The organism is Undibacterium sp. RuTC16W, from assembly GCF_049339445.1.
In the GTDB taxonomy this organism is placed as follows: Bacteria; Pseudomonadota; Gammaproteobacteria; order Burkholderiales; family Burkholderiaceae_D; genus Undibacterium.
In genome coordinates this window covers 1-57,671 of record NZ_JBMPPE010000005.1, presented here as the reverse complement: position 1 = coordinate 57,671, position 57,671 = coordinate 1, and the positions used below count along the sequence as shown (strand labels likewise).

Sequence of the window (57,671 nt, the reverse complement as noted above, 5' to 3'; positions counted from 1 at the left end):
CTTGGACGAGTTACTGGAGTTTTGCTAACAATTCGGCACATCGTTTAAATTTACCGAATCAGAGACACTAAGAATTGGGCCATGAAAAAAAATATTGCAACCAAATAAGAATTACATAGCATACAACTCTCAGCTCAGTTTTAAAGACTCAGGAATTAGCGTTATTAACGCTATTACCGCAAAAAATGTATATATATTTGACTCAAACAAAAAATTCGCTGAAGCATCAGCTTTTTCTTAGCACTTTCAATTCTCCCACGCTGCTATAAGGTTGTCTAGCATGACTAAACCTACTGAGAATAGAGCCAATTTTAAAACCAAAGTGTGTGTATTAAAATCTGGTCTATTCCAATCGCTCATGCAATGTCGGTTTTGCATAACGACAGCGCTACAGACAACCTTACGACCATCACCATGCCCGTGATCATCACACCTGCAAGCAGCACACACGCCGATGCCGTGCTTGATTTTGAGATGCAGAACCGCGCCTATTTTGAGCAATGGGTGCATAGTCGTACCGATGCCTACTATCAGCCAGCGCGTGTGCGTGCCTCATTACATGCTGCCGAGACTGAGCGCGAGCAGGATAAGTCGTTTCAATATCTGATCTGGACGACGGCATCCGATACGACTCAAGCGCAATTAATCGGCCGGATTAATCTGACGAATATCGTCCGTCCGCATTACAACAAGGCGACGCTCGGCTATCGCATGGCGCAGCAGGCGACTGGTAAGGGGCAAGCCAGCGCGGCGGTACAACTGATCGTGCAAGAAGCCTTTGGCCCGCTCAAACTTTGGCGTATCGAGGCTGTGGTGCGTCCATCCAATATCGGGTCAACGAAGGTGCTGAAAAAAAATGGTTTTAGTGTCTTTGGCAAGTCGCGGCGCAGCGTTGAGTTGCATGGCGAACGGCATGATCTTTTGCACTTCGAGCGACGCGCCGAATAATCGATTAAGCTAGCTGTTCCTATTTTGCAGTTAGCCTAAGGAACGCGTATGCCACTCATCACACTTACTGTCCGCAAACCCAAATCCAGTGAATTCAAATCTGCGGTACTGGACGCTATTCATTCTGCCTTAGTCACCTCCGGCGTACCGGATACGGACAAATTCCAGCGGGTATTAGAACTGGATGCGGACGACTTTCGGTACGATAGTCATTACCCCGATCTCAGCTCTGCACGCACCGATGATTTTGTGCTGATCGAAATTCTCTGGTCCGTCGGTCGCAGTGTCAAAATCAAGAAAAAGCTCTTAGAAGATCTGATGCAAAAACTGACTCTGGCGGGATTGCATCCAGAGAATGTGATGGTCTGCTTTAAAGAAACGACTTGGGAAAACTGGTCATTCGGCGGAGGCCGCCTGATCCATACATGAGTCCGGATTTTTGATCAGCTCATGATCACTTCATGGCACTACAGATTGCATGCGATGCGTAAACAAGAGTCGCACCACCACTATTTGATCGTGAGCGCAGCGCAACCGGTTGGTTGTCTCTATCGTGCAGCACGAACCATTGACGCCAGGTCACTGCCCTTTGACCAGCGCATCCATTCGTAGTTTTAAGATTTATATGTGCAAGCACAGAAAGAATATCTATGAGCGCCCTTTTTACACCAGTCTCTATCGGTACACTTACATTAAAAAATCGCATCATCATCGCACCGATGTGTCAGTACTCTGCCGATGAAGGACAAGCGACCGACTGGCATATGTTCCACCTCGGCAGTCTCGCTTTGTCCGGTGCAGGTATGTTGATTATCGAGGCAACTGCCGTGGAGCCGGAAGGTCGTATCACGCCAGCGGATTTAGGCTTATGGTCGGATGCGACTGAAGCTGCATTAGCGCGGGTGCTGAAGGCATTACGGACTTATTCGGCGATGCCGATTGCAATTCAGCTCGCGCATGCTGGTCGCAAAGCATCGAGCCAGACGCCATGGGATGGCGGACAATTGATCCCGGTTGCACAAGGCGGCTGGCAGACTTCATCCGCATCAGCAATACCTCATAGCGAGCACGAGACGCCGCCACTTGCGCTGGATCAGGCCGGACTGATACGAGTGAAAAATGCCTTCGTCGCAGCGGCCATACGCAGTCACAAACTCGGTCTTGATGCGATAGAAGTGCATGCAGCCCATGGCTATCTGCTACACCAATTTTTATCGCCTATATCGAATCAACGCACCGATCAATACGGCGGCAACCTGGAAAACCGCTTGCGTTTTCCGCTAGAGGTATTCGAGGCCATGCGAGCCGCGATTCCCGCAGACACACCTGTCGGCATCCGGATCTCAGCAAGCGACTGGGTCGATGGTGGATGGGATACAAAACAGAGCATCGTCTTTGTGAAAGCCTTGGAAGAACGTAGCTGCGCTTTTGTCCATGTCTCCAGCGGCGGCATTTCACCACTTCAAAAAATTCCGGTCGAATCTGGCTATCAGGTCGGTTTCGCAGCACAGATCCGCCAGCACACCACAATGCCCGTCATCGCTGTCGGCCTGATCACAGAAGCAGAGCACGCCGAATCGATTATCGCCAGCGGTCAAGCCGATATGATCGCCCTCGCCCGAGGCATACTCTACGATCCGCACTGGCCCTGGCATGCTGCGGCAAAATTAGGCGGCACAGTAGACGCGCCCCGCCAATACTGGCGCTCACAGCCACGTGAACAGAAAGCCTTGTTTGGTGCGACGTCGATTGGTCAGCGTTAAAATTAATTTTTTATACAATCGACCAACATAAAAATGGGTGCGTTAAACGCACCCATTTTTTAAAATATCAGAAACAATATTACAAGAATTATTTTTGTAATTCAGGTGCTTCTAACAGCATTTTTTGCATTTTTACCAGAACATCCTCAGACGCTCTTTTGCCACTTAACGAATGATCTCTCTTAAATTCGTCAAATTCAGCCGACCCATCACCTGATGCTTTTTTCACTAAAATCGTTTTACCGGCAGCATCGCTGATACTACAGGTCAGCTCTGCGTTGAATTTAGTCGGAGGCCATGTAAATGGACTAGGAGAAGATGAGTTTGTCACCAAGCTAGGAGTGATGATGTAACTGACGCTATTTTTACTAATAGCATCGGAGTCATTTAAACTCTTTAGCTTTGTAACACTACTAAATGTATTGGATAACATTTTGTAAAATCCATTTTCGATGTCACGATATGGCATATAGCTGACTTTATCTCCACCACCTCCAGGCGTAATCACTTCTTTACGTAAAATATCGTCTGCTATGTAATAGGCGACATTTTTATTAATTTTCTGAGCGGTAACACTAGGTGCGATTTTATCTACCGCTGGAGAAATAACAATCGGATGAGCGCAGGCACTCATTAATAGTGCAGTAAAGACGGCTGAACATAAACTTAAAACGCGCATGTGAATTTCTTTCTAAAAATTGGATACATAACTTATTTGAGCGAGTCAATAAACGCTTTATCGGTATACAAGGAAGCCAATAATTTTTGAACCGCGGGTGAATATTCTTGCACTGCGCGAGGTATCGCTACAGCACCGGCAAAAGAAGAAGGGAATTCGCTGTTGATTGATTTCACTTGATCGTATGTAGTTTTTCCGTCTTTCTTCACGACGAAACGCGCCTCTATAATGACATTACCGATACTAAATCCCGATGCATCAATGTCATTTTTCAGTAAAGTTCCTGTGATCTCCAGATTGACATTTGGCGTAAATTTTCCTGCCAGGGTCAACTCCTGCTTAATAGCTTCTGACAGATAAATCGCATAGGAAGCTTGATAAGGTGAAGCGAGACTAGATCCGCGAATGCTAATAGGGTTCGCATTTTTAGGGTCATTTTTTGATACAAATTCACCTACCTTTGCCGAATAATTCCCAGCATCTTTTAAAGCCTGGATATTATTTTGTGAAGCGTCATACTTAGGCGCCATCATTGAGCAACCTGTGCTTGCTACAACAATAGCGAGTCCTGCAAATGCGGTGATAATTCGAGACATTTTCTTCCCTTGATTCATGATTTTTATTGTTTAATAATAACCAAAATATATGAATAGATTGGTTATCGCTTGAATTGACAGTCAACAAAAATACGCTTTACTGATCATTATTATCGAGACTGATACTGTTAGAATTTTCTCAATAACATTTTTCAACAAAGCAATATATTATGCATCTAACAATAAGAGTTTGACAAGACAAAGACATCAAAAAACTGTACTTACATCTTCCTTAAGTCAAGGGTAAGGGAATTGGACTTGCTACCACATTGCATGATTAATACCAGGTTGGGACTAAGTCGCAAACACGCGACTACCCGGATTTTGTTACCCGACCCAGCACCCAGCCAACCGACAGCACATAGCGACTCCCGCCAACAACGCGGGTTACGCTGTGCTCGCAGGCGTCGGGGCGAAATAGCTTGATTTTTTTTGAGCTGTAAATTGGTGTGGCACAGATAAAGTCGCCACCGGAACGTGGTGATTTCAGGATGAGATTGAGACGGTAATGACGCCCGTTTTGGACAGGATCGGTATGTGGCGGGATTTCGGCACCCTCGGGATAGCGGATGATGTAGCTGTCGAACGGAAGCGGCCATGGTGCCGTGAGCAAAAGCATTTTGTCATACCCTGTGCCCTGCCTGCCTCGTTGCCAGCGAAAAGCTTTCGATAAATACATGCGCAGGGATGTGAGTGCCATAACGGTGTGGTAGTTTGGTATTAGTGATAGATACGGAGGGCGAATATGGGCGATGCATTTTGATGGCGCCTATTCCCGATTCCGATGTGCAGGTCGCCGTCAGAGTTTATGTAAATTTTTGCTAGCCTCACGCACGCTCAATCCCGAGAATTGTTCTTGATGTGTCTGTAAAAACTGACGGATAAAATCAGGATCATGCCATGCATAATCGCGTAAAGCCCAGCCGATCGCTTTACGAATAAAAAATTCTTTTTCTTCTGCACAGAGTAATGCGTAGCGGCTGAGCCGCTCGGTATCAGTCGCCTCGCGCCAGCCGAGTTGATGCAATAAGGCGATGCGTCTCACCCAAAAATCAGGATGTTGAATTGCCGTATCCATCAAGGCTTGTACTCGTCTGTCTTGTGTGAGATGCGCTCTCAGTACATCGCTAGTTATACCAGCCAAGCCATCAACGGTATCCCACCATGATTTGGATTGCACCAGCATGAATAGCTGCGCAATCGTATCTGCTGGAGATGCCGCAGTCAGGACAGGAATATATTTCGCCAGCAGATCAATCGCGACATACTGGTACTCACGTTCGGGTAAAGACCAGAGCTGATCTGCCATGTCAAAAAGTTGTGCGGCAGTTGACGGCTTGAGCGCACGGATCAACGGCATAGCAGCTTGACGACGCACCGGAGCAGCAATGCCAAGATAGTCGAAGCGATCTTTCATATAAGCGCGCATACCGGGAGCGCGTTGTGGATCGGCGAATGGGATCAAGGCTTGCTGAAAGCCAGTGATGATGGTGCTTTGCGTGATTCTGTTTGCCATGCAATACAATTCCTAAAACTCAATCCGCAATACCGGTGCGGCTTAGCGAGCAAAAACCGTCTGAAAGGCGCATCAACATTGCGCAATCTGTTTCGGAAGTTTCTAAAAACATCCAAATGAACAAATCCAATTGACAGGACTTACAGCTAAACCAAAACCAAGACCTCTCAACACAGAGCTACGGAGGCATGGAAACACGGACAAAAGCAGGAGTAAGCGGTACGGAGTGTTTTCAGAAATCCCCTTCGCTGATAAGTGATAATTAATGTCACCCCTCGCCGACTACCTGCTCACTGCTCACCGCTCACTTATTACTCACTTGGTCTGCTGCGCAAAAAACTGGCAAACTTCGGCAGCCCTGTCGACGTCAGATCACGATAGCGATAAGTGATTGTGCTGCCTATCGCCGGAGGATCGCGTCGTTGCGCGTCACTCAATCCGGTTCCCAAGCGGAAGCGCTGCCCATCGGGAGTTTGTACGACCAGTGCACCTAACAAACCCTGATATTTGCCATGCCCTGCTTCGTGAGCGACGACAACGGCTTCGGCATCAAGCTGCGGTTTTAGTTTCAATAATAACTCGGATCGTCCTGTCTGCCAGGTCGCATCTGCTCTGTGCAGCATCAAGCCTTCACCGCCACCATGAACAACTTGCGCAAGTTGTTGCTTGAGGCTTGCTTTGTCTGCGATACGTGTTTGCGCTAATACTTGCAACCAGGCGACATTCGCTTTTGCCACGCTTGCCTGTAAGCTCGCAATCCGTTGCGAAAAGTCGCCCTCGCCGTTTGGCAACTCATACAGCTGATAGCTAATTAACTTCCATTCGGCATCATCAGGCTCCTGGCGGCGTACCGCAGCAGACACCTGATCAAAGCGACGGCGCCCCATCCACAGTTCGCCATCCAGAGCATGCTTTGGCAATGCAGCCGTAAACCAGGCTGGTGCGTGGATTAATTTACCACTACGAAAACGCAATTGCTGCCCATCCCAATATGCCCGCACACCATCAAGCTTTTCACTCACCAGATAGCGTGTGACATCAAATTTATCTGCGTAATTTTGCGCCAGCAATAAAGGCGGCGCAGTGATCTCGCCTTGAGCACTTGCAGACTGTGCGGCGTAGATAGATACGCCGGGATGCAAAACGCCGCTGAGCAATAGCAACGCAACTATTTTTCGTAATGGCGGGAGTTGAGGTGTTTTCATCAAAAATCCAATCGCATGAAGATGTTTAGTAAATTCGCTACAAAGGATACAGAAGGATGGACACAACATGGATCTGACAAGACATTACTACGACACAGATTGGTAATGCCATTCAATCCAGCCACAAAAACCTGAGATTACCATCCCTGCACAGGCGAGGACGCCGCTAGATTTCAACCTTCGCCAGAACGATAAAACTAAGGCTAGGCTTAACTGGACTGCATTAATCTAGCGGACTAATTTAACCCAGTTCGATTTAGTTTAATTCAGTTTTTTTAAGGTCTCTTTTACCGCCGCTGCACTCGAACTATTCGGTGCCAGTTGCAAAAAATTGTTGTAAGCGACTTTGGCCTTCTCATTCTCGTTCAGGCGAGCGCGGGCATCTCCTAGGTTCAAATACGCGACGGCTCTCGATGGATCGATCTGCAGGGTATTTTCAAACCAGCGAGCCGCCTCAGCGTATTTCTCTTGTTTAAAATAGACAAAGCCCAGATTATTGGCAGCCAGACCGAAGTCAGGCCGGTATTTCAGTGCCTCGGTAAATGCCGCTTCTGCCTGTGCATATTGCTTCTCACGATAATGTTGCAAGCCTTGATCGTTGGCGCGCTGCGCTAGCTGACGTGACGAGGCATCGACAGGTTTAGGAGCGGCAATTTTTTGCTCGCCACCGTTCAGGTTCTTGATGACGATTGCCGTATCATTGCCCGCCTTGACACGTGCGCCATCGAGTTTGCTGTTGAGCGCAATGGCGTCGGCCGATAACTGGTCCGTTTTTGCATTCAAAAATTCTGCTTCGCTACGCACCTCGAACACAAACTCACCGCCCTCTGATCCGGGCAAACTGCCGAACGCAGGCGTTTGTTGCGAGACGCTGGAGACCGCAGGGGCGATATAGGCGGCGAGTTCTGTCGCAGTGATCATACCGTCACCATTGAGATCCGCCTTGCCCGACAAGGCTTGCAACAGCGTCCAGGTAAATACCGAGTGCCCGTTCGGGCCGCCGTCAGCAACCAACTGATCGGCACCGCCAGCGGTTAACATCTGGCGACCAAGTCGCTTCGCATTCTCACGCAAGAACGAACTACCACCACTGCCACGCGTCAATCCCAGTCCGCTATAACAGGCATCCATGACAAACAAGACGTGCTTGGCATTCAGATTCTCGGCAATATTCTGTAAATCCGTCATGGGAATCGCATCGACAGAGACTTGTTCAGGATCAGAATCGACCGGAATAATGTAGCCGAGGTTACGACCCGAACTCAGTTTGCGCGTGGCACCATGACCGGCGAAGAAGACAAAGACACGATCATCTTTTTTCAATTGACCGTGCCCCAGCTTATCGTGAAATACCGCAAGAATATTATTTCTGGTGGCATCAGCATTGGTCAACGTGATCACCTTGTCACCCGCAAAACCCATGCGATTGACGAGCGTGTCGCGGATCGCATTAGCGTCTTGGACGGCGTATTGCAGTTTCGGCCATTTGGCATAATCGTTAATCCCGATGACAACAGCCCAACTGTTTTGATAATCGGTTGTGACATTGAGTTTTTCTACCGGCGCCTTGCTATCTTTGCCGATCTCAAATTCATTACCATCCCAACCTGCAAAACGATAACCATCAGCGATCAATCTGTCTAATACCAGGGGTAAAGCCTTGACAGTACGTTCATGAATATCATGGAACAAAATAATGCCGCGTTGCTCTTTATCGACCGTGGCGAGTACGCGATTAGCAATCGAGTTCGGCACCGGATCAGCCCAATCCAGAGAGTCGATATTCCACATCACCGAACGCAATCCCAGACTAGACAAAATCTCCATACCCTCTTTATTTTTCGCACCATAAGGAAAACGGAACAATGACGAGCGTGCGGGATCGATTGCTTTCAGGAGCTGATCGGTTTGCGCAATTTCGGCATGCAGGCTGTCACCATTTTGTTTGGACAATAAGGCATGGCTAAAACTATGGTTGGCTAATGTGTGTCCTGCAGCGAGTAATTTTTTGCTGGTATCCGCATTCTTATTCAGCTTTTCTTTACCTTGCGCATCAATGCTGCCGACATTGCGTCCTACCTGAAAAAAGACTGCCGGTACATTGTATTGTTTCAAAATCGCGGCGATTTCGTCGGTATAGGTTGAATGAGGGCCGTCATCGAAGGTGAGTACGACAGTTTTAGCCGGCAGACCTGTGCCGAAAATTTCTTTCTCTTTTGCGGAGTTACCAGCGACTTCCGGTATTTCCGGATAAGGCAAAATCACGCCGTAATCCTTAAGAATTTGTTCACGCGGATATAGCTTGCGTAACTTGGTCAGGTAATCGTCCCAGCGCTCACGCTTGAGCTCAATCGAGCGCGATTCAAAACGAGAGAAGATGTCCTTGAGCTCCTTGTCATATTCTTTTTCAATCTCGTTTAAAGCCGCAAGATCTTCAGTGACCCGTTTGTGCAGTTTGATCGCGGGTAAAGTCTGTTCGCTGGCAATAGCTTTTTGTAATTTGAGCAAAATCTCCTGGAACGCCAGACGGTCAGCATCGTATAAACCATCTCCGGATTCAATAAAACTCAGCATCGCATCAAATGCGGCTTCCCGCTCGGTGGTTTTGTAAGCTTGTACTGTTTTCAAATACGCATCGACATTTTCCAGTCGCACCAGATTCTCATGGAACAAGGCTTGGCCTATACGGTTCGCTGCGGACTTCTCTTTAACAGACAAAGTTTTTTCATCTGCCAGCAACACGATGACTTTGCGGTACGCAGCGAGAATATCGTTGAATTCTTTGGGTAATCCGTTTGCCGTCTTCTCAGCTCCGGATGCGGCGGCAACGCTGTCAACGCTTTCTGAGGATTTTTTGGGGTTTGATTGAACAAAAAAATAAGCGGTAATTGCTACCGCTATTGTGATCAGAACTGCGACAAGAACTAGAAGAATTCGACGAGATTTCATCATGGCGGCATTTGACTAAGGGAATGACGTATCTTAATTCAAATTAGCTCAGACATGAAAAAAACATAATGATTTGACATGCATTGGTGCATGATGCAGATCATCAGATGCAGATAATAGAAATGACTTAGCCGGTCACTGCATCAGTTACTGCAAGCGCATTTACCTTGCACCCCTCTCCCGCATGCAGGAGAGGGGTGTTTATAAGTTCGTTTTTGCGCTCGTTTTTGCGCTGATATAAGAAGAGCTTACGACGTAATTACGACCTCTTTTTTCTCATTCTTGTTCAACAAATCTTTGGCAGCCAGCGCGAGAAAAGCATCGACTGCGGAGGCGCTGCCGCCGCCAGTTTGTATGCTTGGTACCATAGCGATATGGCCTTTCTCTATCGCCTCGGCAAAACGCAGCAGTACGGTTTGCTGGAATTGCAGCTCTGGTCCACCGTAAGCTTCGACGTTCAGGCGAGTGGCTTTGGCCTGCGCTTCACCCACTTGTTGCAATTGATAGGCCTCGGCGTTCGCGAGCGTACGTTTAGCATCGGCGGCACCGGATGCTGCCTGGCGCGCTTCTTCGGCAGACTTGATTGCTTTCTGTACCGCTGCACTACCTTGGTTCTCGGCGATTTTGACGGCAAGCTCAGACTCGGTAATAGCAGTCTGTTGTTTGGCTTTGGCTTCGGCCTCGCGCAAAATACGTTCTTGTACTGCGGCTGTTTCTTTGGTTTTATAGGTTTCTAACTGCTCTCTGGAAACCTGACGTTCACGCAATTGTTTAAGGATGACTTCAATTTGCGTATCACCTGTTTTAGCACGAGGCGTGCCAATCAGAACCTCGTTCAGAGTCAGGTTATATCCTTCAAAATTCTTGCGCATTTCGGCTTTGGCGCGCTCTTGAATATCCGAGCGTTCTTGCAATAATTCAATCAAGGTTTTGCCCTGACCAATATTTTTAAAATAGGCAGCAACCATTGGATCCAGCGTTTGTTCGACTAATTTTTGAATATCGCCAAAGCGCTGTATCACGAGTGGTGCCATTTTATAATCGATGTTGACGACGACCGACAAAGGCAGATCAGGCTCGAATGCGTCCTTGGTAATCAGTGATACTTCGCTCAGGTGCTTGTCGAGCTCATGCGAACCGACTGCGCCTGATTGCCACTTAAGAATAAAATTCGTGGTCGGCACATCAATCACACGCTTGGCATACGGATTTAAGGCGTATTTGCCTGGTAAAAGAGGTGTGACTTGTACGCCTTTTTCATCACTACCCACCAGCTCACCATGACGATAGGCGTCACCAGTCACATCGTTGCCAGCCTTGCCGGTGTAGGACACGACGACACCGACGTAACCAACCGGAACCACGCGTTTTTCAACGATTTCATACGTAGCGAAACGGGCGTTCAGATAATACGTACCTTCGACCAGTACTTGCAGTTGACGGCCTTTGTAGCCACCGGATTCTATGAATACCTCAGGATTCTGGAAGTCGTGATGATAACTACTGCTTTCATGCGGATCAGCACCGACAACGGGGGCAACAATCGTACCTTCGGGCAGCGATTGCCCCTCATGCGTCGTGATCACCGCGAGCTTATCGTCACGTATCACTAAAGGCTGGAAACCATTGCGGGTACGTAGTTCACCTAGCATCTCGGCCAACTGTCCGACCACTTCTCCATCAGTACTGACATTGCCATCACCCGGCAAGGGCAAGGCACAAACCTTATCTGTCGTCAGCACCACAAATTGGGCGAGATTGATCGCGTAAGTACCCTCACGCAGGATTTTTCTTTGCAGTCCTTTTTGACCAGCGCTGGTCAAAAAGCCGCGCACATCGGTGAAGTCATTCGCGGTTTTGTTGCATGCCAGATTCTGCGTCGGCGCCATTGCCTGCCCATCACGGGCAAACACATACGCCAGCGTCCCTTGTTGTATGGTGACCAGATCATGCCGGTGAATCGCATACTGGAATGGAAAGAACACATGAAAACCGCCGCGCAGAACTTCGGGTTGAAAACCAGCTTCTCCATTTAACGCGATAAAACCGTGTTCCAGAGAGCCAGAGGTAGACCATTTCTTTTCAACGATACCGATTTTTTCATTCGATATATAGACCAGTATATTGCTGGTGTAGAGAAGGATAATCGCTATAAAGACGATGATGCCTAAAATAATTTCAAACATGAGAATATCTCTTTCAAGTTAACTCCGATGGTTCGGAAATGCAGCAGCCTGACTGGCACTTTGTGAGCACCTGCCTTACTGCTTTGCTGGGTATGGTTACTACGGGGCAGCGCGGAGTCTGTCACACTCCTCGCTGAATCAGGACATCAGGACGGTCGTCGCGGCGCAGCTACTTCGCTAGCGATGACTTTTTGGGATTTGGCTACTTGCATGGCGGTCGCAATTAGACCGCTCATATCGCCGAGATTAGCCGGGACGATAATTGAATTATTGGTTTTTGCTAAATTCGCAAAGGCGCTGACGTATTGCTCTGCGACTTTCAGATTAACCGCATCTGCGCCGCCGGGGGATTGAATCGCTGCCGCAGTTTTACGAATCGCTTCGGAACTTGCCTCGGCAATTGCGAGAATCGCAGCAGCCTGACCTTGGGCACGATTAATCGAAGCTTGTTTTTCGCCCTCAGATTTTGCGATTGATGCCTCTCGCTCACCGGTGGCAATATTAATCTGCTCTTGCTTACGCCCTTCGGACGCGGCGATCAGCGCACGCTTCTCCCGCTCTGCCGTAATCTGCGCCTGCATTGCATGCAGAATTTCTTTTGGTGGCGTCAGATCCTTGATTTCATAGCGCAGGACTTTGACACCCCAGTTAGCGGCAGACTCATCAATCGCGTTGACGATAGTGGTGTTGATGTGATCGCGTTCTTCGAAGGTTTTATCAAGTTCCATCTTACCGATGACAGAGCGTAAGGTCGTTTGCGCTAATTGCGTAATCGCGGCAATGTAGTTTGACGAACCGTACGAAGCGCGCATCGCGTCCGTGATCTGAAAATACAAAATACCGTCGACCTGTAACTGCGTATTGTCTTTGGTAATACAGACTTGCGGCGGTACATCGAGCGGGATTTCTTTTAGTACGTGTTTGTAGGCGATGCGGTCAATAAACGGCACCACGATATTCAAGCCAGGCCCAAGGGTCGCATGATATTTACCCAGTCGCTCGACGACCCAGGCATGCTGTTGAGGTACGACATTGATGGTTTTAACGACAAATACAATCGCCAGTACGAAGAGCACGAGAGCGACGCTTCCTATATTTTCCATATACTTACCTTTATTGTTTTAAGTGATGATACGTAATTCTGCTGTTGGTCTTTATGAAGACATTAATCAGGCAAATTTATTTACGAAGGCTTTACAATCAAACGGCTACCTTGTATTTCTTCGATAATGAAAGCACCGGGGTAGCCAGCCGAGTGCTGCAATTCCACATCCCACATCGCTCCGCGATACATCGCGCGTGCGGTGTATTTACCATTCCCCTGATCCTGCCACTCTTTCACCTGGACACTCATACCGATATCCATATTGACGTTAGGATCGCGAGCCGAATCCTGGTTCTTGGTCCAGCCATACTTACTGTTATACAGTGCCAGAGTAGCCGCACTGCCGACGACGGCAACCGTGATCAGCTGCATCGCCGGACTTAAACTCACTACCGCAGCCAGAGCACCTGCCACCAGACCAACTGCGATCATTAATAAATAAAAGGTGCCGGTAAACAACTCAAGTATTACTACTACGCCTGCCAGCACCAGCCATGTCATCCATGCATTCATATGATTAACTTCTCCTTATTTCTATTTATTGTGGTTGTCATGATTTTTGTGATTATTTTATTGAATTCATTTCATCATTCTCCACGAGAGTATCGAAACAATCATCGGTAATCGTTATCAAAATTTACCCACAAAAAAGCCCCCGTTACCGGATGGTAGCGAGGGCTTTTCTTGGAATGCTGAGGAAGTTTTGATTTTCTTTTTATTACTGTTTCGACACGGGTAGTCTAGTCCAAATTTTAGAAATCACAAGCTTTATCTATCCGGTTTAACGTATTTTTGTTGCGGCGCACCAACAAGAAAAAAGCGCGACTTATTGTCAGAGATCCTGATCAAAGTCGCGCTTTTTTATCGCCATATCATCACTATATGGCGATGCGGGGTGTCGTTGCTTTACTTAACTGCACTAGGCCGTATTACTTAGCTACTGCTGCCAGCTTCTGCCAGGTATCAATCACCGAGTCAGGGTTCAGGGAGATAGATTCGATTCCCTCTTTCATCAGCCATTCTGCAAAGTCAGGATGATCCGATGGACCCTGGCCGCAAATGCCGACGTACTTATTGAGCTTGCGGCAAGCGGCAATTGCTTTGGACAGCAAGGCGCGTACCGCAGGATCCCGTTCGTCAAAATCAGCTGCCAGCAATTCCATACCGGAATCACGATCCAAGCCCAGCGTGAGCTGAGTCAGATCGTTGGAACCGATAGAGAAGCCATCAAAGAATTGCAAGAATTCTTCAGCCAGAATCGCATTCGACGGAACTTCGCACATCATGATCAGACGCAGGCCGTTTTCACCACGCTTGAGTCCGTTTTTACCCAGCAAATTAACTACTTTTTCTGCCTGCCCCAAGGTACGGACAAACGGCACCATGATTTCGACATTGGTCAGTCCCATGTCATTGCGAACACGTTTCATGGCGAGACATTCCATTTCGAATGATTCGGCAAAATCACTCGCCAGATAACGGGCTGCACCACGGAAACCAAGCATAGGATTTTCTTCATCCGGTTCGTAACGTGAACCACCGATGAGTTTTTTATACTCATTCGATTTGAAGTCCGATAAACGCACGATCACTTTTTTAGGCCAGAACGCTGCGGCAATCGTTGCCACACCTTCGGCGAGTTTGTCGACATAAAACGCTTTAGGGGAGGCATGTCCACGCGCCACAGACTCAACTGCCTTCTTCAGGTCTGCATCAATGTTCGGATATTCCAGAATCGCTTTGGGGTGTACGCCGATATTATTGTTGATGATGAATTCCAGACGCGCCAAACCTACGCCTTCGTTGGGCACGGATTGGAAATCGAATGCCAGTTGCGGATTGCCGACGTTCAGCATGATTTTTAGTGGTAGCTTAGGCAATTCGCCACGTAATTCCTCGGTCACTTCAGTTTCCAGTAAGCCGTCGTAGATTTTGCCTTCGTCACCTTCAGCGCAAGAAACCGTTACTAGCGTGCCGTCTTTGAGTATGTCGGTTGCATCGCCACAGCCAACCACGGCAGGTACACCGAGTTCGCGCGCGATAATCGCTGCGTGGCAAGTACGGCCACCGCGGTTCGTGACAATCGCTGCTGCGCGCTTCATCACAGGTTCCCAGTTGGGATCTGTCATATCGGCAACCAGCACATCACCGGGCTGCACGCGTTCCATCTCGGATGGATCATGAATTACACGGACACGTCCTGCACCGATCTTCTGGCCGATAGCGCGACCGGATACTAATACGGTACCAGTGCCTTTGAGTTTAAAACGTTGTTGTGCGTCGGTCGCTTTTTGCTGCGACTTCACCGTCTCCGGACGTGCCTGCAAAATATAGAGTTTGCCATCGCGACCATCTTTGCCCCACTCGATGTCCATAGGACGACCATAGTGTTTTTCAATGATGACAGCATATTTTGCCAGCTCAACGACTTCCGTATCGTTCAATGAATAGCGGTTACGCATTTCGACCGGCACATCAACGGTCTTCACAGAGCGGCCTGCTTTGGCCTCGCCGGTAAATTCCATCTTGATCAGCTTGGAGCCGATATTGCGGCGAATCACGGGCAATTTGCCGAGTTCCAGCATCGGTTTGTGAACATAAAATTCGTCAGGATTTACCGCACCCTGCACAACTGTTTCACCGAGACCGTAGCTGGACGTAATGAAGACGACATCCTTGAAACCAGATTCCGTATCAATCGTGAACATCACACCAGCCGCCCCCAAATCGGAGCGCACCATGCGCTGAACACCGGCAGACAGAGCAACTTCTGCATGCGTAAAACCTTTGTGCACGCGGTACGAAATTGCACGATCGTTATACAGCGAGGCAAAAACATGCTTCATCGCTTCCAGCACGTTGTCGATCCCGACGACATTCAGGAAAGTCTCTTGTTGACCGGCAAATGACGCATCGGGCAAATCTTCAGCAGTTGCAGAAGAACGCACGGCAAAGGACATTTCCGCAGTTGACTCCGCAACGAGCCGGTTATAGAACTCTTCGATTTCTTGTTGCAGGCGTGGCTGGAACGGCGTATCGATAATCCATTGACGGATCTCAGCACCGGCTCTTGCCAGTTCTTTGACATCATCGATATCCAGATTGACCAGGCGGTCAGCAATGCGCTGCGCCAGCGGTGCGCCGCCATTTTCGCTGTAAGACAAAAAATCGCGGAAAGCCTGTGCTGTGGTGGCAAAACCACCCGGTACACGGACACCAGCAGTTGCAAGCTGGCTGATCATTTCGCCTAAAGATGCATTTTTTCCGCCGACGGATTCAACATCCGTCATGCGTAAATGCTCAAACGAAGCGACGTAAGTTGCTCCGGTATTTGCTGCGTTGGACATAACAACCTCTTTTTGATGGTAAGAAATCTTTGCTGTTTTCTATACAAACTGCATCGTGTTGCTTCGTCCATCGCTGTTTTTTTGTTATTCTTGACGCTAATAGACTAAATAGACTCAGACACTAATACATAGACGAGAAAACCTATCGCCAACCATTTTACATGGTGTCCTGCAAAATTTGCCTATGCGTCATGAGAATTTAGCGTCTTTTTTGTTATATGCATAGAAAGAGTTTTATTGTGCATTTCCTTCACCACATAGACAAAGCTCCCCATGCCTGATCCACAACACACCCCTATGCCTGCTGCCAACCGTACGGTATTTTTTGTTTCCGATGGTACAGGGATCACCGCAGAGACTTTTGGTCACTCGGTTTTGACCCAATTTGACCTGAAATTCAAGCAAGTCAGGCTGCCATTCATCGATACCGTAGATAAAGCCCACGATGCAGTGCGTCGCATCAATGAAGCTCTGGTGACTGATGGCAATCGTCCGATTGTGTTCTCCACACTGGTGAAAGCTGATCTGGCCGATGTTGTCTTCAAATCCAAAGGCATGCACATGGATTTGATTCAAACTTTTGTTGCGCCTCTTGAGCAGGAACTTGGTGTCAAATCGACGCACACCATAGGCCGCAGTCACAACATGACGGATTCGGAAGAATACAAAAACCGGATTGAGGCGATTAACTTCTCTCTGGCTCATGATGATGGGCAATCCCACAAAAACTTATCTGCGGCTGATGTGATTCTGGTTGGCGTATCACGCTCGGGGAAAACACCGACCAGTTTATATCTGGCGATGCAATATGGGATCAAGGCAGCGAATTATCCATTGATTCCGGATGATTTTGAGCGCGGCAAACTGCCATCGAATTTGCCGCCGTTTAAAGCGAAGATTTTTGGTCTGAGTATTGCGCCTGAACGCCTGTCCGAAATACGTAACGAACGCCGGCCAGGAAGCAAATACGCCTCGCTGGAAAACTGCCGCTATGAAATTAATGAGGCCGAAGCCATGATGCGCCGCGAGGGAATACGCTGGCTATCGTCTACAGCAAAATCGATTGAAGAAATCTCCACGACGATACTGCAAGAAATTAAATCAGATGTCCGCGTTTACTGATGTAGTCTCCACATAACACCAATATAAAAACTCTCACGAGAGGCGACAATGAAACTCCGTACCCGCATCATTTTGTTATGTATCAGCACATTGCTAGGCATTACGGTCATCGCGTCCGTGTCGCTGTATTCATTGCATCAGACCATGATGTCCGAGAGAGTAGCGCAAATCTCGAATATGGTGGAGATGGCAAGCGGTGCAATTGACAAAGCCTATGCGCTGGAACAGTCAGGCAAACTCAGCAAAGAAGACGCGCAGAAACAAGCCAAACTCGCGATTGCTAGCCTGCATAAAGATGATCTGTACTTTTTTGTCCGCGACTACACGAGCGATCTGCTGTACGTCCATCCGAATGCATCCCGCATTGGTGTACCGCAAAAGGACATGAAGACATCAGGTGATCGTTATCGCGCAGCACTGGCGAAAGACAGAATCGGGATCGTCAGAGCGGATGGCACCAGACCTGGAGTCAAAGAGCCTGTCGCAAAAATATACGCCGTCATCAAATTTGCGCCATGGGATTGGCTGGTCGGCACGGGTACCTATATTGACGATATCAATGATGAATTTTGGAAACAGGCATTTACGCTCTTAGCCATCGGCGCGGTATTAATGATGATCGTAGCGGGTCTGGCATGGCATATGTTGCGTAAAATTCTCGGTCAACTCGGTGGCGAACCGGATTATGCCGCAGGTATCGTAGAACAAATTGCAGCAGGTGATCTCACCGTCGAAATCGATACCAACGCATCCGATCACCATAACCTTTTATTTGCCATTAAGACAATGCGCGACAATCTTGCTAGCATTGTGAGCCAGGTACGCACTGGGGCAGAGTCGGTCACGACGGCATCGGGCGAAATCGCCGCCGGCAATCTAGACTTATCCTCCAGAACAGAACAACAGGCCGGCTCGCTGGAAGAAACCGCTTCGACAATGGAAGAACTCACGTCGACCGTCAGACAAAATGCTGACAACGCGAAACAAGCAAATCAGCTGGCCATTTCTGCCTCTGAAGTAGCGTCTCAAGGCGGCACCGTGGTCGGCCAGGTTGTCGACACTATGGGATCCATCAATGAATCGTCCAGAAAAATTGTCGACATCATCAGTGTGATTGACGGCATCGCATTCCAGACTAATATTCTGGCGCTGAACGCGGCGGTCGAAGCTGCACGTGCTGGCGAACAGGGCCGTGGCTTCGCAGTCGTTGCCAGTGAGGTCCGCAACCTCGCACAGCGCTCCGCGGCAGCAGCGAAAGAGATCAAGGTACTGATCGACAACTCTGCCGAGAAAGTCGATGCCGGAGGAAAATTGGTAGAACTAGCGGGTGCCACAATGCAAAAAGTAGTCGCCAGCGTCAAACAAGTGACGGATATCGTCGCAGAGATCTCAGCAGCAAGTCAGGAGCAAAGTTCAGGTATAGAACAGGTCAATAACGCGATTGTCGAGATGGATAATATGACGCAGCAAAACTCGGCACTGGTAGAGCAAGCTTCAGCAGCAGCGCAGGCACTGAACGATCAGGCGTCGGGACTGGCCAGCATCGTGAGTGTGTTTAAACTCAACCACGGAGAAACACAGGCGGCAAACAAAAAAACACCGACGCGCGCAAATCCGAGCTTGCATATGCTGCGCTGACCAGAATTAGCAATTGAGTTGATGATGGTCTAGTTAAGAATTGCACGACGCAAAACAAGTTAAGCTGAATTAACTTGCTAACTTAATTAATTAATTAATTAAATTAATTCATTCTCAACGCATCAGTGGCGTATCAGTGACGTAATTGGGAAAATAAAAAAGGACATGAATTTTCATGTCCTTTTTTTCATTTAGTTATTATCCATAATTACTATGAACAATGACTACAAGCAATGCTACAAATTATGCTCGCCTAAAGCGATTGCCGCACTTGCTCAAAAAAACAGATCGCAGCACTGGCCGCCACATTCAGGGACTCAATCTCTGGGCGCTGCGGTATGGTCACAGCCTCCGTCGCAAGCGCCATCAAGTCGTCCGCTACGCCCTGCCCTTCATGGCCGAACAACCAGGCAACCGGGCGATTGAGCTGCGCCTGATAAATCGTTTGTGTAGTATGCGAACTTGTTGCCAGAACCGGGATTGCCGCGTGACTGATCAGATGATGCAGATCGGCATTTTCAACAATATTCAATAGAAAATGAGCGCCCATGCCAGCTCGCATCACTTTAGGTGACCAGGCGAAGGCGGTGCCCGGGCTGCAAAATACATGACGAATACCTGCGGCGGCAGCGCTGCGCAAAATTGATCCTAAATTACCGGGATCTTGCAGATTGTCGAGCATGACAGCCGACTCTTGCAGCACCTCTGGCGTCATTGCTTGTGGTGTCGCGACGACAAACATAATGCCGACGCCATGTTCAACCTGGCTTAAGGCGTGATACAAAGCGTCCGGTAAACAAATACATTGCACTTCAGTAGCTTCTGCAGCTGCTGTAGATTTAGCCGACTCAGCTTCACATAAGGCAAGTATCGAGGACACCTCGTGATGCCCGGCACTGGACTCAGCAACGATACACATGTGCGGAGCACCCAGATGCTGCCAGTAGGCTTCGCATAGATGGACACCATCCAGCAAAGTGCGCCCGGATTTACGACGTGCCTGGGAGCTGGTGGCGAGTTGCTTTAACTCTTTGTAGAGCGGATTATCGCGTGAGGTAATGGATTTCATGTCAGCGTGGTCGGCCATGGTTAACGTTGGATCAGCAGCGCTTTGACGGGCGCATAAGATTTGCGATGTATAGGCGAGACACCATGCTCACGCAAGCGCTCAAGGTGTAACGCAGTCGGGTAACCTTTGTGTTGATCGAGCGCATATTGCGGGTATTGCAGGTGAAGTTGTGCGAGTGCGTGATCTCGTGCCGTTTTTGCCAAAATCGATGCGGCGGAAATGGCCTGCACTTTATCATCTCCCTTTACGATGGCTTCGGACCGTACCGACATGACGGGACACCGGTTGCCGTCGATCAGTGCCAGCGTCGGTTGGATTTTTAATGCTTCGACAGCGCGTCGCATCGCCAGCATGGTGGCTTGCAAAATATTCAGCCTGTCGATTTCTTCTTCGGAACATTCGGCGATTGCCCAGGCCAAGGCGTATTGTTTGATCTCGATAGCGAGCTGATCACGTTTTTGTTCGCTCAATTTTTTAGAGTCGCGCAGACCAGCAATCGGATGGAGTGGATCAAGAATAACGGCAGCCGCCATGACCGGTCCGGCCAAAGGACCACGACCAGCCTCATCGACACCACAAATTACTTCGTCCGCATAATCAAATAGCGAAAATGTCGCTGTGTCACCCATGTAAAAACGCTTCCAATTTTGTTTGGTCTAAAAAATAATGACAAATTTGCTGTGCCGTCTGATGTACTTTGTGCCCGATCAATACCGGCACCAGTTCATCATAAAGTGCCAGCAAAGCCTCATCCGCATCGACATCCAGAACCTTAACAGCAAAGGCGGGGCAATCAGGATACGAATCGAGATATGCCTGTAATTGCTCAAGCATATCGTCACACAGATGGCAATAACTACGGGAATATAAAGTGAACTGTATCATCGGATGGTTACGGATAGAGGGAATAAGCAAATACTCCCCCTTATTTTTAATTAAATAAGCTTAATCCGCTCATTTTACTTAGGCATTGAAAATATACTACTCCAGAGTATATGAAAAATTTACACATCGCATCTCGTTAGAAATAACAAGCATGGCATGTCGGAGCGATACTCAACATACGCTAAAAGCAATGAATACAACATTGAATGACTGCACTAAACAGACACTGAGTGGACATGAAGCAGGGATTAAGCAAGTATTAAGGCAGCATTATAGTCGGCGATGACATTAGGCGTAACGTTTGAGTGAGTTTGTGCAATCCAGATTTTTGAAGCACCCTGCTTGCTAACAAATATTGCGCAGTAAATAAAAAAACTGCCCGCAGTTTTGCGGGCAGTTTTGATCGAATCGCACTCTTACGCTAAGTCGATTTTGCTGAGTACGATTATTGTGACGCCGGACGTATCAGGATAAATTGAGAAAAATTATCACGGCGTACCAACAGTGATGCCGCTTTTTTCGGATCCAGTTTGGATACCATCGCAGCAAATTGCTTGGCATCTTTGACGTCAACCTGATTCAGCATGAGAATAATATCGCCCTGGTTTAAACCTGCTTGTACTGCCGGGCCTTCAACCGATTCAATCACAACACCTGTCACACCAGGCAGTTCTTTCTTTTGCGCGGCAGTCATGTCTGTAACGTAGATACCGAGTGCATTGGCGGTCTGATCACGCTTCGCTTTTTTATCGGTTTTTTGCGCTACTTTGGTATCCGGCTCTGCCTCAGACACGGTAATAGCCAGGTCGCGGGCAGCGCCTTTGCGCCAGACGGTAATAGTCGCTTTGCTGCCTGGCTTAGTCATGCCGACAATACGCGGGAGATCCGTTCTCTTTTCAACGGTGATGCCGTTGAATTTCAAAATCACGTCACCGTCCTGAACACCTGCTTTTTCTGCTGGTGCGCCAGGCTCAACTCGGGTGACCAAGGCACCTTGAGCTTTTGGCAAGCCAATCGATTCTGCAACCTCTTTCGATAAATCATCAATTGCTACGCCAATACGACCACGAGTCACGCGCCCTACAGATTTCAATTGCTCAACGACACGCATCGCTTCATCAATAGGAATCGCAAACGAGATCCCCATATAACCACCTGAACGGCTGTAGATTTGCGAATTAATGCCGATGACTTCACCGCGCATATTAATCAGCGGACCGCCTGAGTTACCTGGATTGACTGCGACGTCCGTCTGAATTAAAGGGAGGAAATCGCCTGTATCACGTGCCTTGGCAGAGATGATCCCTGCAGTCACCGTATTATCAAGATCAAATGGGGAGCCAATCGCCAGCACCCATTCACCTGCCCGTATCTTGTCAGAATCGCCTACTGTCAGACGCGGGAGTTTGCTGCCGTCGATTTTCAACACCGCGACATCCGTACGCTTGTCCGTGCCGATCACTTTCGCTTTGAATTCCCGCTTGTCCGTCAGCTTGACGTAGACCTCCGACGCGCCTTCGACCACATGGGTATTGGTCAGCACGTAACCGTCTTGTGAAATGATAAAACCCGACCCCACACCACGCGGCACTTCCTCTTCTTGCTGCTGAGGAGCTTGCTTACGACCTTTTGGCGTCGGTGCTGGTTGTTGTTTCGGTATAGGCATGCCGAAGAAGCGACGGAAAAATTCCTGCATCTGCTCATCATCACCGCCCATGCCAGGCTGGCCTTGCTGGATTTTCTCGGTAGTGCGGATGTTCACTACGGCAGGGCTCGATTTCTCTACCAGATCGGTAAAATCCGGCAAACCGCTGACGACAGCGGGAGCTGCCTCAACTGGTGCAGCCCCAGTAATTGTGGGGGCGATAAAGCCGAAACAGGTAGTAAGTAATAAAGTAGAAACGACTTTGTCGACAGAAATAAATGTAGATTTTTTCATGGCGTCATCACTTAGGTTTAAATTCAATAGAGTTCATGACTTGCTTAATTGCAGCTAAAGGCACCTCTCCTACTACCGTCAACCAATACTCACCCTGGCGCTTTCCCATAATAGTCACCGCCCCTTGCTGCAAACTACCTTCGGTCCGGCCCTGAGTATCCGGCTCGATAAATACGGAGATGGCAGCGAGTCCATCAGAAAAAATCATTTGTATGACCTGATGGGGCTTGGCTTGGCTGGCATCGGATGATGCCGCTGCATTATTAATCGGGATCAGACGCTTCATCTCGCGGGTCTTTTTAAACCCTGCAGGCAAAGCCTTGACTACCCAACCGGAGTTAACGTTGGGTTGCACCGTCAGATTTTCAATATGCCATTGCGCTGTGTTTTGAAAACTTGGTTTGACGCGATTTTTATCGACGTCACCAATCAAAATCTGGGTGAAAGCGATTTGTTCAATCACTTCATTTTTTGCATTCACCGTCTGGGCACGCAGTAGCAAGCCGGTGGATTTATCCATGCAGAGACGATAGCCATAACGATACATATCCTTAGGCTCAAAGCTCAGTATCTGGCATTCCGCGCCAGCAACGCGACTCTGCTCTGCTTTTTTAATCAGATAGGACTCAGGTAAGGATTGTGCATTACTGGTCAATAAGGCCGGGAAAATTTCCTGAGTGACGTGTTTCTCGACTTGAACGGTTTTACTCTCAGGCAGATAGCAACTGACCTCATCGTTACGCCGGATATATTCGCGGGGTTTGCCATCCAGAATTTCTAATTTTTCCAGCTCTACGTTACCGTCCAGCAGATGCGTAATCCGCGAGGTACGCATCTGGTTCGCTTGCTGATAAACAAAAGTACCGGTGTAATTTAATTTTTGTGCCGCAGTCTGCACTTTACGCAGCATCGTCGGCACATCTTGTGCGTCCTGGCTTTGCGCGCACAACATCGGCGATGCCGCCAACCCTGTCGTCAGCACAAAGAGAGAGAAAGATAAACGCGTGAACAACATAGAGTCTACTTTTCCGGAACAAATGAAGCGGATGAAGCGGAGGCTGCTGCTGGAACTGGAGCTGCTGCGTTTTCAATACCGTTGCTAACCGCGTTACCCGTTGCGGTACTGGCTACATGGTTGGCAAATTGCGAACCGCTGACGATAGACGGAGAAAATTTTTGATGCGCTTGCAAATAGCTATCCAGTCTTGGATCGCGCAGCATCTCGATTTCATCGGGTGCTTTGTTTTTTAATTCCGTTGCTGGCGCCATATTGGCGTCAGCAACTAATTGCACAGGATTATTTGAAGCTTCAGTCGCTTTACTCATCTGAACTGAAGATGCACTGTTCCCGTGAATATAAGGTGTAATTTGTGGCACTAGCATAAAAGCCAGCACGGCCATTGCAGCGACGCTGAGCATGGCGGTATAACGGGCAAAACGAGATTTATCAGCATTCGGGCTAAGATTTGTCACAAGACTTGCGACAGGTTTCGGCGCCAGGATCACTGGCTCGGCATCCAGCAAGGCGCTCATTTTGGAAGAAAATCCGGGGCTGACATTGACTGCCAAATCATCTGAACGCAAGACATCGCCGATCTGATGATAGATATCCCAGACCTGTCGCTCATCCGCATCGGCATGCTGACTCAAACTGGCGAGCATGGCGTCCAGTTGCGCATCACTTAACTCATTATCGAGCAAAGCTGAAATGCTTTCTTTTTTGGTGTGATCTATGTTCATGATTTTATCCACATTTTTTACTGCTTGTTCTTTTGATCTGCTTTGCTGCTCATCTGAGAGCTTTCGGCTTGAGTCAGATCACCATCGCTGATCCAGACTGGTGCCGAGCACCGGTCGTAATTTTTCGGCAATTGCCTCGCGCGCCCTGAAAATACGGCTTCTCACTGTGCCGATCGGGCACAACATCACTTCCGCAATTTCATCGTAACTAAGCCCTTCAATTTCTCTCAGAGTAATCGCGTTACGTAGTTCTTCGGGCAAAGCCTGCATCGCGCTATTGACGGTATCGGCGATCTGTTTGCTGGCCAGCAGGGATTCCGGCGTATTAATATCTCTTAGTCCCTCGGCATCGGCAAAAGTTTCTGCCTCTTCGATATCCGAGTCCGTTGAGGTCGGGGCACGACGTCCCTGAGTGACCAGATAGTTTTTGGCAGTGTTGACGCCGATTCTGTACAGCCAAGTATAAAACGCAGAATCGCCTCTGAAATTCGCAAGTGCACGATAAGCCTTAATGAAGGCCTCTTGCACGACATCCTCCGCTTCTGCCTGATCATGGACGAGCCTGGATACGAGCCGCATTAGTTTCCTTTGATATTTGGAAACCAGAAGCTCAAATGCCTTTTTGTCACCGCGCTGCACACGCTCAACAAGGAGTTGATCAATCTCGCGCTCTGTCGTCACTCACTCTTTCCTAGGTTCGGGGTAATCTCAACGCGATTATATGTAGATAGATGCATAGCGAGGCTTAAAAGTTCCCCATCGTCAGTGATGTATTTTTCTGATTACGCTCATGAACAGCAAGCCAGCGCAATGCCACACTCAAAGCGCGCCAGGCAGATGCATCAACGCTATCACGCAAAACTGGCACAATCTGCACAATCCCTTGCTCCGGACGTAAGTGCAACATCATGACGTGCGGCCAGAGCGTCGTTTCACGGCACAGCCGAACCACCATCGCGGGAGCGTCTTCACCATTACCAGGAAATTTCCTGAGTATCATACGACCTGAGGCAGCGATATCCAGACTATATGCTGAGCGCCTTTTGATCAACAGTATAAAGCGCGACACCATCAGCGCACTCAGCACAAACAGCAAAACAAACTGCAAGATAATATTAAGCGGCAGGATGAAAACGCTATAAGCCGCCGTCACCATTGCGATGAACAACATACTACAGCTAGCTAAGAGTAATCCACGCGATGGCAAAATACGGACGGAGATAGCAATTGACATGGCAGCACCAAAAGAAAGCGGCACTTTAATCCAAAGAATCAAAGTGCCGGCAAAACTTACGCGTTAGCTATAACAGCAGCCAATCAAATTTTACTAAAAATCAAGGTGCCGTTAGTACCACCAAAGCCGAAAGAATTTTTCATCGCAAAATTGATGATCATATCTCTGGCCGTGTTCGCACAATAATCGAGATCGCATTCCGGATCCTGATTAATGATATTGATCGTTGGAGGAGATACTTGGTGATGCAATGCAAGTACCGTAAACACAGACTCCAGACCGCCAGCACCGCCCAACAAATGGCCAGTCATCGATTTGGTCGAATTCACCGTCATTTTATAGGCATGATCTGCGAAAGTTGCTTTGATCGCATCCGTTTCATTTTTATCACCCAAAGGCGTGGAAGTACCATGCGCATTCAGGTAATCAATTTGCTCCGGATTGATTTCAGCATTTTTCATCGCATTCAACATACTGCGACGCGGGCCATCCATTGAAGGCGATGTAATGTGATACGCATCGCCGCTCATGCCGAAACCTAAAACTTCCGCATAAATTTTGGCACCGCGAGCTTTTGCATGCTCATACTCTTCCAGCACCATGACACCAGCACCCTCACCGAGAACAAAACCATCACGGTCTTTATCCCAGGGGCGAGACGCTGTCGCAGGATCATCATTACGAGAAGACAGTGCACGGGCAGAAGCAAAACCACCGAGTCCCAATGGAGAAATCGTTGATTCAGCACCACCGGCAATCATGACATCGGCATCGCCATATTCAATCATGCGAGCAGCGGAACCGATACAATGCAAACCCGTAGTACAAGCTGTCACAATCGCCAGATTTGGCCCTTTCAAGCAAAACTTAATCGATAGATGACCGGAAATCATGTTGATGATAGAGGCTGGAACAAAAAATGGGCTGATACGACGGGGACCGCGCTCAGTCAACACTTCTTTGGTTTCCTCAATCAAAGGCAAACCGCCAATACCAGAGCCGACGATGACACCGATGCGATCGGCATTTTCTTCCGTCACTGTGATGCCACTATCGCGAAAAGCCTGCATCCCGGCAGCGATACCGAAATGAATGAAGGTATCCATATTGCGGGCTTCTTTAGCCGGGAGATAATCCTCGACATTGAAACCTTTTACCTCTCCGGCAAAATGCGTGGAAAAAGGCGTTGCATCAAATTTGGTAATCGTGGCGATACCGGATTTACCTGCCGTCACGGCTCCCCATGCGTCGGCAATTGTATTGCCAACTGGGGAAACGCAACCGAGACCGGTGACCACGACACGACGTTTAAGCGTACGGCTCAAGCGTTTCTCCTGGACTTGAAAACTGGTTATGCTTGGATTCTGGGCAGCACTTTAAGAGCACTGCAGCACTGCAGCACTGCTGAATTACGCCTTGACGTGCGCAGTAGCGTAGTCAATCGCTTGCTGAACAGTCGTGATTTTTTCAGCTTGTTCATCAGGGATTTCCATTTCGAATTCGTCTTCGAGTGCCATGACCAGCTCTACTGTGTCGAGGGAGTCAGCACCGAGATCATCCACGAAGGAAGATTCAATTTTGATGTCTGCTTCTGCGACGCCCAGTTGCTCGGCGACGATCTTCTTAACGCGTTGTTCGATATCTGACATATGGTTCTCCATGAGTGGTTACAGAAAGTGCGCGCATTTTAGCAGGTTTGTGCGCAAAAAAAGCAAGTAAGGATTTTACCAGCACATCTCCGTCTAATTTCGGCGATTGTTGCGATAAATATCAATAAAATCATTTTAACCTAAATACATACCACCATTCACATGGAGCGTTGTACCGGTAATATAGCCAGCATCAGGCGACGCAAGGAACAAAGTTGCAGCAGCAATATCCTCCGGCTGCCCCAATCTCGCCAGCGGAATTTGTTGCAAAATCGCCGCTTTTTGATCCTCAGTCAATGCTTTTGTCATATCAGTGTCGATAAAACCAGGCGCTACGCAGTTGACAGTAATATTGCGGCTACCGATTTCACGCGCCAGAGCGCGACTCATGCCTGCAACACCCGCCTTGGCAGCGGCATAATTCATTTGACCTGGATTGCCGGAGGAACCAACTACCGAAGTAATATTAATAATGCGGCCATGTTTGGCTTTCATCATACCGCGCAAAACAGCACGTGACAGACGACCGACAGAGCTCAGATTGGTAGAGATGACATTATCCCACTCCTCCTCCTTCATGCGCATCGCCAGCTGATCTTGCGTAATACCCGCATTGTTGACCAGTATAGATAAGCTACCAAATTCTTTTTGAATTTCTTCTACCAGAGAAGAACAACGCACCACGTCATTGACGTTGAAGGCAACGCCCTTGCCTGCATCCAGACCAACTGCAGCCAGATATTCAGAAATAGCCGCAGCACCTGATTCAGAGGTTGCCGTACCGATTACGCGAGCACCCGCCTTGGCCAGCGCAATTGCAATGGCCTTACCGATACCGCGTGAAGCGCCAGTGACCAGCGCAACCTGATTTGTTAATTGTTGAGTCATTTCAGAATTTCCATTAGCTTGTCCAAAGATGCCTGATCGAACACAGCATCACCAATTAATTCGCCGTGAATTCGCTTGGTCAAACCAGCTAACACCTTGCCTGGACCACATTCAATCACATGCGTGATGCCGCTGTTGCTAATTTTCTGCACGGTTTCAACCCAGCGTACCGGGCTAGCAGCCTGTCGCACCAAAGCATCCTTGATCGCAGCGATCTCGTTTACTATTGCGACATCAACATTATTAATCAAAGGGATGACAGGGGCGTTAAAAGTCAATCCAATCATGTAGTCACGCAATTGATCTGATGCAGGCTTTAACAACGATGAGTGGAATGGCGCGGATACTGGCAATCCCAATGCGCGCTTCGCACCTTTGGCTTTAGCAATCTCACAAGCACGCTCGACCGCAGCCTTAGAACCGGCAATCACGACTTGCGCAGGCGCATTGAAGTTGACGGCCTCAACCACCTCGCCGGCATGCCCCGCAATGGCTTCGGCGCAGGCGGCAATCACATCTTCATCAGACAAACCAAGAATTGCCGCCATTCCGCCCTGCCCTACAGGCACAGCGCTTTGCATGGCTTCCGCGCGAAAACGCACCAGCGGCACCGCATCCTTAAAATTAATCACGCCCGCAGCAACCAGTGCCGAGTACTCGCCCAGGCTATGTCCTGCAACCAAGGCTGGCAAAGCACCACCAGCCGCAATCCATGCGCGATAACAGGCAACAGCTGCCGTCAACATCACTGGCTGCGTATTAGTCGTTAAATCCAGGGATTCTTTTGGCCCTTCAGCAATCAATTTAGCGAGGTCAAACTGCAAGGCATCAGATGCTTCCGCTACGGTTTGCTGGACGATGCTGTTATCAGCAAAGCCATTCAACATGCCAATAGCTTGCGAACCCTGACCGGGAAAAACAAATGCAAATTGAGTCATAAATCTTGTTTGATAAAGAAGTTAATTAAGGAAATGACAAAAATTTTGATGCCATTGAGAAAAGCCATCTGTGCAAGACAACAATCACCTCAACAAGGTCGCATCTCACATCTTGATAATTGCTGCGCCCCAGGTAAAGCCACCACCTACGCCCTCGATCAGAATCGTCTGACCCGGCTTCACCCGGCCATCCCTGACTGCAACATCCAAAGCTAGCGGAATCGATGCCGCGGAAGTATTTCCGTGCTGATCGACGGTCACGACCACCTTTTCCATCGGCATACGCATTTTTTTGGCTGTACTTTGCATGATGCGGATATTCGCCTGATGCGGTATCAGCCAGTCTATCTGTGAAGCATCCATACCAGCGATTTCCAACGCTTCGTTCGCGACTTTTTCCAGCAATGAGACCGCGAGCTTAAAGACCGCCTGACCGTCCATATACAAAAATGCGTTACCGGTAATCGCACCAGAACTCACGTTACCCGGTACGCATAAGATGTTCGCGTAACTACCATCAGCATGCAATTTCGTTGCCAATACGCCAGGCTCAGCCGAGCGCGACAGAACAACTGCACCGGCACCATCACCGAAGAGGACGCAAGTAGTACGATCTTCAAAATTTAAGATGCGAGAAAAAACTTCCGTACCGATCACCAGCACGTTCTTGTGTGCACCGGATTTAATCATGCTGTCAGCCATGGCAATGGCGTACATAAAGCCGCTGCAAACAGCCTGCACATCAACCGCCGCAGCGCCATTGGTAATGCCCAGCTTATTTTGCACGACGCAGGCAGTGCTCGGAAAGCCACCGAGAAAATCCGGAGTCGAGGTCGCCAGAATAATCAGATCAATATCGTTAGCCTGCATATCAGCAGCATCCAGTGCACGCTTCGACGCTTCTACCGCCAGATCACTGGATGTCACATCGGTGGCAGCATAATGGCGCGCAGAAATACCGCTACGCGAAAAAATCCATTCGTCTGAAGTCTCTATCCCTTTTGCAGCCAGTTGATCCGTTAATTGCTGATTGCTTACCTTGTTGGGTGGCAGATAGCTGCCAGTACCGATAATTTTACTGAAAAAAGTCATGCGGTTTTCTGTGCCATAGGTTCATTGATTTCCTCCGACATCGCGTCCGTCGCTGGCATCAGTTCTGCCATGGATGTGGAGATACGAGACAATACATCATTTTTTGCCGCATCGAATGCGCGCTGTATCGCCCATTCGTAACTGTACTTATCAGCGCTGCCGTGGCTTTTAAACACCAGACCGCGCAAGCCCAGTAAGCTGCCGCCGTTATAGTTAGACGGATTCATTGTGCGGGAAATAGACTTCAACGCACTACGCGCGATCAAAGCGCCCAGCATATTCAAAGGGCTGCTCTTAAAAGCATCAGTCAATGTACTTTTGACAAAGCGCCCCATACCTTCGGCAGCTTTTAGCGTCACGTTACCGACGAAGCCGTCACAGACCACGATATCGGTCGTACCTTTGAAAATATCGTTACCTTCGACATTGCCATAAAAATTCAGCAATCCACGCGCATGGTCCGCACGCAGCAGCTGAGCAGTCTTTTTCACGACGTCATTACCTTTAATATCTTCTTCGCCGACATTCAACAGACCAATCGTTGGCTTAGACTTACCTTCCAGTGCCGACACCAGCGCCGAACCCATAATAGCAAACTGATGCAAATGCAAAGGCTCACAGTCAACATTAGCCCCGAGATCCAGCATATAAGTCGGTTTATTTTTTTGATTTGGCAATATGCTGCAAATCGCTGGCCGGTCCACGCCCTGCATGGTCTTTAGCACATAACGCGATACCGCCATCAGTGCGCCGGTATTGCCGGCAGATACACAAGCTTGCGCCTGACCGTCCTTGACCAGACTCACGGCCACGCGCATGGATGAATCTTTTTTGCGGCGCAAAGCGATTTCAATAGGATCATCCATCTCCACCACTTCTGTGGCATTGAGAATCGAGAGGCGTGGATGATTGAGTGCGCGATTTTTTTTCAGTTCTGCCTGAATATGTGATTCAAGCCCTACCAGAATAAATTCAGCATCGGGTTCGCGGTTCGCAAACGATACTGCCGCTGCAACTGTGACTGCCGGTCCGTGATCTCCGCCCATGCAGTCAATGGAAATTTTTATTGTCATGTAGTGATACTAAACTTCATCCCGAAGCAGCTATCTTATCAAGATTGAGATAGTCAGGTCGCACTATTTCTTTCTGGGATTAATAAAAACGCACCAAAAAGAGGGATTTTATGAGGGTAAAACAGGAGAAAATTTCCAATGAAGAATATATCTCCCATAAAAAAAGCGGCGCCAAGTACAAGACTCGTTACGCCGCTTTACTATCTAAGAAGAGATTACTCGTCGTTCTTAGTTTTCAATACTTTACGACCACGGTAAAAGCCGTTTGGGCTGATGTGGTGACGCATATGTGTTTCACCAGTTGTTGGCTCGATACCCAATTGCGGAGCAACCAGGAAATCGTGTGAACGGTGCATACCGCGCTTGGATGGTGATTTTTTGTTTTGCTGAACGGCCATGATAACTCCTAATACTTCAAAAAATGTTTCTAAAATTTAACACACTTGTTTGTACGAATTAATTAACAAACAAGAATCCCTAACAATACTTCGACCTGAGTGTTTTTTCAGAATAATGCCACTAGGTACGCCCATTTATCTTCTTCAGCACAGCGAATGGCGACGCTTTTTTACTCGCTTCTGCATCAATCGGTGCCGCTGACGAATCTAATGAATCATCTGGACATACTGCATGTTTGGGCGATTGGGGTATTTCTAACAGCGCCTCATCTTCAATCAAATCGATGATATTCAATGTTTTGCTGCCTACAACTACATCAACCTCGTCATTATCCAATAATGCATCTATTTCATCTGCACTATCTTCATCTTTGGCGAGAATTAATACTGATTCTGAATCCAGCTCAAACACAAAAGGGGTCAGACAACGCTGACACATCAATTGAATCTGACCACGCACAGCCAATGAGAGCTGAGGGTGACCAAGCTGATCCTTGCCGCCTGTCAGTGACCATGTGAGAGCACCGTCCTGCGTGGCACTTTCCTCGGAAAGACGAGATAAATCTGCAATTAAAACACTGCCTTCACGGTGCTCGTTAAGCTGGCAAAACGAGAAAGCGTCAATCACAATTGCTTGCATAGGATTATTTGAACCCAGAAAACCTGCGATAATAACAGGATTACCCCTTGCAAGTCAAAGCCCGCAAGCAATTATTGTGATTTTGTCGGCAATGTTTTATCAATGGCCTGCATTTTACGCCATACTCTTGCCAAATTCACTAGCAAATTCCAAAACATGTCCGCCAAACCAACTCAAGTGCGCTTAATTTTAGCGTCCAGCTCCGTTTATCGTCGCGAATTATTATCCAGATTACAATTACCATTTACATCGATCTCACCCGATATTGATGAGCAAGCATTTGCCGGCGAACTTCATGAACAGACTGCATTGCGACTGGCAAAGCAAAAAGCCATGGCAATCGCCGAATCCGCACCTAGCGCACTGGTGATCGGCTCCGACCAGGTTGCCACGCTCGACGGAGAGCAAATCGGCAAACCCGGCAACCATGCCAACGCACTGCAGCAATTGCAAACCATGCGCGGCCGGGAAGTCGTGTTCCACACAGCGCTATGCCTACTGGATGCACGCGTTCCGGGCAAATGGACAACGCAACTCGAAGACATCACAACGACTGTGCGATTCCGCAATCTCAGCGACGCAGAGCTGGATGCGTATCTGCACATAGAACAGCCTTATGATTGCGCCGGCAGCGCCAAAAATGAGGGTTTGGGCATTGCGATTATTGAAAAAATCGACAGCAGCGACCCGACCGCACTGACAGGTCTGCCACTGATTGCTCTTACTGGTATGTTACGGCAAGCGGGTGTCAGTTTTTTTAACCGAGCCTGATTGTCATCCAGGCAAAACAAACATCCTTTTATAGAAACAGGGGGAGTATCCCTGCTATATATCGATAATCCGCATATTCTACGCGGGCAATCGATGATCAAATTCACATACCCAACCCAGTATATTTATGTCCGGCACACTTTACCTGATTCCCAACACCCTAGGTTGCGCAGAAGACCAGCAACAGACACTACTGCAAAGCATCATTCCCGACACCGTACAGCAGATGAGTGCAGGGCTTACGCATTTTGTCGTTGAAAATGCCAAGACCACCCGCGCCTATCTGAAAATGTTGAGCCAGCAGCACCCCCTTGCCACTCCCTTGCAAGAAATTGTCATGAGCGAACTCAATGTCAACACCCCGGTTTCCGCACTGGAGGGCCTGCTTGCGCCGTTACTGGCTGGCCACGATATTGGCTTGATCTCAGAAGCTGGCGTACCCGCCGTCGCTGATCCCGGTGCCAATTTAGTCCGACTCGCACATCAACGTGGCATTAAAGTTCGGCCATTAGTTGGCCCGTCCTCCCTGCTGCTCGCTTTGATGGCCAGCGGCTTAAATGGCCAGAGCTTCGCCTTTCATGGCTATCTGCCTACGGATGCAGCGCAACGTACCAAGCGGATTAAAGAGCTTGAAGACCGCTCCCGCAAAGAAAAGCAAACCCAATTATTGATCGAAACGCCTTACCGTAATGCGGCGATGCTAGACGCATTGGCAAATTCCTGCCATCCGGGCACCCTGATTTGCGTAGCGACCGACCTAAGCCTAAGCACTGAAATGATCAACACCAGCACCGCCGCCGAATGGAAAGCAAAAATCCAGGCAAACAAGGCACCCGATTTTCATAAAAAGCCCAGCGTGTTTTTATTCCTCGCTCAATAAAACATCAAAAAAAGAACGACCGATCACAAAATCTGAAATTGCGCTAGGATAGCGACCAGCTCTGTTAATTACACAATCATCAGACAGTCGCTTTACGTATAGCTTAATTAAGTTACCGAATCATCATCAAAAAAGCGAAGTCAGACCCTATCAACTCAAGGAGACGCTCATGTTGAATTTCGATTTTTACAATCCCACCCAAATCATGTTTGGCAAAGGCCGCATCGCCGATCTCGATAAAGTCATCCCCGCCGACGCCAGAGTATTAGTGCTCTATGGTGGCGGTAGCATCAAGCAAAATGGCGTATTCGATCAAGTCATGAGCGCACTCGGTGCACGCAGCATCATTGAATTCAGCGGCATCGAACCGAATCCCAGCTACGAAACACTGATGCAAGCCGTCGATTCTGCGAAGAAAAACAAGATCGAATTCCTGCTCGCCGTCGGCGGCGGCTCGGTAATTGACGGTACCAAATTTATCGCCGCAGCAATATTGTTCGACGGTGAAGATCCATGGGCGATTCTGGAAAAAGGCGGCCGCAATGTCACGCAGGCATTGCCCTTTGGCAGCGTGTTGACGTTACCGGCAACCGGCTCAGAAATGAATAGTGGCGGCGTGGTCACCCGCAAATCCATTAAAGCAAAAATGGCATTTTCCAGTCGCCATTGCTTTCCAAAATTTTCCATCCTTGATCCGGCAACGACCTTCACACTACCGATCCGTCAGGTCGGCAATGGCGCGGTCGATGCCTACGTCCATGTGATGGAGCAATACATGACCTATCCGGTCAATTCGCCGGTACAAGATCGCTTCGCAGAAGGCCTATTAACAACCCTGATCGAAGAAGGCCCAAAAGCCCTGGCATCGCCGGAAGACTATGATGTCCGTGCGAATCTGATGTGGTGCGCAACCATGGCGCTGAACGGCGTGATTTCTACCGGCGTGCCGCAAGACTGGTCTACCCATATGATTGGGCACGAACTGACAGCATTACATGGTATCGATCACGCCCAGACACTGGCAATCGTCTTGCCTAGCATGCTGAGAATCCGCAAAGAAAGTAAGCGCGCCAAGCTACTGCAATATGCGGAACGCGTCTGGGGTCTGCGTGACGGCAGCGAAGACAGCCGGATAGATCGTGCGATCACGATGACCCAAGATTTCTTCGAGCAAATGGGCGTTAAAACCCGCCTGGCAGATTATCAATTAAATGCGGGCAACATCCCGCCAATTCTGGCTGCGCTCGAAACTCACCGCATGGTGTCGCTTGGCGAAAAACGTGATGTGACATTGGATGTGAGTCGTCAGGTACTGGAACTTAGTCTGTAATTTGGCAGGAACTACTACCTGCACCTCAACGCAGGACAAGCCATGAAAAAGCCCGCAATAACGCGGGCTTTTTTGATTCGGACTGGCATGAGAGTTATGCAGGCAATTTGAGACGCAGGCGGTGCTACACGCCAATTTTCTCCAGCATGCCACCCAGCTCACGCAAGACCGGCTCCAGCTTTGGATGTTGTGCCGCGAATTGTGCTGACAAAGCCTGAGAGCGCTCGCTCAACGCAGTAAAAATCGGATCGCCGGCTGTGTCATCGCGACTCAAGACTTGCACAATATCTTTATCGAGCGCCTCCAGCAAAGAACGCAGCTCGACATCCACCGTCTCCGCATCTTGCAAACCCTCGTGCAATTGCTTTAACAGGTCTTTTAAATTTTGCTTATCCATCGTTGCGCTCCTTGGTATTAAACAGCTTCAGTGTAGCCCTGTCATCTGCGAAACACCAGCACCACGGCCTCAGCGGCAATCCCCTCTTCCCGCCCAAGATAGCCGAGACGCTCATTGGTTTTAGCCTTAATGTTGACTTGCCCGGCATCCACTTGCAGATCGGCGGCGATATTCGCCACCATGCCCGCAATATGCGGCGCCATTTTTGGTGCTTGTGCAATGATGGTCGCATCCAGATTGCCGACTCTAAAACCGGCCAGATGCAACCGCGCTACTGCCTCCCGCAACAAGACACGTGAATCAGCACCGGCAAATCGCTTATCCGTATCCGGAAAATGTCGCCCGATATCACCGAGAGCTGCTGAGCCAAACAAGGCGTCCGTAATCGCATGCAACAGCACATCAGCATCCGAATGTCCCAGCAATCCCGTGGTGTGAGGGATATCGACGCCACCGATAATCAGTTTGCGCCCCGTCACCAGCGCGTGACAATCATAGCCCTGCCCGATACGAAATGGCGGAAAACGAGGATCAGGAGTTGCAGATGCGTTGTTCTCAGCGGATATATCAGTAGTCATAAGTAATCAACAAAATAATAGTTAAGATGAATTTGACGAGGATTTGACGAAAATTATGCTTCGCTCACACGTCGATTCAGCATTAAACCCGGATTCCCATTAAACCGCGATCACTTCGTAAAAACGCCGATGATCTGCGGCCTTTCAATGGATCAACATCGTCGCGATGCAAATGCGAACGCTACCGCGGAAATACGCATCTATCAATCACAATCGCAAGCAGGCTTTTAATATTAATGGGGAGTATAGTCAATAACAGGCATTCACCGGCATATTTCATGTAGGGAAAAATTAATACTCCACTCCAGTATCATCACAACACCAATATTATTCAGGCGTACCTGCCAAATACGACTGCACCAGGGCGAGGTCACTTGGCAAAGTTACTTTAAGATTACGCGGATGACCTTCCACCATGACGGGCACATATCCCGCAGCCTCCATCGCACTCGATTCGTCAGTCACTTCCGTCGCCTCTCCCGCCGCATCCAGCGCGTCACTCAACGCGGCATGACGGAACATCTGCGGCGTCTGGGCCAGCCACAAACCTTCGCGTGAAATCGTCGCAAGCTTACCGTTCTGCACACGCTTCACAGTATCGACCACCGGCAACGCCAGCAAACCACCACTGACATGATCGCCCACGCAAGTAATCAGTTGCGCAATCATCGCAGGCGTCAAGCCAGGCCGTGCCGCATCATGTACCAGCACCCAATCATCAGAATCAAGCTTGGACTGAATTGCCTGTAGCCCGTTACGCACCGTCTCACGCCGGGTCGCGCTGCCACAGCGCAAAACACTGACCTTATGACTTGCCGCATCAAGTCCATGCAATGCATCATTTACATAGACGTCATACGCACTGACGACAACATACACATGATCAATTAAGGGCGATGCCAGAAACGCCTCGACTGTGTAACGTAAAATCGGCACATCATGGATCATCAAATACTGTTTCGGCGTAGGCCCGCCCATCCGCGCACCAACACCTGCGGCAGGAATCAGGGCAACATATTTTTTGCGGGTCAGATCGGTTTGTAAAGAGCTGGTCATGGAAGCACTGCGTTCCTCAAAAGCAAAGGCTGCATCGTTTATAATTAGTGATTACGGTAGTTATTAATTTGCAGCCATTTTAACCGCCAATTCATGACAACGAAGTGCTTTTGCATGTGCTTTCACATGCGTTTTTGAAACCGGTTTTACGGACTGACAAGCGATATGGCTCAGACTAAAGTGCCACACCATCGCCACTCAACTGTAATACAACCCTAACCCGACCGCAGCTCAACCGCAATCCAACAGATACCCGACCACTCAGCAATGGCATTTGATCTCGTAAAAGCCTTACCCAAACCTGGCAACCGCTTCGTCCTCCCAGCCTTACATGGCTCTGCCGATGCATATGCCTTATCACAAGCAGCTACCGCACTGAAAGCCCAGCAGCGCATGCTCAGTATCGTCGTTGCGAATCCAGCAGATGCGCAACGCTTGCTTGATGAAATTCCGTGGTTTGCGCCCGAATTGCGCTGCCATTTACTGCCAGATTGGGAAACCTTACCCTACGACGCGTTCTCACCGCATCAGGATCTGGTATCGGAACGTTTATCCACGCTGCATGAGATACAAAACGGTAATTGCGATGTATTGCTGGTGCCCGCCACCACGGCGCTGGTGCGTATGGCCCCACCGTCGTTTTTAGCTGCCTACACGTTTTTCTTTAAACAAGGCGAAACGCTTGATGAGTCAAAGCTTAAGTCGCAATTAACGCTGGCTGGTTACACCCACGTCTCACAAGTCATGTCGCCGGGAGAATATTCCGTACGCGGCGGCCTGATCGACTTATTCCCGATGGGATCGGTGCTGCCATACCGGTTGGATCTCTTCGGTGACAGTATCGAAACTATCCGCACCTTTGATGCCGACACCCAGCGCTCGCTGTATCCGGTCAGAGAAGTACGCCTCCTGCCAGGACGCGAGTTCCCGATGGATGAGGCGGCGCGGACTGCGTTTCGTGGTCGCTGGCGCGAAACCTTTGAAGGCGACCCGTCGCGCTCCATGGTCTATAAAGATATTGGCGGCGGGATTGCTTCCGCGGGGATTGAATACTATCTGCCGCTTTTTTTTGACGAGAGCGCAACTTTATTCGACTATTTGCCAGACCATACACATTTCACCCTGATCGGCGATATTGAGGAGGCAATTCAACGTTTTTGGGTAGATACCCGATCACGCTACCAGTTCTTAAAATCAGATCGTGAGCGGCCGGTATTACCACCTGAATCCATCTTCTTGCGAGATGAGGATTTTTTCACTGAACTCAAATCTCTGTCTCGCTGGGTCATTCAAAAAGATCCCGCCGCATCGGAGCTCTCCAGCAATCTGCCCGATGTCGCCGTCAATCGTCGCGCCGACGATCCGCTGACGAATTTACGGTCATTCCTGCTGCAATCCCGACAGCGCATCCTGATCTGCGCAGAAACACTGGGGCGACGCGAGACGCTGCAACAATACTTTAACGAATACAACATCACGCTGACGCTGTGTGAAGGCTATGGCGACTTCATCACCGCCAGCGACAAGCTCATGCTAGGTGTCGCACCGCTACATGCCGGATGCGTACTGGCTGATGGGATTGCGTTTATCACCGAAGCCGAGTTATACGCCGGCTCCGGCAAACGCATAGGACGCAAGAAGCAGGAAGCGGTCACTCAGGTCGAGCACATGGTGCGTGATTTGTCTGAGCTCAAGATCGGCGATCCGGTCGTACACAGCAATCACGGTATCGGTCGCTACATGGGATTGATCAGTATGGATCTCGGTGAAGGCGAAACCGAGTTTCTGCATCTTGAATACGCCAAAGATACCAAGCTGTATGTGCCGGTGTCGCAATTGCATGTGATCTCACGTTATTCCGGCGCGTCGCCAGATGATGCACCTTTGCACAGCCTGGGTTCAGGGCAGTGGGAAAAAGCCAAGCGCAAAGCCGCCCAGCAAATCCGCGACACCGCTGCCGAACTACTCAACCTGTATGCCCGCCGCGCCTTGCGTCAGGGACATGCGTTTGAATATTCGAACAAAGATTACGAAGCCTTTGCCGATAGCTTCGGCTTTGAAGAAACAGCTGACCAAGCCGCCGCCATTACCGCCGTCATCGGCGATATGACATCAGGCAAGCCAATGGACAGGCTGATCTGTGGTGATGTTGGCTTCGGCAAGACGGAAGTCGCCTTACGTGCCGCCTTCGTCGCTGTCATGGGTGGCAAACAAGTAGCAATCCTTGCTCCTACTACCTTACTGGCGGAGCAGCATGCACAGACCTTTGCCGATCGCTTTGCTAACTGGCCGGTAAAGATCGCCGAACTATCACGCTTCCGCTCTGGAAAAGAAATCGCACAAGCCATCAAAGGCATGGGAGACGGTACGCTGGATATCGTGATCGGCACCCATAAATTATTATCTGAAGACGTCAAATTTTCGCGCCTCGGGCTGGTTATCATCGACGAAGAGCATCGCTTTGGTGTTCGCCAGAAAGAAGCTCTAAAATCTTTACGCGCCGAAGTAGATATCCTGACGCTGACGGCAACGCCGATCCCGCGTACGCTTGGCATGGCGCTAGAAGGTCTGCGTGATTTTTCCATTATCGCCACTGCGCCGCAAAAACGACTGGCGATCAAAACCTTTGTCCGCAGTGAAAATGATTCGGTGATCCGCGAAGCCTGCTTGCGCGAATTGAAACGCGGCGGCCAAGTCTATTTCCTGCATAACGAAGTCGACACCATACAAAACCGTAAAGCGATGCTGGAAGCGCTCTTGCCAGAAGCGCGCATCGTCGTCGCCCACGGTCAGATGCATGAGCGAGATCTGGAAAAAGTCATGCGTGATTTCGTCGCGCAACGTCATAATATTTTATTGTGCACGACCATTATCGAAACCGGTATTGACGTTCCCACTGCCAATACCATCATCATGCACCGGGCCGATAAATTCGGTCTGGCACAACTACATCAATTACGTGGCCGTGTCGGACGCTCGCATCATCAGGCCTACGCATACTTGCTGGTAAATGATGTACAAACTCTGACCAAACAAGCTGATCGTCGCCTGGAAGCGATTCAGCAAATGGAAGAATTGGGCAGCGGTTTTTATCTGGCAATGCACGATCTGGAGATTCGCGGTGCCGGTGAGGTGTTGGGTGACAATCAATCCGGCGAAATGCACGAAATCGGCTTCCAACTTTATTCAGATATGCTGAATGAAGCGGTGCGCTCACTCAAAAACGGCAAAGAACCCGATCTAGCGGCGCCTTTATCCAGCACAACAGAAATCAATCTGCACATCCCTGCACTGCTGCCGAACGATTTTTGCGGTGACGTGCATGAGAGATTGTCCATCTACAAGCGTCTGGCTAATTGCAGCAAACAGGATGCGATTGATGATTTGCAAGAGGAGATGATTGACCGCTTTGGCAAGCTGCCCGAGCCAGTCAAGACGCTGCTAGAAACACACCGCCTGCGCGTAGCAGCCAAGCCTCTGGGCATCATCAAGATCGATGCTCATGCCGAAGCAGCGACTTTACAGTTCGAGCCTAAACCACCGATTGACGCGATGCGCATCATCGAACTCGTACAAAAAAATAAACATATTAAACTCAATGGTCAGGATAAGTTGCGTATTACCGCAAACATGCCTGATTTGGCAACAAGAGTCGCACAAATTAAAACGGCTTTGCGCGCTCTGCATTAAACTTCATTCCATCTCACATCCCACTAAAATAAAATGCACTTAACGATACAAGGCCTGAGACAAATTCTGACGACCGACCTGGCGCTGATCAAGCACATCGCAGGCCTGACCCATGCAGAAAAAATTATTGCCATTACGCCGCAAGCAGTTCGCCTTGAAAATCTGCGTTGTGAAAAAGAGTTAGCAGTACTCAAAGCACAGATCGAAGCGGATTGTCTGGCGGCACATCTGGACGCGACGCTCAGTGAATCGACACAGACTTTAGCAGATTTCAAATTAGTCGCGATGGACATGGACTCGACCCTGATCACCATCGAATGCATCGATGAAATCGCCGATATGCAAGGCCTGAAGCCGCAAGTTTCAGAGATCACCGAAGCCGCAATGCGCGGCGAGATCGAGTTCCAGGAGAGCCTCACCCGTCGTGTCGCCTTGCTAAAAGGTCTGAGTGCAAGCGCCCTGCAAAAAGTCTATGACGAGCGCGTGCGCTTGTCCCCTGGCGCAGAAAACATGCTACAGACTGTGCAGCAGGCTGGTTTGAAAACCCTGCTGGTATCCGGCGGTTTTACCTTCTTTACCGACCGCATGAAAACCCGTTGCAATCTCGATTACACACACGCCAACGTACTCGAAATCGATCAGGGAAAACTGACTGGCAAAGTTGTCGGCGGCATCGTCGATGCCGTAGAAAAGCAACGCACTGTTGAACGCATCGCAGCAGAACTAGGCATCTCCGCCAAAGAAGTCATCGTCATGGGCGACGGCGCGAATGACCTCAAAATGATGAGCATCTCCGGCCTGTCAGTCGCCTTCCGCGCCAAGCCTGTCGTCAGAGCGCAGGCTGATGTGGCATTGAATTTTGTCGGACTGGATGGAGTGTTGAATATTCTACATCCTTAGTATACTTATAAAATTGCTGGAAAATTGATTGGCATCATAAAACCCATCCGCATTTGCCGGTGGGTTTTTTTATGAGCACGAGAAACTTTCACTCATATTAAAAAATAGTACGGACGTACGATTTTTTAATATAGAATAGTTTGATACCATGTTTGAGAGATGTTCTAAGTGCAATACCTAGATGTATCGCCACCGCTACTCAAACAAACCTAAATCACTTTAAAGCGATCAACAGGAGACACGATGTTTGAAGAATTCATGGGCACCATGCCGGTAGCTGACCGTCAAAAATTTGAAGTGGGTGCGCTTGCCGAGTATATGCGCCAGCATGTCGAGGGTTTTGAGGCAAAAACCGCTGACACGCTGACCGTTGAACAGTTTAAAGGCGGTCAGTCAAACCCTACCTTCAAAATCACGTCTGGCAATCAACGCTACGTCATGCGTGCTAAACCAGGACCTGTTGCCAAGTTACTGCCTTCTGCGCACGCTATAGAACGTGAATTTAAAGTCATGGATGCGCTGAATAAAGCAGGCTTTCCGGCGGCGAAGCAATATGCTTTGTGCGCTGATGAGGACGTCATTGGCCGTGCCTTCTACATCATGGAGTTTGTCGATGGTCGTGTACTCTGGGACCAATCTCTGCCAGGCATGACACCCGCTCAGCGAACTGACATCTACGATGAAATGAATCGCGTCATTTCGCAATTGCATACGATTGATTATGCGGCAATTGGCCTGGCTGATTACGGCAGACCCGGCAATTACTTCGCACGGCAGATAGATCGCTGGACCAAGCAATATAAAGCGTCCGAGACTGAAAAAATCGAGGCGATGGATAAGCTGATCGCCTGGTTACCAAATAATATTCCCGCCGGAGATGACACCAGCATTGTGCATGGCGACTACCGCCTCGACAATATGATGTTCCACCCGACCGAACCACGTATTCTGGCGGTGCTGGATTGGGAGCTGTCGACACTTGGCCACCCGCTAGCAGACTTCTCCTATCACTGCATGAGCTGGCATGTGACTGCGGGTCAATTCCGTGGCATTAAAGGTCTGGATCATAAAGCGCTTGGGATTCCTAGTGAACAAGAATACATCGCCAAATATTGCGAACGCACTGGCAAAACAATTCGCCAGGAAGATTTTAGCTTCTATCTTGCTTACAACATGTTCCGCATGGCCGGTATTTTGCAAGGCATCATGAAGCGTTACGTCGATGGCACAGCATCCAGCGCACAAGCGAAAAAATCCGGTGAGGCAGCACGGCCAATGGCTGAACTCGGCTGGAGTTATGTTAATAAATAACGCATAAAGCACCCATAGCAGATACAGCACATAGGTAACCAAACAGATTTCACCGGCATTTCACTATCACTACCTAAATCACTATCTAAAAATAAAACCCTAAAACAGCAGGCTAACCCATCAGGAGACAAGCATGGAATTCGACTACTCGGATCGCTGCAAAGAATTGCAAGGTAACTTACTCAAGTTCATGGATGAGCATATTTATCCGAACGAAAAAGCCTATAAAGAAGAAATTGACCGCAATGGGCTTGAGAAAGGCAACCGCTGGATCGCGACCAAAATCATTGAAGACCTGAAGCCGAAAGCCCGCGCACAAGGTTTGTGGAATTTATTTTTGCCAAAATCTGCGCGTGCTCCAGAGGGTTTATCCAACCTCGATTACGCTCCCTTATGCGAAATCATGGGTAGAGTCGGCTGGGCGCCGGAAGTATTTAACTGCTCAGCGCCCGATACCGGCAATATGGAAACCATCGAACGCTACGGCACCGAAGAACATAAAAAGCAATGGCTTGAACCATTACTGCGCGGTGAAATTCGCTCCGCATTTGCGATGACAGAGCCAAACGTTGCCTCATCCGACGCCACCAATATCGAAACACGTATTGACCGCGATGGCGACCACTATGTCATCAATGGGCATAAATGGTGGATCTCCGGTGCGGGCGATCCGCGCTGTGCCGTCTACATCCTGATGGGTAAAACCGACATCAACGCCGCGCGTCACTCGCAACAATCGATGATACTGGTCGACGCAAAAACGCCGGGCATTACCGTCGTACGCCCTCTTCCGGTATTCGGCTATGACGACGCACCGCACGGCCATTGCGAAATATTATTTGAAAACGTCCGTGTTCCCGCCTCCAACCTGCTGCTAGGTGAAGGTCGTGGATTTGAAATCGCTCAAGGCCGTCTTGGCCCTGGTCGTATTCACCATTGCATGCGTGCGATCGGTGTCGCAGAGCGGGCACTGGAACTCATGTGCAAACGTCTGAATAGCCGCGTCGCATTCGGAAAAAAAGTATCCGAACAAAGTATCTGGCGCGAGCGTATTGCCGAGTCACGTATTCAGATCGATACAGCACGTTTGCTGACGCTCAAAGCCGCCTATATGATGGATACCGTCGGCAATAAGTTTGCGCAAGCAGAGATCGCGATGATCAAAGTACTGGCACCGAACGTCACGCAACAAGTGCTGGACTGGGCAATTCAGGCGCACGGCGCAGGCGGTGTGTCGGGTGACTTCCCGCTGGCGGCACAATGGGCAGGCAACCGTACATTGCGTCTGGCAGATGGTCCGGATGAAGTCCATCGCAATGCGATCGCCAAACTCGAACTGGCGAAACATATCAGTCTGACCGAGGATCTGGGCTTGCCAATTACCCGTTCGTAAACAATTAAATTTTGCAAAACAAAACGGCGAAGACCTTCTTCGCCGTTTTTTATTCCCAACTAGTTTTTTATTTTAAAAACGTATTAGATCAATACAAAACACAATCATCTTAATGAGATGTACGTGACTGCCAATAAGTCTCGACTGATGCCGCTAGCAACACCATCGCACAACCAACGATGACCCGCAAGGATGGTGACTCATTCAATACAAAGTAAGCCAGCACAATGCCATACACTGGCTCAAGAGAAGTCAATAAGCTAGCAAACTGGGTAGATACGTGACGCAGGCCAAACAGAAACAGACCATGTGACAAGGCCGTAAACACGACACCAAGCAATGCCAGCCCCCACCATGTCGCTACAGAGACAACTGACAAGACACCACTGACCAAAACAAACGGCAACAAGCTCAGACAAGCGGCACCATTCTGATAAAAAGCGAGTGTAAAAGCTGCCATACGGGCACCCTGCCAGCGATTGATCAGAGCCAGTAGCGCAAAACTGAATCCCGACGCGACACCCAATAACAAACCAAGCAAAGCATTGCTTTCAGTCAAGCGATCCAGGTGCGTATCACTCACCATCACCGCCATACCGGCAAGCACCGCCAATGCAGCAATCCAGTCACGACCATGTCGAGGCTCCTTAAATAACCAAGGCTCCAGCCAAGCCACAAATAAAGGAAAACTCGCAAACCCCATCAAACCATAAGCAACCGGTGCCACCTTTAACGAAGCAAAAAAAGTCAGCCAATGAATCGCAAGCAAGATGCCACATAAGTACACGGCTTTAGGAACGCTACGAAAATGCAATTCCCGCTGTACCAGCAATAAAGGAAACAAACTCAATGCCGCAAACAAAGTACGACCAAAAACTAGCAACAAAGAACTGGCAGCAAATAACTTACCAACGACACCGGCGCTACCAAACAGGAATACAGCGACATGCAAGGCAAAGATTGCCTGGAGGGATTTGTTATTCATGAGATGAACTTAACATAAACATACTCGTTGAATTTATATATTTACCAGAGCGCCGTGTATGCATCGATTATATAAATAACTCTAATTTTAATTATCCAATTTTAGATGTACCGTATGATCTCAGGTGATAGATCGCATTTATATTACCCACCGAAAATGTAAATTCAGCCTAACTTGATAAAGTTCCGATTGAGTAGTGTAAAAAATAAAGGCAATTTTTTCGTTAATAACAGCGCAGAAAATGACAATGCGATGTAAAAAGCCAGCATAACTTCGCTGAACTATATTTCAAGGAAAGCTCAAGGTGAAGGCCCTGAGAAAAAGCCAAGAACTTAATATCTGCCTATGCGTTATAGTCAATGATCACCGTCCTATTCTTAAGCTAGAGTCAAATCACTGCGCGAAACAGCAAACCTCTGCATAATAGAGTTGTTGATTTGAATTGTTAATTTTTTACCGCCCAATAATCTTCTGGAGACCCTGATGATTGATGTTTATTCCTGGCCAACCCCTAACGGCCATAAAGTTCATATCATACTGGAAGAATGTGGCTTGGCATATCGTGCGATTCCGGTGGATATCGGTGCTGGCGATCAGTTTAAAGAATCGTTCCTGGCAATCTCGCCAAATAATAAAATTCCTGCCATCGTTGATGCTGACGGTCCTGACGGCAAGCCGATTTCCTTATTTGAATCTGGCGCCATTCTGTTGTATCTGGCTGGCAAGACAGGCAAATTATTAGGTAAAACCGATCGGGAAAAATACAACACCTTGCAATGGCTGATGTTCCAGATGGGCGGGCTAGGTCCTATGCTCGGTCAGGCGCATCACTTTCGTATTTATGCACCGGCAAAAATAGATTATGCCGTGGATCGCTATACCAACGAGGCCAAGCGCTTATACGGTGTACTGGATAAGCAATTAGCTGAGACGGAATATCTGGCGGGCGATACGTATACGATTGCTGACATTGCCAGCTTCCCGTGGACGCGATCAGCGGCAAACCAAGGTATAGACTGGGCTGACTATCCCAATGCGAAGCGTTGGTTTGATGCGATTAATGCCCGTCCTGCAGTACAACGCGGTGTTGAGGTGTTAGCAAATTTGCGTAAGCCTCTGGTTGATGACAAGGCAAAAGAAGTTCTTTTTGGTAAAACGCAGTACAGTAAAAAATAAGGTTCACATGCGTCGTCCCCCGCAAAACAAAAGTACCAAGCTCTCACAGGAAAGTCTTCGTCTGGTCAATCTGGCGGTAGCAGTGTCACAGTCTGCCAGCCGGATTGAGGACGAAGCGTGGCAAAAACAGCTTGATGCTTTAGTGAGGAAAAATCTCAAAGCACATCACGCCCTGCTCGACAACGCTGCCGAGCATGTATTTAAACATCATCCCGAAGCGTATGAGGTGATGATTGAGACACTGGAATCATTGAGCACATCTCAAGCGTTTGAACATGATGGTCAGTGGTTCGATGCGCTGCTGATCACAGCGCCGGTGCTTGCATGGACGCGTTTTGAAATCGCCGCCGGTCAAATTGCATCAGACCATGCACAGTTACTGGCGACGCAATTACAAGCCTGTCTACTGACGCCGCAGGCAAGATTGCATTTGCTGCCTACTCTGTATTCACTCGACCAGTTGCCACGCAATCACAGCGAGACCGCGGTGCTGCTAGAGCGCCTGGCGCAGGCGGAACTAAAAGGGCTTGCGCCGCAACATTCACAAGACTTACTGCCAGTGATTCCATTTTTGGCCGATATCCGTTTTATGCTGGCGGTCGTGATTGTGCCGCAAGCGCAGCCACTTTTTCAATGGCAAGAAATCGTGGCACCATTCGATTGCGCCCAAGCAAAAACGATTGCCCTGGAAAAATGGACTGAACAAGCGACACCCATATTGAGCCGCCTGCTGCCGGGCTGTCATATCGACCTGTTAATGCCGGAGGCTTTTTATACCGCCTGCCGCGAAGCCGATATCAAAATACGGCCTGCGTTACTGCGCTCGGCTGTGTTTTATCTGACGCAGCATCTTGATGTCGACGCCAGTGAACTACAGACCATCGTTGCCGGGTTTGGTGATGAAGATTCGCCAGGTCAGATTGAAGAATACCGGATCAGCTTTTTATTAAAATCGGCACCTGAAGTGTTATACGGTGTGGTCTGGCCTTTGTATCAGCCTGACGATCAGGTTAATGCCATCGATTGTCCCACTGAGAATATCTGTGTTGGTGAAATTCCGGCAATCCTCAATGATTGCGGCGTGTTGGATATACATAAAATCGAGGATGTGTTTTCGATGGAGTTTTGCGATGATTGCCATGCGCCTCTCTTCCCCGATGCAGATGCCGATCTGGTCCATGCCGAGATGCCCGCCGATACACCAGCCCAAGGCTCGGAGCATTTTCATTAAAATCGTAGTCTGAATCTATCAAAAAAGCGGAAATCTTTGTTCCGCTTTTTTTTTGCTTTTTTAAAGTAATTTTCCACTTACTGCCTATGTATTCCCCGTTATGGACTGACTCGGAATAATCCAATTATTTGCTTGCCACCGTTATATAAATCCGTTGTACAATTAGTTTTGAACGGTCGTGCTTTTTTATTCATGATGTAAATACCGTTGTTTTGCCAGATGACTCATACCCAATGCGGGCCCTTCTGCATCAATTTGTATGCGGGGCAAATACGGTGTGAAGACTCAACAGACAATGGACTAACAGGCCGATCAGAGCACAGCGACCAATAACAAAGGAGACGACATGGATTTGAATTACACGGTGGAAGATCTGGCTTTCCGCGATGAGGTAAGAGCTTATCTTGAGGCTAATTTACCAGCCGACCTCAAACAAAAAGTATTGAATCACAAACGCATGTCGCGCGAGGATTTTGTCCGCTGGCATAAGATTCTCGCCAAACAAGGCTGGGTTGCGACTGGCTGGCCCAAGGAATACGGCGGCACTGGCTGGACGGCAACACAACGTCATATTTTTGAAGAAGAATGCGCGCGCGCTGGTACGCCAGCCATTTTGCCATTCGGTGTCAATATGGTCGCCCCCGTTATTATGGCCTTCGGTAATCAGGCGCAAAAAGACTACTACTTGCCCCGCATTTTGAATTGCGATGACTGGTGGTGTCAGGGTTACTCCGAGCCAGGTTCTGGTTCTGATCTCGCGTCGCTGAAAACCCGCGCCGAGCGCGATGGCGACTATTACATCGTGAATGGTCAAAAAAACTGGACAACGCTGGCTCAACATGCCGACATGATATTTTGCCTGGTGCGCACAGAATCCGGCGGACGCAAGCAAGAAGGTATTTCCTTCCTGCTGATCGATATGAAAACACCGGGTATTACCGTGCGTCCTATCATCATGCTTGATGAAGATCATGAAGTGAATGAGGTGTTCTTCGATAACGTCAAGGTACCGGTACAAAATCTGATCGGCGAAGAAAATAAAGGCTGGACTTACGCCAAATATCTGCTCGGTCACGAACGTACCAATATCGCAGCAGTCGGTCGCGCCAAGCGTGAATTGGAGTTTCTCAAACGTGTCGCCAGTGAACATCAGAAAAACGGCAAACCACTGATTGACGATCCGGTCTATGCCACCAAAGTCGCGAGTCTCGAAGTCGAACTGATGGCACTGGAAATTACTGTACTCCGTGTGATCTCGCAAGACAGTGGCCGTCCGGGGCCGGAAGCATCTTTGCTTAAAATCAAAGGCACAGAAATCCAGCAGCGCCTGACCGAACTGATGATAGAAGCGGTCGGCCCTTACAGCCTGCCATTTGATACGGCCTTCATGCATGGTGATACCGAGCATAGTGTGATGGGCGACGATGATGCCGCTCCTCTCGCGTCTTACTACTTCAACTTCCGCAAGACGTCGATCTATGGCGGCTCGAACGAGATACAAAAAAATATCATCACCCAAATGATTTTGGGCCTGTGAGGAGAACACAATGGATTTCAGCTTAACTCAAGAACAGCAGCAATTTGCCGATGCGATCAAACGCTGGGTCGCCAAAGATTACAATTTTGAGCACCGTAAAAAAATCATCGAATCGCCAGCGGGTGTATCAGATAGCGCATGGGCTGCTCTGGCAGAATTAGGTGCCATGGCACTGCCGATCCCTGAAGATCAGGGAGGCTTTAACGGCAATGCGATTGACATGATGATCGTGATGCAAGAACTTGGTCGCGGTATCGTCATTGAACCGTATTTTGCGACGGTATTGGGGGCAGAATTTTTGAAGCTGGCCGGCACACACACTGACATACTGGAACAAGTCGCAGGCGGAGAAGTCAAACTCGCTGCCGCGCTAGCAGAAAAACAATCCCGCCACGACCTGTTTGATATCGCAACAACGGCAACAAAAAATACTGACGGATTTATTCTGAATGGGACCAAGACCGTGGTTCTGCATGGTGCGCAAGCGGATCAGTTAATCGTATCGGCACGCAGCAGTAGCGCTCAACGCGACACCGCAGGTATCAGCCTGTTTCTCGTGGATACCGGTAGCGCGGGCATCAGCCGCCGCGACTATCGTACGATTGATGGTTACCGTGCTGCGGATATCAGTTTCAATCAAGTCCAGGTACCGGCCAGCGCACTCATCGGTGCCGAGTCTGCGGGATGGGAGATACTCGATGCAGCATCCGACTACGGCGTGACCTTGTTATGTGCTGAAGCGGTTGGCGTGATCGAGGCAATTACCAATGCGACCCTGGACTATCTGAAAACCCGTCAGCAATTCGGTGTGCCGATTGGTAAATTTCAGGTCTTACAACATCGCATGGCAGAAATGTTTATGGAGATGGAACAGGCGCGCTCAATGGCAACATTGGCCGCTGTTAAGGTCTCATCCAGTAATGTCGAAGAACGTCGCCGTACCGTGTCAGCAGCCAAAGCACGGGTCGGTCAAGCTGCCCGTTTTGTCGGTCAAAATGCGGTGCAACTACATGGCGGTATGGGTGTGACAAATGAGTTGCCAGCAGCACATATGTTTAAACGACTGACCATTATCGAGCTGTCACTGGGCGATACGGATCATCATCTGGCACGTTTTGTAGCGCAGCCAGGCTTCAAAAAAGCGGCATAAGTAGTAAGCAGTAAAAGTCCTGAGTACCGGTCATCAACAAGCACACGCTGCCCCTTGCGTACCTGCATTGTTGATGATCGTTGCAACCTATGCTTGCATCAAGTATTTGTAATTTCCCCCGCACTATCTCGTACTATCCTTCGCAACATTTCTTGTAGTATCGATCGAGGAGACGCACATGACAGTAAAAACCTACCAATGGTATTTCGAAGATTTCATCCCTGGCAGCGTCATTGAGTTAGGTCAGCGCACACTTGGCGAGGCCGAAATCATCGACTTCGCACGGCAATTTGATCCCCAGCCTTTTCACATCGATAAAGAAGCCGCCGCTCATTCTATTTTTGGCGGGGTGATCGCCAGTGGCTGGCACACCTGCGGCATCATCATGCGTATGGTCGTTGATGGGTTCCTTAACGACTCGGCCAGCATGGGGTCGCCTGGCTTGGAAGAAGTACGCTGGATTTTGCCAGTACGACCGGGAGACACTCTAACCATCAGTGCAGAAACACTGGAAAGTCGTCCATCGACCTCCAAGCCAGACCGCGGTGTCATCATCACTTTGTGGAAAGCGATCAATCAAGATGGCAAACTAGTCTGTACCATCAAAGGCATGGGCATGTTTGGCCGTCGTCCTGCCGCATAAACCCATCAACATCAAGGAGACAAAATGCGTGAAATACAGAACTTAGCAGAACTAAAATCCCTGGTCGGTCAGGATGTTGCAACTTCAGACTGGATAGAAATAAGCCAGCAAAGAATTAATACGTTTGCCGAGGCGACCGGCGACTTGCAATGGATTCATATTGATGTGGAGCGCAGCAAACGCGAATCCCCATTCGGCGGCCCGATTGCGCATGGCTTCCTGACTTTGTCCCTGCTACCGATGCTGATGCAAAACGCGATCACGATGAGCGACGTCAAGATGGGCGTGAACTACGGCCTGAATAAAGTACGCTTCGTGTCCCCCGTGCCGGCAGGCAGCAGAGTCCGTGCCAAAATGCATTTACTCAATGTCGAAGATATCAAAGACGGCGCCCAAATGATCTGGGAAGTCACGATAGAACGAGAAGGCAGTGATAAGCCCGCCTGCGTTGCCGAATCAATTTCGCGCCGATACTGAGCTGATTTCGACGATTCTACGTTGGCAATACTGACTTACTGCCAGGTCGAGGTTAGCAACTCTGTCCGGAGTGCCATCTTGATTAAAGAATTTTTAGAAATCCCCTAAAAGATATAAGCAGAATAAGTAGAATCCCTAGCATCCGCACTATCCATGCGCCTTTCAAGCCATTAATGCTCTATGAGGCGCATGGATAGTGCGGATTCAATTTCAGGAACTTCTAAAACACTTTATCGACACTTTATGAACTGCTTACTCCCACCTATTCTCTGTGCCTCTTGTCTCCATATCTCTGCAGTGAGGAATGACAGGTGATAACACGCTAAGCTGACAAACTATTTTGCTCATTAAGACTTGGGGCAATCGTCATATCAGCCAGCCTCTTTTAATAAAACTTAATGGCATACACTGGCGGCAAATAAGCAGCAACTTGCCGCCAGTCGTTACCCGCATTCTCGCTGCACCAGACGTTGCCTGTCGTCGACGCCATCAACAACGTTTTACCGTCATCGGCAACAATCAATCCGTGGCGATAAATCAAATCATAACAATCCTGCTGCGGCAGGCCATTACTCAAAACCTCAAATGTTTTACCGCCGTCACGCGTACGTGTGACAGACAAAGCACCGGCTTTAGGCACCCTTCTCTGATCTGCCTCCGCTGGTGCAAACCAGGCGGTATCGGGCTGGCATGGACTGGCCGCCACCGCAAAACCAAAATCAGAAACACCGTCGGGCGTCATTATTTGCTGCCAACTCGCAGCATTATTCTCTGAACGCCAGATGCCGTTATGATGCTGACACCACAAAATATCCGGTGCAACCGGACAGCGCGCCAGCAAGTGCGGATCCTGAATGTTTTCACTATCTGCCAGCTCCGGTGGCATATAGCTTGCCTGCATGCCTTTGGCCGTCAAAGCCCAGTTTGCTCCACCATCACGTGTCTGCCACACGCCACCGCAGGAGATCCCTATGACGACATGCTGACTATTGCGCGGATCAACGCAAATCGAATGAATACCGGGCACATCGTAACCACCGCCAAACCATTCTTTACGTCCTGGCTGATCCCACAACGAACGCATTAACTCCCAGCTATTACCCCGATCGCTGGAACGAAATAAACCACCAGGCAAAGTACCCGCCCACAATACGCCAGGCTCATCGCTAGCTCCGGCGACCAGCGACCAGATCAGCTTCAGTTTCCATTCAAGCTCGCCTTCCGGCCGGGTCAATTGCTCAGGATAAACCGGGACCGCAATCTCCCTCCATTCAGCCAGCTCAGAATCACGCCGGTGCAGCTTCACCCCAAAATGTCCTAAATTTAATGCCGCATACAAAGCACCGTCACGTTGATCATGCAGGCACATACTCACCGGTTCACCAAGAAAACTGATATCGCCCAGTTGCCAGCCGGCGTCTGTCCTGACAAGATCAAACAAGCCTTTGCGCGTTGCAATCATTGCTTTCATTATCAACCTCCAGAGAGAGCCTGCAAAATATACACGCGACTATCCGACAATAATGTGTCGTCCAGACGCTGACGATCAAGTACTCGCCTGCCGTCAATAAAAATCACGACATGCAGGCGCAGATGCCCTTGCTCGTCCAGCACATAGTCACGTAATCGGGGATTTATTGTAAATGCAGAGTCCAATGCATCACGCAGTTGGCAGGCAGGGGTATCCACCTCAGGCACCTCGGTAAACCGACTGAGCTGTTGAGTGAAAACCAATTTAGCCATGATCAGATTAAGATTTAGGCCACAGGCAAAACGGATACTTCAGAAGATTCGCATTCGCATAGCGATGATCGTGACTGACCTCTGCGCCAAGCCATGCCGGACGCGCAAATTCCTGTGTCTCGGATTGCAGTTCAACCTCAGCAACAACCAATCCGGCATTATCACCAAGGAACTCATCAACTTCCCAGGTCAGACCATCGTAAGCGATACGGTAGCGGAATTTTTCGATCAAGGGTTGTGCGCACAATCCGGCCAATAATTCTTTTGCGTCAGCGACGGGGATAGGATACTCCCATTCTCCGCGGGAAATACCCTCTGTCTTACCCTTGATGGTCATCACCGCATGTTCACCCTCGATGCGCACACGCACTATGCGCCCGGGGTCGGAACAAATATAGCCCTGGCATAAATGAACGCCCTGCCCTTGCTGCTTCCAGTCCTGATTCGCTACCAGAAATTTACGTTCTATCTCTATGCCCATGCTGTGCGTCACCAGTTTGCTTAATACGTTTAGGTTATTGATCGATCTGGTTCAGTGAGGTCAAGATCGGCTGCAACATTGACTCACCCAACTTCATGCTACGCGCGCCATCCCAGCCGACTTCCATATCCGGCAAGTTGGTATTGTCTTTGAATGGCAATTCCAAAGTGAGCGACACACACTTGAAGGTATGGCCGATGTACTTGGATGCCAGCTTTAGAACATCTTCATTGTACTTGCTAGCTTCATAGCCAAATTTAGTTTGAAAATCCGGACTTGCTGCAACAAAACTATCCACAAACGCCTGCTGCTCGGCAGCTTGTTTTTCGCTGAAGCCATCAAGCATTTCGCTACCGGCAACAAAGACATAAGGTAAAGCCTCATCGCCGTGAATATCCAGAAACAGATCGCAGCCGACTTCATGGATTTTATTCTTCACATGAAAAACTTCAGGGCTTGTCTGTAGCGATGGCGCCATCCATTCACGATTCAGGTTGGCACCCGCAGCATTCGTGCGCAGATTACCGCGTACAGAACCATCAGGATTCATATTCGGAACAATGTATAACACTGCCTGATCCAGAATGCGGCGGGCGATTGGATTTGCTACATCGATCAATGCGTTCAGCGTACCTTCGACCAGCCATTCCGCCATCGTTTCACCGGGATGCTGGCGCGCAATAATCCAGACTTTTTTACTGGCAGCAGGATCGCCGACAACCACCATATTCAGATCACGACCATCGACTGTGCTGCCGAGATCTTCAACCCGCACTAGCGGCGACTGCTCGACACTACCCAGCACAGCGAGATGACGCTCCCAGCTATACGGCTCGAAGTATGCGTAGTAGACACTGTCAAATTCTGGCGAATGACTGATGGTCATGACCTTGCCATCAAATTCAGTATCGACACGGAACCAGTTCTCACGGTCATAGCTCGCTACCGCCTGATAGTTTTCCCAGCCGGCAGGATAAGTAGACTCGCCAGCGTTCAGAATATGCATCACCACATCTTGATCACGCGCGCCTTGCAAGCGGAAATAAAACCATTGTGCAATGTCAGCGTGAGAATCTTTACGCAACTTCAATTCAATCGCATCTGCTCGCATCACATTAACGACTTCAATGGCACCCGCATCGAAATTTTGACTAATTTTGATAGACATATCTTGCTCAGTTCTTTCTGATTCAGAATTATTTTTCTGTGTCGACTAGTTTGGAATAGCCGCGCCCCGCAAGGGCGGCAATAAGAACGATATTGTCACAGGTTTTATATGATTGTGAAAATAATTTGGTCATTTTTACGCGTCAAAGATACTAAACCCCCAGAGAATCTGCAAAGTATTGATGGATACGTAACCAGGGAATTTATTGACCTGTCGGGCAATAAAAAAGGCTTACAGAAAATCTGTAAGCCTCTAATGTTCATTGGTCGGGACGGCAAGATTCGAACTTGCGACCCCGTGCACCCCATGCACGTACGCTACCAGGCTGCGCTACGCCCCGACGCTGAGCGAGAGATTATAGTGCATGATTTGTTTTTTTTCCATGAGAAATTAATCATGGTAATGGCACCGTATTGCTACGCTATTATTTGAGGTATTTTTTTAACCGCCTGAATACCCCGCTGATAACCATATTCCCATTGGGCGGCAATTATCTGTTGATAATCTGCGTAACTTTGTGATGCGACCAGCTCTATTCTATTTTTGAGAATGAGTATTTTTTTCTCAACCTGGGTAAGAGGAAGAACCTTTTCCATATCGGCAGTATCGACCCATGCTTCTGCATGTTGTTGCATTACTTTACTCAACCTCAAATTACCGTCGAACCCCAGCACAGCGCGTAGCGCAGGGAGTGAAAAGCTTGCGTCATAATAGCTCTTCACTTCCATGACGACCTGATCTGCAATGCGATGGGCAATTTCAATAGGAAAGAGGTCAATCACTCCCCCCATATAATCGCTCCCCTGATAGTGGTGACAAGGAAAATAAAACATATCAGAGACAGAAGCCCGTGCCGCTTCTGCGATGGGTATCGATGTATCGGTTGCAATATGAGTAGCCACAGCGCTACGAGGTAAATGCATCTCGCTGACAGGTGAGGTCATCTCGTGCAACATCATTGCCGTTCGCTCACTACAGAATACTGTTTCTCGAAATAAGGGTCGTGGACCTCTCGGTTTTCCGATATCACTTTCGGGATACAGTAACTTTCCTGCAATGATAGCGACTGCTGGTTTGTTATCGTTTTCTACCGCCTCAGGCAAAGGCAGGCCCGGTGGAATTTCAAACAGATAATCGTGGTGCAAGTCGGGGATCCGCGAAGCACCTGAGGCAAATAAACGTCGATATAACGCCGCACCCAAGGCGCCTGAAATGGATGCTTTAGGGCCTGATTTCATCCCACACCAATACGCATACATTTCAGGCGAACTTACCCAGGCTTTGCGCTGTACGTCGTCCGGCAAGCCCTGAATAATTACAGCCGCAATCGCTCCGCCACAACTCGCCAGCAAAACATCGGGCTTTTTCCCAGCGTCACTCAAGGCCGCATAAATACCAAGATAATATGAAAATCGAAATCCACCTCCAGCCATCACCATACAACGTTGATACTTATGTTTCGATGGCCGCATAGGAAGATCCAAAGATATAAATGAAGGAAATAGTTTGAAGATAAAAAACAGCAACGCGCCAATCTTATATCACATCAACCTGAACATAGGTTCCGTCTGGCAATGGTAAATGGAATAGCCTTTAGTAAAGCCGAGGTCAAAACAAAAAACACCCGTCTGCACATACTGCGTAGAATGCGAACTTTAGATTGCAAGGATGACCAAAGTGAAGAAAACTGGACTCGCCAAAAGTGACGCGAAAAAATTAATGGGCAAGATGCAGGCAGCAGGTCCTGCCGCTTTCGGAAACAGTCCATTGACTACCATAGACAAGCGGGAGCAAAGAAAAATTGACCAGGGGCTAGGCTTAGTGCCGTTTGCTGTCAAATTAAACAGCGAATTAGTGCGACAGTTACAAGAACGGGCTCAGGAACAAGGCATCAGTCTAAACGACGTCGTTGCGATGGTGATAAGCAAGGGATTATCTGCGGAGTGAATTACGCGGTATTAAAGGCGGGGTTTGCGTTCTAGGCCTGATGCTTGGTAATTAATAAAATTAAAATGCTCATGGCAATGACAAGTTACCTAGAAGTAAAGTACGGTATCAAAAAGGGGCTTTGGCTCCTTTTTTATTGGGTAATTTGTTTTGGTAAGCGGTCGGCGAGAGCGTGCGTGAGGCGGATGCGAGGCTAGTGGCAGGGAAAGAAGAAGAGGAAGAGGAAGA

The 57,671-nt window shown here is 48.9% G+C and carries 54 protein-coding genes and 1 tRNA gene; 19 read left to right on the top strand and 36 right to left on the bottom strand.

The genetic code is table 11. The features are described 5' to 3' along the window. Nucleotides 1-363: 363 nt before the first annotated feature. From ACO0K4_RS11115 to ACO0K4_RS11105, 3 genes are all read left to right on the top strand, one after another. Nucleotides 364-948 carry a GNAT family N-acetyltransferase gene (locus ACO0K4_RS11115; RefSeq protein WP_422956691.1) on the top strand — a complete coding sequence of 195 codons (585 nt, stop codon included), beginning with the start codon at nucleotides 364-366 and terminating at the stop codon, nucleotides 946-948. 48 nt (nucleotides 949-996) lie between these two features. After that, a complete protein-coding gene (locus ACO0K4_RS11110; RefSeq protein WP_422956690.1) occupies nucleotides 997-1,377 on the top strand; it encodes a tautomerase family protein in 381 nt (126 codons plus the stop codon). Nucleotides 1,378-1,598: 221 nt separating this feature from the next. Further along, a complete protein-coding gene (locus ACO0K4_RS11105; protein WP_422956689.1) occupies nucleotides 1,599-2,711 on the top strand; it encodes an NADH:flavin oxidoreductase/NADH oxidase in 1,113 nt (370 codons plus the stop codon). An 88-nt stretch (nucleotides 2,712-2,799) separates the two neighbouring features. Here ACO0K4_RS11105 and ACO0K4_RS11100 read toward each other — a convergent pair whose 3' ends face one another. From ACO0K4_RS11100 to ppsA, 10 genes are all read right to left on the bottom strand, one after another. Continuing rightward, nucleotides 2,800-3,390: a hypothetical protein gene (locus ACO0K4_RS11100; protein WP_422956688.1), complete on the bottom strand. Its 591-nt coding sequence runs from the start codon at nucleotides 3,388-3,390 to the stop codon at nucleotides 2,800-2,802. A gap of 32 nt (nucleotides 3,391-3,422) precedes the next feature. After that, a complete protein-coding gene (locus ACO0K4_RS11095) occupies nucleotides 3,423-3,986 on the bottom strand; it encodes a hypothetical protein (protein ID WP_422956687.1) in 564 nt (187 codons plus the stop codon). Nucleotides 3,987-4,299: 313 nt separating this feature from the next. Beyond that, nucleotides 4,300-4,686, bottom strand: a complete 387-nt coding sequence (locus tag ACO0K4_RS11090; RefSeq protein ID WP_422956686.1) for a 2OG-Fe(II) oxygenase — start codon at nucleotides 4,684-4,686, stop codon at nucleotides 4,300-4,302. Nucleotides 4,687-4,785: 99 nt separating this feature from the next. Further along, nucleotides 4,786-5,502 carry a DNA alkylation repair protein gene (locus tag ACO0K4_RS11085; protein ID WP_422956685.1) on the bottom strand — a complete coding sequence of 239 codons (717 nt, stop codon included), beginning with the start codon at nucleotides 5,500-5,502 and terminating at the stop codon, nucleotides 4,786-4,788. Nucleotides 5,503-5,813: 311 nt separating this feature from the next. Continuing rightward, on the bottom strand, nucleotides 5,814-6,707 hold the full coding sequence (locus ACO0K4_RS11080; protein ID WP_422956684.1) for a DNA ligase: 894 nt from the start codon (nucleotides 6,705-6,707) through the stop codon (nucleotides 5,814-5,816). Between the two features lie 261 nt (nucleotides 6,708-6,968). Further along, a complete protein-coding gene (locus ACO0K4_RS11075) occupies nucleotides 6,969-9,659 on the bottom strand; it encodes a polysaccharide deacetylase family protein (protein ID WP_422956683.1) in 2,691 nt (896 codons plus the stop codon). 245 nt (nucleotides 9,660-9,904) lie between these two features. Continuing rightward, nucleotides 9,905-11,842, bottom strand: a complete 1,938-nt coding sequence (locus ACO0K4_RS11070) for an SPFH domain-containing protein (protein WP_422956682.1) — start codon at nucleotides 11,840-11,842, stop codon at nucleotides 9,905-9,907. Nucleotides 11,843-11,988: 146 nt separating this feature from the next. Continuing rightward, nucleotides 11,989-12,945: an SPFH domain-containing protein gene (locus ACO0K4_RS11065; RefSeq protein WP_422956681.1), complete on the bottom strand. Its 957-nt coding sequence runs from the start codon at nucleotides 12,943-12,945 to the stop codon at nucleotides 11,989-11,991. A gap of 80 nt (nucleotides 12,946-13,025) precedes the next feature. Continuing rightward, nucleotides 13,026-13,460: an NfeD family protein gene (locus ACO0K4_RS11060; RefSeq protein ID WP_422956680.1), complete on the bottom strand. Its 435-nt coding sequence runs from the start codon at nucleotides 13,458-13,460 to the stop codon at nucleotides 13,026-13,028. Between the two features lie 416 nt (nucleotides 13,461-13,876). Continuing rightward, entirely contained in the window at nucleotides 13,877-16,294 is a 2,418-nt protein-coding gene (gene ppsA / locus ACO0K4_RS11055; RefSeq protein WP_422956679.1) for a phosphoenolpyruvate synthase, read from the bottom strand. 273 nt (nucleotides 16,295-16,567) lie between these two features. On the opposite strand from ppsA, the gene ppsR reads away from it, so the two are divergent. Together ppsR and ACO0K4_RS11045 are read left to right on the top strand one after the other, a co-directional pair. Next, complete coding sequence (ppsR, locus tag ACO0K4_RS11050) at nucleotides 16,568-17,416, top strand: posphoenolpyruvate synthetase regulatory kinase/phosphorylase PpsR (protein ID WP_422956678.1); 849 nt, start codon at nucleotides 16,568-16,570, stop codon at nucleotides 17,414-17,416. A 48-nt stretch (nucleotides 17,417-17,464) separates the two neighbouring features. Next, a complete protein-coding gene (locus ACO0K4_RS11045) occupies nucleotides 17,465-19,054 on the top strand; it encodes a methyl-accepting chemotaxis protein (protein WP_422956677.1) in 1,590 nt (529 codons plus the stop codon). A gap of 253 nt (nucleotides 19,055-19,307) precedes the next feature. Here ACO0K4_RS11045 and ACO0K4_RS11040 read toward each other — a convergent pair whose 3' ends face one another. From ACO0K4_RS11040 to ACO0K4_RS10965, 16 genes are all read right to left on the bottom strand, one after another. After that, nucleotides 19,308-20,123 (bottom strand): TrmH family RNA methyltransferase, encoded by an 816-nt coding sequence (locus ACO0K4_RS11040; protein WP_422956951.1) that lies wholly within the window; start codon nucleotides 20,121-20,123, stop codon nucleotides 19,308-19,310. A gap of 20 nt (nucleotides 20,124-20,143) precedes the next feature. Then, nucleotides 20,144-20,752 carry a ribonuclease HII gene (gene rnhB / locus ACO0K4_RS11035; RefSeq protein WP_422956676.1) on the bottom strand — a complete coding sequence of 203 codons (609 nt, stop codon included), beginning with the start codon at nucleotides 20,750-20,752 and terminating at the stop codon, nucleotides 20,144-20,146. Further along, complete coding sequence (locus ACO0K4_RS11030; RefSeq protein ID WP_422956675.1) at nucleotides 20,745-21,038, bottom strand: glutaredoxin family protein; 294 nt, start codon at nucleotides 21,036-21,038, stop codon at nucleotides 20,745-20,747. Before ACO0K4_RS11030 ends, rnhB begins: the two co-directional genes overlap by 8 nt. A 415-nt stretch (nucleotides 21,039-21,453) precedes the next feature. Beyond that, a complete protein-coding gene (locus tag ACO0K4_RS11025; RefSeq protein WP_422956674.1) occupies nucleotides 21,454-22,947 on the bottom strand; it encodes a DegQ family serine endoprotease in 1,494 nt (497 codons plus the stop codon). A 7-nt stretch (nucleotides 22,948-22,954) separates the two neighbouring features. Then, nucleotides 22,955-23,962: a MucB/RseB C-terminal domain-containing protein gene (locus ACO0K4_RS11020; RefSeq protein ID WP_422956673.1), complete on the bottom strand. Its 1,008-nt coding sequence runs from the start codon at nucleotides 23,960-23,962 to the stop codon at nucleotides 22,955-22,957. A gap of 5 nt (nucleotides 23,963-23,967) precedes the next feature. After that, a complete protein-coding gene (locus ACO0K4_RS11015) occupies nucleotides 23,968-24,687 on the bottom strand; it encodes a sigma-E factor negative regulatory protein (protein ID WP_422956672.1) in 720 nt (239 codons plus the stop codon). Nucleotides 24,688-24,765: 78 nt separating this feature from the next. Then, nucleotides 24,766-25,368, bottom strand: a complete 603-nt coding sequence (gene rpoE, locus ACO0K4_RS11010; protein ID WP_422956671.1) for an RNA polymerase sigma factor RpoE — start codon at nucleotides 25,366-25,368, stop codon at nucleotides 24,766-24,768. 64 nt (nucleotides 25,369-25,432) lie between these two features. Beyond that, a complete protein-coding gene (locus ACO0K4_RS11005) occupies nucleotides 25,433-25,921 on the bottom strand; it encodes a protein YgfX (protein ID WP_422956670.1) in 489 nt (162 codons plus the stop codon). 83 nt (nucleotides 25,922-26,004) lie between these two features. Further along, complete coding sequence (fabF, locus tag ACO0K4_RS11000; protein WP_422956669.1) at nucleotides 26,005-27,246, bottom strand: beta-ketoacyl-ACP synthase II; 1,242 nt, start codon at nucleotides 27,244-27,246, stop codon at nucleotides 26,005-26,007. 84 nt (nucleotides 27,247-27,330) lie between these two features. Beyond that, a complete protein-coding gene (acpP, locus tag ACO0K4_RS10995) occupies nucleotides 27,331-27,570 on the bottom strand; it encodes an acyl carrier protein (protein WP_008449912.1) in 240 nt (79 codons plus the stop codon). 135 nt (nucleotides 27,571-27,705) lie between these two features. Continuing rightward, on the bottom strand, nucleotides 27,706-28,458 hold the full coding sequence (gene fabG, locus ACO0K4_RS10990) for a 3-oxoacyl-ACP reductase FabG (RefSeq protein WP_422956668.1): 753 nt from the start codon (nucleotides 28,456-28,458) through the stop codon (nucleotides 27,706-27,708). Continuing rightward, nucleotides 28,455-29,396, bottom strand: coding sequence for an ACP S-malonyltransferase (gene fabD / locus ACO0K4_RS10985; RefSeq protein WP_422956667.1), 942 nt, complete (start codon nucleotides 29,394-29,396; stop codon nucleotides 28,455-28,457). Before fabD ends, fabG begins: the two co-directional genes overlap by 4 nt. Nucleotides 29,397-29,501: 105 nt before the next feature. After that, nucleotides 29,502-30,488: a beta-ketoacyl-ACP synthase III gene (locus ACO0K4_RS10980; RefSeq protein WP_422956666.1), complete on the bottom strand. Its 987-nt coding sequence runs from the start codon at nucleotides 30,486-30,488 to the stop codon at nucleotides 29,502-29,504. Then, nucleotides 30,485-31,561, bottom strand: coding sequence for a phosphate acyltransferase PlsX (plsX, locus tag ACO0K4_RS10975; RefSeq protein WP_422956665.1), 1,077 nt, complete (start codon nucleotides 31,559-31,561; stop codon nucleotides 30,485-30,487). Before plsX ends, ACO0K4_RS10980 begins: the two co-directional genes overlap by 4 nt. Nucleotides 31,562-31,776: 215 nt before the next feature. Further along, nucleotides 31,777-31,959: a 50S ribosomal protein L32 gene (gene rpmF / locus ACO0K4_RS10970; protein ID WP_186945318.1), complete on the bottom strand. Its 183-nt coding sequence runs from the start codon at nucleotides 31,957-31,959 to the stop codon at nucleotides 31,777-31,779. Between the two features lie 121 nt (nucleotides 31,960-32,080). Further along, on the bottom strand, nucleotides 32,081-32,599 hold the full coding sequence (locus ACO0K4_RS10965) for a YceD family protein (protein WP_422956664.1): 519 nt from the start codon (nucleotides 32,597-32,599) through the stop codon (nucleotides 32,081-32,083). A 156-nt stretch (nucleotides 32,600-32,755) separates the two neighbouring features. On the opposite strand from ACO0K4_RS10965, the gene ACO0K4_RS10960 reads away from it, so the two are divergent. From ACO0K4_RS10960 to ACO0K4_RS10950, 3 genes are all read left to right on the top strand, one after another. Continuing rightward, nucleotides 32,756-33,370, top strand: a complete 615-nt coding sequence (locus ACO0K4_RS10960) for a Maf-like protein (protein ID WP_422956663.1) — start codon at nucleotides 32,756-32,758, stop codon at nucleotides 33,368-33,370. Between the two features lie 127 nt (nucleotides 33,371-33,497). Then, a complete protein-coding gene (locus tag ACO0K4_RS10955; RefSeq protein WP_422956662.1) occupies nucleotides 33,498-34,250 on the top strand; it encodes an SAM-dependent methyltransferase in 753 nt (250 codons plus the stop codon). Nucleotides 34,251-34,419: 169 nt separating this feature from the next. Then, complete coding sequence (locus tag ACO0K4_RS10950) at nucleotides 34,420-35,580, top strand: iron-containing alcohol dehydrogenase (protein ID WP_422956661.1); 1,161 nt, start codon at nucleotides 34,420-34,422, stop codon at nucleotides 35,578-35,580. A 124-nt stretch (nucleotides 35,581-35,704) separates the two neighbouring features. On the opposite strand, the gene ACO0K4_RS10945 is transcribed toward ACO0K4_RS10950, so the two are convergent. The 3 genes from ACO0K4_RS10945 to ispD form a co-directional block, all read right to left on the bottom strand. Then, a complete protein-coding gene (locus ACO0K4_RS10945) occupies nucleotides 35,705-35,977 on the bottom strand; it encodes a DUF4404 family protein (protein ID WP_422956660.1) in 273 nt (90 codons plus the stop codon). Between the two features lie 41 nt (nucleotides 35,978-36,018). Beyond that, entirely contained in the window at nucleotides 36,019-36,555 is a 537-nt protein-coding gene (gene ispF / locus ACO0K4_RS10940; RefSeq protein WP_422956659.1) for a 2-C-methyl-D-erythritol 2,4-cyclodiphosphate synthase, read from the bottom strand. Nucleotides 36,556-36,882: 327 nt separating this feature from the next. Then, nucleotides 36,883-37,611 (bottom strand): 2-C-methyl-D-erythritol 4-phosphate cytidylyltransferase, encoded by a 729-nt coding sequence (gene ispD, locus ACO0K4_RS10935; protein WP_422956658.1) that lies wholly within the window; start codon nucleotides 37,609-37,611, stop codon nucleotides 36,883-36,885. Between the two features lie 267 nt (nucleotides 37,612-37,878). Between ispD and mfd the strand changes: the two genes are divergently transcribed. The 4 genes from mfd (at nucleotide 37,879) to ACO0K4_RS10915 (ending at nucleotide 44,905) form a co-directional block, all read left to right on the top strand. Further along, on the top strand, nucleotides 37,879-41,301 hold the full coding sequence (mfd, locus tag ACO0K4_RS10930) for a transcription-repair coupling factor (protein WP_422956657.1): 3,423 nt from the start codon (nucleotides 37,879-37,881) through the stop codon (nucleotides 41,299-41,301). A 33-nt stretch (nucleotides 41,302-41,334) separates the two neighbouring features. Beyond that, nucleotides 41,335-42,201: a phosphoserine phosphatase SerB gene (serB, locus tag ACO0K4_RS10925; protein WP_422956656.1), complete on the top strand. Its 867-nt coding sequence runs from the start codon at nucleotides 41,335-41,337 to the stop codon at nucleotides 42,199-42,201. A gap of 243 nt (nucleotides 42,202-42,444) precedes the next feature. Further along, a complete protein-coding gene (locus ACO0K4_RS10920; protein ID WP_422956655.1) occupies nucleotides 42,445-43,512 on the top strand; it encodes a phosphotransferase in 1,068 nt (355 codons plus the stop codon). Between the two features lie 133 nt (nucleotides 43,513-43,645). After that, nucleotides 43,646-44,905, top strand: a complete 1,260-nt coding sequence (locus ACO0K4_RS10915; RefSeq protein ID WP_422956654.1) for an acyl-CoA dehydrogenase family protein — start codon at nucleotides 43,646-43,648, stop codon at nucleotides 44,903-44,905. A 109-nt stretch (nucleotides 44,906-45,014) separates the two neighbouring features. Here ACO0K4_RS10915 and ACO0K4_RS10910 read toward each other — a convergent pair whose 3' ends face one another. Continuing rightward, the gene (locus tag ACO0K4_RS10910; RefSeq protein ID WP_422956653.1) at nucleotides 45,015-45,890 is read right to left on the bottom strand and encodes a DMT family transporter; all 876 of its coding nucleotides are present in this window, start codon (nucleotides 45,888-45,890) and stop codon (nucleotides 45,015-45,017) included. A 483-nt stretch (nucleotides 45,891-46,373) separates the two neighbouring features. Here ACO0K4_RS10910 and ACO0K4_RS10905 point away from each other — a divergent pair, with 483 nt between their 5' ends. From ACO0K4_RS10905 to ACO0K4_RS10880, 6 genes are all read left to right on the top strand, one after another. Beyond that, on the top strand, nucleotides 46,374-47,066 hold the full coding sequence (locus ACO0K4_RS10905) for a glutathione binding-like protein (RefSeq protein ID WP_422956652.1): 693 nt from the start codon (nucleotides 46,374-46,376) through the stop codon (nucleotides 47,064-47,066). A 7-nt stretch (nucleotides 47,067-47,073) separates the two neighbouring features. Then, nucleotides 47,074-48,297: a DUF2863 family protein gene (locus ACO0K4_RS10900; RefSeq protein ID WP_422956651.1), complete on the top strand. Its 1,224-nt coding sequence runs from the start codon at nucleotides 47,074-47,076 to the stop codon at nucleotides 48,295-48,297. A gap of 346 nt (nucleotides 48,298-48,643) precedes the next feature. Continuing rightward, nucleotides 48,644-49,834, top strand: a complete 1,191-nt coding sequence (locus ACO0K4_RS10895) for an acyl-CoA dehydrogenase family protein (protein ID WP_422956650.1) — start codon at nucleotides 48,644-48,646, stop codon at nucleotides 49,832-49,834. Between the two features lie 10 nt (nucleotides 49,835-49,844). Further along, entirely contained in the window at nucleotides 49,845-50,984 is a 1,140-nt protein-coding gene (locus ACO0K4_RS10890) for an acyl-CoA dehydrogenase family protein (RefSeq protein WP_422956649.1), read from the top strand. Between the two features lie 178 nt (nucleotides 50,985-51,162). Further along, complete coding sequence (locus ACO0K4_RS10885; protein WP_422956648.1) at nucleotides 51,163-51,627, top strand: MaoC family dehydratase; 465 nt, start codon at nucleotides 51,163-51,165, stop codon at nucleotides 51,625-51,627. A 24-nt stretch (nucleotides 51,628-51,651) separates the two neighbouring features. After that, entirely contained in the window at nucleotides 51,652-52,104 is a 453-nt protein-coding gene (locus ACO0K4_RS10880; RefSeq protein ID WP_422956647.1) for a MaoC family dehydratase, read from the top strand. 385 nt (nucleotides 52,105-52,489) lie between these two features. On the opposite strand, the gene ACO0K4_RS10875 is transcribed toward ACO0K4_RS10880, so the two are convergent. The 6 genes from ACO0K4_RS10875 to ACO0K4_RS10850 all read right to left on the bottom strand — a co-directional run bounded on the left by ACO0K4_RS10875 (nucleotide 52,490) and on the right by ACO0K4_RS10850 (nucleotide 56,968). After that, the gene (locus tag ACO0K4_RS10875) at nucleotides 52,490-53,575 is read right to left on the bottom strand and encodes an exo-alpha-sialidase (protein WP_422956646.1); all 1,086 of its coding nucleotides are present in this window, start codon (nucleotides 53,573-53,575) and stop codon (nucleotides 52,490-52,492) included. 2 nt (nucleotides 53,576-53,577) lie between these two features. Further along, nucleotides 53,578-53,847 (bottom strand): MoaD/ThiS family protein, encoded by a 270-nt coding sequence (locus ACO0K4_RS10870; protein WP_422956645.1) that lies wholly within the window; start codon nucleotides 53,845-53,847, stop codon nucleotides 53,578-53,580. 7 nt (nucleotides 53,848-53,854) lie between these two features. Next, a complete protein-coding gene (locus ACO0K4_RS10865) occupies nucleotides 53,855-54,328 on the bottom strand; it encodes a CYTH domain-containing protein (RefSeq protein WP_422956950.1) in 474 nt (157 codons plus the stop codon). 34 nt (nucleotides 54,329-54,362) lie between these two features. Beyond that, a complete protein-coding gene (locus tag ACO0K4_RS10860; RefSeq protein ID WP_422956644.1) occupies nucleotides 54,363-55,496 on the bottom strand; it encodes a M14 family metallopeptidase in 1,134 nt (377 codons plus the stop codon). A gap of 263 nt (nucleotides 55,497-55,759) precedes the next feature. Continuing rightward, nucleotides 55,760-55,836 (bottom strand) — tRNA-Pro (locus ACO0K4_RS10855). Nucleotides 55,837-55,912: 76 nt separating this feature from the next. Continuing rightward, the gene (locus ACO0K4_RS10850) at nucleotides 55,913-56,968 is read right to left on the bottom strand and encodes a patatin-like phospholipase family protein (protein WP_422956643.1); all 1,056 of its coding nucleotides are present in this window, start codon (nucleotides 56,966-56,968) and stop codon (nucleotides 55,913-55,915) included. Between the two features lie 205 nt (nucleotides 56,969-57,173). On the opposite strand from ACO0K4_RS10850, the gene ACO0K4_RS10845 reads away from it, so the two are divergent. Beyond that, nucleotides 57,174-57,443: a hypothetical protein gene (locus ACO0K4_RS10845; protein ID WP_422956642.1), complete on the top strand. Its 270-nt coding sequence runs from the start codon at nucleotides 57,174-57,176 to the stop codon at nucleotides 57,441-57,443. The last annotated feature ends 228 nt before the right edge of the window (nucleotides 57,444-57,671 follow it).

Excerpts from the sequence above, each read along its gene's own strand:
- ispD (WP_422956658.1), bottom strand. The coding sequence starts at position 37,611 with ATGACCAGCTCTTTACAAACCGATCTGACCCGCAAAAAATATGTTGCC.
- rpmF (WP_186945318.1), bottom strand. The coding sequence starts at position 31,959 with ATGGCCGTTCAGCAAAACAAAAAATCACCATCCAAGCGCGGTATGCAC.
- ACO0K4_RS10915 (WP_422956654.1), top strand. The coding sequence starts at position 43,646 with ATGGAATTCGACTACTCGGATCGCTGCAAAGAATTGCAAGGTAACTTA.
- ACO0K4_RS10960 (WP_422956663.1), top strand. The coding sequence starts at position 32,756 with ATGTCCGCCAAACCAACTCAAGTGCGCTTAATTTTAGCGTCCAGCTCC.
- fabD (WP_422956667.1), bottom strand. The coding sequence starts at position 29,396 with ATGACTCAATTTGCATTTGTTTTTCCCGGTCAGGGTTCGCAAGCTATT.
- ACO0K4_RS10885 (WP_422956648.1), top strand. The coding sequence starts at position 51,163 with ATGACAGTAAAAACCTACCAATGGTATTTCGAAGATTTCATCCCTGGC.
- ACO0K4_RS10900 (WP_422956651.1), top strand. The coding sequence starts at position 47,074 with ATGCGTCGTCCCCCGCAAAACAAAAGTACCAAGCTCTCACAGGAAAGT.
- ACO0K4_RS10890 (WP_422956649.1), top strand. The coding sequence starts at position 49,845 with ATGGATTTCAGCTTAACTCAAGAACAGCAGCAATTTGCCGATGCGATC.
- ACO0K4_RS10910 (WP_422956653.1), bottom strand. The coding sequence starts at position 45,890 with ATGAATAACAAATCCCTCCAGGCAATCTTTGCCTTGCATGTCGCTGTA.
- ACO0K4_RS11065 (WP_422956681.1), bottom strand. The coding sequence starts at position 12,945 with ATGGAAAATATAGGAAGCGTCGCTCTCGTGCTCTTCGTACTGGCGATT.
- ACO0K4_RS11095 (WP_422956687.1), bottom strand. The coding sequence starts at position 3,986 with ATGTCTCGAATTATCACCGCATTTGCAGGACTCGCTATTGTTGTAGCA.
- ACO0K4_RS11005 (WP_422956670.1), bottom strand. The coding sequence starts at position 25,921 with ATGTCAATTGCTATCTCCGTCCGTATTTTGCCATCGCGTGGATTACTC.
- ACO0K4_RS10980 (WP_422956666.1), bottom strand. The coding sequence starts at position 30,488 with ATGACTTTTTTCAGTAAAATTATCGGTACTGGCAGCTATCTGCCACCC.
- ACO0K4_RS11080 (WP_422956684.1), bottom strand. The coding sequence starts at position 6,707 with ATGAAAACACCTCAACTCCCGCCATTACGAAAAATAGTTGCGTTGCTA.
- ACO0K4_RS10880 (WP_422956647.1), top strand. The coding sequence starts at position 51,652 with ATGCGTGAAATACAGAACTTAGCAGAACTAAAATCCCTGGTCGGTCAG.
- serB (WP_422956656.1), top strand. The coding sequence starts at position 41,335 with ATGCACTTAACGATACAAGGCCTGAGACAAATTCTGACGACCGACCTG.
- ACO0K4_RS10895 (WP_422956650.1), top strand. The coding sequence starts at position 48,644 with ATGGATTTGAATTACACGGTGGAAGATCTGGCTTTCCGCGATGAGGTA.
- ACO0K4_RS11070 (WP_422956682.1), bottom strand. The coding sequence starts at position 11,842 with ATGTTTGAAATTATTTTAGGCATCATCGTCTTTATAGCGATTATCCTT.
- ACO0K4_RS10870 (WP_422956645.1), bottom strand. The coding sequence starts at position 53,847 with ATGGCTAAATTGGTTTTCACTCAACAGCTCAGTCGGTTTACCGAGGTG.
- ppsA (WP_422956679.1), bottom strand. The coding sequence starts at position 16,294 with ATGTCCAACGCAGCAAATACCGGAGCAACTTACGTCGCTTCGTTTGAG.
- ACO0K4_RS11090 (WP_422956686.1), bottom strand. The coding sequence starts at position 4,686 with ATGGCACTCACATCCCTGCGCATGTATTTATCGAAAGCTTTTCGCTGG.
- acpP (WP_008449912.1), bottom strand. The coding sequence starts at position 27,570 with ATGTCAGATATCGAACAACGCGTTAAGAAGATCGTCGCCGAGCAACTG.
- ACO0K4_RS11045 (WP_422956677.1), top strand. The coding sequence starts at position 17,465 with ATGAAACTCCGTACCCGCATCATTTTGTTATGTATCAGCACATTGCTA.
- ACO0K4_RS10965 (WP_422956664.1), bottom strand. The coding sequence starts at position 32,599 with ATGCAAGCAATTGTGATTGACGCTTTCTCGTTTTGCCAGCTTAACGAG.
- ACO0K4_RS10955 (WP_422956662.1), top strand. The coding sequence starts at position 33,498 with ATGTCCGGCACACTTTACCTGATTCCCAACACCCTAGGTTGCGCAGAA.
- ACO0K4_RS10950 (WP_422956661.1), top strand. The coding sequence starts at position 34,420 with ATGTTGAATTTCGATTTTTACAATCCCACCCAAATCATGTTTGGCAAA.
- fabG (WP_422956668.1), bottom strand. The coding sequence starts at position 28,458 with ATGACTCAACAATTAACAAATCAGGTTGCGCTGGTCACTGGCGCTTCA.
- ACO0K4_RS10865 (WP_422956950.1), bottom strand. The coding sequence starts at position 54,328 with ATGGGCATAGAGATAGAACGTAAATTTCTGGTAGCGAATCAGGACTGG.
- ACO0K4_RS10905 (WP_422956652.1), top strand. The coding sequence starts at position 46,374 with ATGATTGATGTTTATTCCTGGCCAACCCCTAACGGCCATAAAGTTCAT.
- ACO0K4_RS10850 (WP_422956643.1), bottom strand. The coding sequence starts at position 56,968 with ATGCGGCCATCGAAACATAAGTATCAACGTTGTATGGTGATGGCTGGA.
- plsX (WP_422956665.1), bottom strand. The coding sequence starts at position 31,561 with ATGACAATAAAAATTTCCATTGACTGCATGGGCGGAGATCACGGACCG.
- ACO0K4_RS10875 (WP_422956646.1), bottom strand. The coding sequence starts at position 53,575 with ATGAAAGCAATGATTGCAACGCGCAAAGGCTTGTTTGATCTTGTCAGG.
- ACO0K4_RS10860 (WP_422956644.1), bottom strand. The coding sequence starts at position 55,496 with ATGTCTATCAAAATTAGTCAAAATTTCGATGCGGGTGCCATTGAAGTC.
- ACO0K4_RS11060 (WP_422956680.1), bottom strand. The coding sequence starts at position 13,460 with ATGAATGCATGGATGACATGGCTGGTGCTGGCAGGCGTAGTAGTAATA.
- ACO0K4_RS11085 (WP_422956685.1), bottom strand. The coding sequence starts at position 5,502 with ATGGCAAACAGAATCACGCAAAGCACCATCATCACTGGCTTTCAGCAA.
- rnhB (WP_422956676.1), bottom strand. The coding sequence starts at position 20,752 with ATGGGTGACACAGCGACATTTTCGCTATTTGATTATGCGGACGAAGTA.
- ACO0K4_RS10945 (WP_422956660.1), bottom strand. The coding sequence starts at position 35,977 with ATGGATAAGCAAAATTTAAAAGACCTGTTAAAGCAATTGCACGAGGGT.
- ACO0K4_RS11075 (WP_422956683.1), bottom strand. The coding sequence starts at position 9,659 with ATGATGAAATCTCGTCGAATTCTTCTAGTTCTTGTCGCAGTTCTGATC.
- ACO0K4_RS11015 (WP_422956672.1), bottom strand. The coding sequence starts at position 24,687 with ATGAACATAGATCACACCAAAAAAGAAAGCATTTCAGCTTTGCTCGAT.
- ispF (WP_422956659.1), bottom strand. The coding sequence starts at position 36,555 with ATGACTACTGATATATCCGCTGAGAACAACGCATCTGCAACTCCTGAT.
- ACO0K4_RS11105 (WP_422956689.1), top strand. The coding sequence starts at position 1,599 with ATGAGCGCCCTTTTTACACCAGTCTCTATCGGTACACTTACATTAAAA.
- mfd (WP_422956657.1), top strand. The coding sequence starts at position 37,879 with ATGGCATTTGATCTCGTAAAAGCCTTACCCAAACCTGGCAACCGCTTC.
- ACO0K4_RS11115 (WP_422956691.1), top strand. The coding sequence starts at position 364 with ATGTCGGTTTTGCATAACGACAGCGCTACAGACAACCTTACGACCATC.
- ppsR (WP_422956678.1), top strand. The coding sequence starts at position 16,568 with ATGCCTGATCCACAACACACCCCTATGCCTGCTGCCAACCGTACGGTA.
- ACO0K4_RS11100 (WP_422956688.1), bottom strand. The coding sequence starts at position 3,390 with ATGCGCGTTTTAAGTTTATGTTCAGCCGTCTTTACTGCACTATTAATG.
- ACO0K4_RS11110 (WP_422956690.1), top strand. The coding sequence starts at position 997 with ATGCCACTCATCACACTTACTGTCCGCAAACCCAAATCCAGTGAATTC.
- ACO0K4_RS11020 (WP_422956673.1), bottom strand. The coding sequence starts at position 23,962 with ATGTTGTTCACGCGTTTATCTTTCTCTCTCTTTGTGCTGACGACAGGG.
- ACO0K4_RS11040 (WP_422956951.1), bottom strand. The coding sequence starts at position 20,123 with ATGAAATCCATTACCTCACGCGATAATCCGCTCTACAAAGAGTTAAAG.
- ACO0K4_RS11025 (WP_422956674.1), bottom strand. The coding sequence starts at position 22,947 with ATGAAAAAATCTACATTTATTTCTGTCGACAAAGTCGTTTCTACTTTA.
- ACO0K4_RS10920 (WP_422956655.1), top strand. The coding sequence starts at position 42,445 with ATGTTTGAAGAATTCATGGGCACCATGCCGGTAGCTGACCGTCAAAAA.